The organism is Pseudomonas putida (genome assembly GCF_022627325.1).
Classification (GTDB): Bacteria; Pseudomonadota; Gammaproteobacteria; order Pseudomonadales; family Pseudomonadaceae; genus Aquipseudomonas; species Aquipseudomonas putida_X.
In genome coordinates this window covers 628,656-685,044 of record NZ_JAETZZ010000001.1, presented here as the reverse complement: position 1 = coordinate 685,044, position 56,389 = coordinate 628,656, and the positions used below count along the sequence as shown (strand labels likewise).

Annotated in this window: 54 protein-coding genes and 1 tRNA gene (2 of these 55 only partly in view); 19 read left to right on the top strand and 36 right to left on the bottom strand. The window is 60.7% G+C overall.

The window, feature by feature from the left end; translation table 11 throughout:
• Window positions 1-981: the 3' end of a bifunctional aconitate hydratase 2/2-methylisocitrate dehydratase gene (acnB, locus tag JNA92_RS03135; protein ID WP_241803405.1), read on the top strand. The gene continues 1,629 nt to the left of window position 1, outside the view; 981 of the gene's 2,610 nt are visible here — the last part of the coding sequence; its start codon lies beyond the left edge, outside the window; the stop codon is at window positions 979-981.
• A 62-nt stretch (window positions 982-1,043) separates the two neighbouring features.
• Here the strand turns inward: acnB and prpD are convergent, their stop codons facing one another.
• The 6 genes from prpD to JNA92_RS03105 all read right to left on the bottom strand — a co-directional run bounded on the left by prpD (window position 1,044) and on the right by JNA92_RS03105 (window position 9,657).
• A complete protein-coding gene (gene prpD / locus JNA92_RS03130) occupies window positions 1,044-2,528 on the bottom strand; it encodes a 2-methylcitrate dehydratase (RefSeq protein ID WP_241803262.1) in 1,485 nt (494 codons plus the stop codon).
• Window positions 2,529-2,664: 136 nt separating this feature from the next.
• Entirely contained in the window at window positions 2,665-3,855 is a 1,191-nt protein-coding gene (prpF, locus tag JNA92_RS03125; RefSeq protein WP_241803261.1) for a 2-methylaconitate cis-trans isomerase PrpF, read from the bottom strand.
• Between the two features lie 100 nt (window positions 3,856-3,955).
• Window positions 3,956-6,544: a Fe/S-dependent 2-methylisocitrate dehydratase AcnD gene (gene acnD, locus JNA92_RS03120; RefSeq protein WP_241803260.1), complete on the bottom strand. Its 2,589-nt coding sequence runs from the start codon at window positions 6,542-6,544 to the stop codon at window positions 3,956-3,958.
• Between the two features lie 154 nt (window positions 6,545-6,698).
• Window positions 6,699-7,826, bottom strand: a complete 1,128-nt coding sequence (gene prpC, locus JNA92_RS03115) for a bifunctional 2-methylcitrate synthase/citrate synthase (RefSeq protein ID WP_241803259.1) — start codon at window positions 7,824-7,826, stop codon at window positions 6,699-6,701.
• Between the two features lie 227 nt (window positions 7,827-8,053).
• The gene (gene prpB, locus JNA92_RS03110; RefSeq protein WP_241803258.1) at window positions 8,054-8,944 is read right to left on the bottom strand and encodes a methylisocitrate lyase; all 891 of its coding nucleotides are present in this window, start codon (window positions 8,942-8,944) and stop codon (window positions 8,054-8,056) included.
• A gap of 8 nt (window positions 8,945-8,952) precedes the next feature.
• Complete coding sequence (locus tag JNA92_RS03105) at window positions 8,953-9,657, bottom strand: GntR family transcriptional regulator (RefSeq protein WP_241803257.1); 705 nt, start codon at window positions 9,655-9,657, stop codon at window positions 8,953-8,955.
• A gap of 294 nt (window positions 9,658-9,951) precedes the next feature.
• On the opposite strand from JNA92_RS03105, the gene JNA92_RS03100 reads away from it, so the two are divergent.
• The 5 genes from JNA92_RS03100 to JNA92_RS03080 all read left to right on the top strand — a co-directional run bounded on the left by JNA92_RS03100 (window position 9,952) and on the right by JNA92_RS03080 (window position 15,381).
• Window positions 9,952-10,488, top strand: coding sequence for an ATP-dependent zinc protease family protein (locus JNA92_RS03100; RefSeq protein WP_241803256.1), 537 nt, complete (start codon window positions 9,952-9,954; stop codon window positions 10,486-10,488).
• 5 nt (window positions 10,489-10,493) lie between these two features.
• Complete coding sequence (locus tag JNA92_RS03095) at window positions 10,494-12,029, top strand: inactive transglutaminase family protein (RefSeq protein WP_241803255.1); 1,536 nt, start codon at window positions 10,494-10,496, stop codon at window positions 12,027-12,029.
• On the top strand, window positions 12,029-13,012 hold the full coding sequence (locus JNA92_RS03090; RefSeq protein WP_241803254.1) for an alpha-L-glutamate ligase-like protein: 984 nt from the start codon (window positions 12,029-12,031) through the stop codon (window positions 13,010-13,012). The genes JNA92_RS03095 and JNA92_RS03090 overlap by 1 nt, the downstream gene beginning before the upstream one ends.
• Before the next feature lie 172 nt (window positions 13,013-13,184).
• The gene (pabB, locus tag JNA92_RS03085; RefSeq protein WP_241803253.1) at window positions 13,185-14,528 is read left to right on the top strand and encodes an aminodeoxychorismate synthase component I; all 1,344 of its coding nucleotides are present in this window, start codon (window positions 13,185-13,187) and stop codon (window positions 14,526-14,528) included.
• Window positions 14,529-14,646: 118 nt separating this feature from the next.
• On the top strand, window positions 14,647-15,381 hold the full coding sequence (locus tag JNA92_RS03080; protein ID WP_241803252.1) for a phosphoadenylyl-sulfate reductase: 735 nt from the start codon (window positions 14,647-14,649) through the stop codon (window positions 15,379-15,381).
• Window positions 15,382-15,500: 119 nt separating this feature from the next.
• Here JNA92_RS03080 and cysB read toward each other — a convergent pair whose 3' ends face one another.
• The 3 genes from cysB to JNA92_RS03065 all read right to left on the bottom strand — a co-directional run bounded on the left by cysB (window position 15,501) and on the right by JNA92_RS03065 (window position 18,153).
• Complete coding sequence (gene cysB / locus JNA92_RS03075; protein WP_241803251.1) at window positions 15,501-16,475, bottom strand: HTH-type transcriptional regulator CysB; 975 nt, start codon at window positions 16,473-16,475, stop codon at window positions 15,501-15,503.
• A gap of 129 nt (window positions 16,476-16,604) precedes the next feature.
• Window positions 16,605-17,102 (bottom strand): universal stress protein, encoded by a 498-nt coding sequence (locus JNA92_RS03070; RefSeq protein WP_241803250.1) that lies wholly within the window; start codon window positions 17,100-17,102, stop codon window positions 16,605-16,607.
• A gap of 103 nt (window positions 17,103-17,205) precedes the next feature.
• Complete coding sequence (locus JNA92_RS03065; RefSeq protein WP_241803249.1) at window positions 17,206-18,153, bottom strand: putative 2-dehydropantoate 2-reductase; 948 nt, start codon at window positions 18,151-18,153, stop codon at window positions 17,206-17,208.
• 233 nt (window positions 18,154-18,386) lie between these two features.
• Between JNA92_RS03065 and JNA92_RS03060 the strand changes: the two genes are divergently transcribed.
• Window positions 18,387-19,463, top strand: coding sequence for a 3-deoxy-7-phosphoheptulonate synthase (locus JNA92_RS03060; protein ID WP_241803248.1), 1,077 nt, complete (start codon window positions 18,387-18,389; stop codon window positions 19,461-19,463).
• Between the two features lie 63 nt (window positions 19,464-19,526).
• Here the strand turns inward: JNA92_RS03060 and JNA92_RS03055 are convergent, their stop codons facing one another.
• A complete protein-coding gene (locus JNA92_RS03055; protein WP_241803247.1) occupies window positions 19,527-19,808 on the bottom strand; it encodes a GNAT family N-acetyltransferase in 282 nt (93 codons plus the stop codon).
• A gap of 181 nt (window positions 19,809-19,989) precedes the next feature.
• Here JNA92_RS03055 and JNA92_RS03050 point away from each other — a divergent pair, with 181 nt between their 5' ends.
• Entirely contained in the window at window positions 19,990-20,250 is a 261-nt protein-coding gene (locus JNA92_RS03050) for a hypothetical protein (protein WP_241803246.1), read from the top strand.
• A 77-nt stretch (window positions 20,251-20,327) separates the two neighbouring features.
• Window positions 20,328-20,579, top strand: a complete 252-nt coding sequence (locus tag JNA92_RS03045) for an Lpp/OprI family alanine-zipper lipoprotein (RefSeq protein ID WP_003250288.1) — start codon at window positions 20,328-20,330, stop codon at window positions 20,577-20,579.
• A 140-nt stretch (window positions 20,580-20,719) separates the two neighbouring features.
• Here the strand turns inward: JNA92_RS03045 and JNA92_RS03040 are convergent, their stop codons facing one another.
• The 3 genes from JNA92_RS03040 to JNA92_RS03030 form a co-directional block, all read right to left on the bottom strand.
• Entirely contained in the window at window positions 20,720-21,697 is a 978-nt protein-coding gene (locus JNA92_RS03040; RefSeq protein WP_241803245.1) for a L,D-transpeptidase family protein, read from the bottom strand.
• A gap of 131 nt (window positions 21,698-21,828) precedes the next feature.
• Window positions 21,829-22,110 (bottom strand): hypothetical protein, encoded by a 282-nt coding sequence (locus JNA92_RS03035; RefSeq protein WP_241803244.1) that lies wholly within the window; start codon window positions 22,108-22,110, stop codon window positions 21,829-21,831.
• Between the two features lie 58 nt (window positions 22,111-22,168).
• Window positions 22,169-22,774: an arylesterase gene (locus JNA92_RS03030; RefSeq protein WP_241803243.1), complete on the bottom strand. Its 606-nt coding sequence runs from the start codon at window positions 22,772-22,774 to the stop codon at window positions 22,169-22,171.
• Window positions 22,775-22,784: 10 nt separating this feature from the next.
• On the opposite strand from JNA92_RS03030, the gene JNA92_RS03025 reads away from it, so the two are divergent.
• Entirely contained in the window at window positions 22,785-23,468 is a 684-nt protein-coding gene (locus tag JNA92_RS03025) for an ABC transporter ATP-binding protein (RefSeq protein WP_241803242.1), read from the top strand.
• Window positions 23,468-25,975, top strand: a complete 2,508-nt coding sequence (locus JNA92_RS03020; protein WP_241803241.1) for an ABC transporter permease — start codon at window positions 23,468-23,470, stop codon at window positions 25,973-25,975. The genes JNA92_RS03025 and JNA92_RS03020 overlap by 1 nt, the downstream gene beginning before the upstream one ends.
• A gap of 41 nt (window positions 25,976-26,016) precedes the next feature.
• On the opposite strand, the gene greB is transcribed toward JNA92_RS03020, so the two are convergent.
• The 4 genes from greB to JNA92_RS03000 all read right to left on the bottom strand — a co-directional run bounded on the left by greB (window position 26,017) and on the right by JNA92_RS03000 (window position 28,989).
• Window positions 26,017-26,499, bottom strand: a complete 483-nt coding sequence (gene greB / locus JNA92_RS03015; protein ID WP_241803240.1) for a transcription elongation factor GreB — start codon at window positions 26,497-26,499, stop codon at window positions 26,017-26,019.
• A gap of 11 nt (window positions 26,500-26,510) precedes the next feature.
• On the bottom strand, window positions 26,511-26,819 hold the full coding sequence (locus tag JNA92_RS03010; RefSeq protein WP_241803239.1) for a hypothetical protein: 309 nt from the start codon (window positions 26,817-26,819) through the stop codon (window positions 26,511-26,513).
• Window positions 26,820-27,033: 214 nt separating this feature from the next.
• Window positions 27,034-27,468, bottom strand: coding sequence for a DoxX family protein (locus JNA92_RS03005; RefSeq protein WP_241803238.1), 435 nt, complete (start codon window positions 27,466-27,468; stop codon window positions 27,034-27,036).
• Window positions 27,469-27,582: 114 nt separating this feature from the next.
• The gene (locus JNA92_RS03000) at window positions 27,583-28,989 is read right to left on the bottom strand and encodes a transglycosylase SLT domain-containing protein (RefSeq protein WP_241803237.1); all 1,407 of its coding nucleotides are present in this window, start codon (window positions 28,987-28,989) and stop codon (window positions 27,583-27,585) included.
• A gap of 156 nt (window positions 28,990-29,145) precedes the next feature.
• Between JNA92_RS03000 and JNA92_RS02995 the strand changes: the two genes are divergently transcribed.
• The 3 genes from JNA92_RS02995 to JNA92_RS02985 all read left to right on the top strand — a co-directional run bounded on the left by JNA92_RS02995 (window position 29,146) and on the right by JNA92_RS02985 (window position 31,975).
• Complete coding sequence (locus JNA92_RS02995) at window positions 29,146-29,943, top strand: TatD family hydrolase (protein WP_241803236.1); 798 nt, start codon at window positions 29,146-29,148, stop codon at window positions 29,941-29,943.
• A gap of 109 nt (window positions 29,944-30,052) precedes the next feature.
• The gene (locus JNA92_RS02990) at window positions 30,053-31,531 is read left to right on the top strand and encodes a methyl-accepting chemotaxis protein (RefSeq protein WP_241803235.1); all 1,479 of its coding nucleotides are present in this window, start codon (window positions 30,053-30,055) and stop codon (window positions 31,529-31,531) included.
• 75 nt (window positions 31,532-31,606) lie between these two features.
• A complete protein-coding gene (locus JNA92_RS02985; protein WP_241803234.1) occupies window positions 31,607-31,975 on the top strand; it encodes an Mpo1-like protein in 369 nt (122 codons plus the stop codon).
• A gap of 3 nt (window positions 31,976-31,978) precedes the next feature.
• Here the strand turns inward: JNA92_RS02985 and JNA92_RS02980 are convergent, their stop codons facing one another.
• The 3 genes from JNA92_RS02980 to JNA92_RS02970 all read right to left on the bottom strand — a co-directional run bounded on the left by JNA92_RS02980 (window position 31,979) and on the right by JNA92_RS02970 (window position 33,925).
• Window positions 31,979-32,776, bottom strand: coding sequence for an acyl-CoA thioesterase (locus tag JNA92_RS02980; protein ID WP_241803233.1), 798 nt, complete (start codon window positions 32,774-32,776; stop codon window positions 31,979-31,981).
• Window positions 32,777-32,852: 76 nt separating this feature from the next.
• Complete coding sequence (locus JNA92_RS02975; RefSeq protein ID WP_241803232.1) at window positions 32,853-33,632, bottom strand: CHAD domain-containing protein; 780 nt, start codon at window positions 33,630-33,632, stop codon at window positions 32,853-32,855.
• A 14-nt stretch (window positions 33,633-33,646) separates the two neighbouring features.
• Complete coding sequence (locus tag JNA92_RS02970; protein ID WP_039602373.1) at window positions 33,647-33,925, bottom strand: hypothetical protein; 279 nt, start codon at window positions 33,923-33,925, stop codon at window positions 33,647-33,649.
• Between the two features lie 152 nt (window positions 33,926-34,077).
• Between JNA92_RS02970 and JNA92_RS02965 the strand changes: the two genes are divergently transcribed.
• A complete protein-coding gene (locus JNA92_RS02965) occupies window positions 34,078-35,118 on the top strand; it encodes a patatin-like phospholipase family protein (RefSeq protein ID WP_241803231.1) in 1,041 nt (346 codons plus the stop codon).
• Window positions 35,119-35,196: 78 nt separating this feature from the next.
• Here JNA92_RS02965 and JNA92_RS02960 read toward each other — a convergent pair whose 3' ends face one another.
• From JNA92_RS02960 to JNA92_RS02915, 10 genes are all read right to left on the bottom strand, one after another.
• Window positions 35,197-37,068, bottom strand: a complete 1,872-nt coding sequence (locus JNA92_RS02960) for a SurA N-terminal domain-containing protein (protein WP_241803230.1) — start codon at window positions 37,066-37,068, stop codon at window positions 35,197-35,199.
• 183 nt (window positions 37,069-37,251) lie between these two features.
• The gene (gene hupB / locus JNA92_RS02955) at window positions 37,252-37,524 is read right to left on the bottom strand and encodes a nucleoid-associated protein HU-beta (RefSeq protein WP_241803229.1); all 273 of its coding nucleotides are present in this window, start codon (window positions 37,522-37,524) and stop codon (window positions 37,252-37,254) included.
• A gap of 152 nt (window positions 37,525-37,676) precedes the next feature.
• Window positions 37,677-40,073 (bottom strand): endopeptidase La, encoded by a 2,397-nt coding sequence (lon, locus tag JNA92_RS02950; protein WP_241803228.1) that lies wholly within the window; start codon window positions 40,071-40,073, stop codon window positions 37,677-37,679.
• A 155-nt stretch (window positions 40,074-40,228) separates the two neighbouring features.
• On the bottom strand, window positions 40,229-41,512 hold the full coding sequence (gene clpX / locus JNA92_RS02945) for an ATP-dependent Clp protease ATP-binding subunit ClpX (protein WP_241803227.1): 1,284 nt from the start codon (window positions 41,510-41,512) through the stop codon (window positions 40,229-40,231).
• Window positions 41,513-41,620: 108 nt separating this feature from the next.
• Window positions 41,621-42,262, bottom strand: a complete 642-nt coding sequence (gene clpP / locus JNA92_RS02940; protein ID WP_009683825.1) for an ATP-dependent Clp endopeptidase proteolytic subunit ClpP — start codon at window positions 42,260-42,262, stop codon at window positions 41,621-41,623.
• A gap of 91 nt (window positions 42,263-42,353) precedes the next feature.
• Window positions 42,354-43,667, bottom strand: coding sequence for a trigger factor (tig, locus tag JNA92_RS02935; RefSeq protein WP_241803226.1), 1,314 nt, complete (start codon window positions 43,665-43,667; stop codon window positions 42,354-42,356).
• 246 nt (window positions 43,668-43,913) lie between these two features.
• A complete protein-coding gene (locus JNA92_RS02930) occupies window positions 43,914-44,213 on the bottom strand; it encodes a DUF6388 family protein (protein WP_241803225.1) in 300 nt (99 codons plus the stop codon).
• A gap of 350 nt (window positions 44,214-44,563) precedes the next feature.
• Window positions 44,564-44,639, bottom strand: a tRNA-His gene (locus tag JNA92_RS02925).
• 313 nt (window positions 44,640-44,952) lie between these two features.
• A complete protein-coding gene (locus tag JNA92_RS02920) occupies window positions 44,953-46,035 on the bottom strand; it encodes a tyrosine-type recombinase/integrase (protein WP_009683201.1) in 1,083 nt (360 codons plus the stop codon).
• A complete protein-coding gene (locus JNA92_RS02915; protein ID WP_009683202.1) occupies window positions 46,010-46,366 on the bottom strand; it encodes a hypothetical protein in 357 nt (118 codons plus the stop codon). Before JNA92_RS02915 ends, JNA92_RS02920 begins: the two co-directional genes overlap by 26 nt.
• A 773-nt stretch (window positions 46,367-47,139) precedes the next feature.
• Between JNA92_RS02915 and JNA92_RS02910 the strand changes: the two genes are divergently transcribed.
• The 3 genes from JNA92_RS02910 (at window position 47,140) to JNA92_RS02900 (ending at window position 48,565) form a co-directional block, all read left to right on the top strand.
• The gene (locus tag JNA92_RS02910) at window positions 47,140-47,394 is read left to right on the top strand and encodes a hypothetical protein (RefSeq protein WP_081791642.1); all 255 of its coding nucleotides are present in this window, start codon (window positions 47,140-47,142) and stop codon (window positions 47,392-47,394) included.
• 291 nt (window positions 47,395-47,685) lie between these two features.
• A complete protein-coding gene (locus tag JNA92_RS02905; RefSeq protein ID WP_009681798.1) occupies window positions 47,686-48,108 on the top strand; it encodes a hypothetical protein in 423 nt (140 codons plus the stop codon).
• A gap of 166 nt (window positions 48,109-48,274) precedes the next feature.
• A complete protein-coding gene (locus JNA92_RS02900; RefSeq protein ID WP_081791643.1) occupies window positions 48,275-48,565 on the top strand; it encodes a hypothetical protein in 291 nt (96 codons plus the stop codon).
• Between the two features lie 1,570 nt (window positions 48,566-50,135).
• Here JNA92_RS02900 and terL read toward each other — a convergent pair.
• A complete protein-coding gene (gene terL, locus JNA92_RS02895; RefSeq protein WP_009682601.1) occupies window positions 50,136-51,824 on the bottom strand; it encodes a phage terminase large subunit in 1,689 nt (562 codons plus the stop codon).
• A gap of 131 nt (window positions 51,825-51,955) precedes the next feature.
• On the opposite strand from terL, the gene JNA92_RS02890 reads away from it, so the two are divergent.
• The gene (locus tag JNA92_RS02890; RefSeq protein ID WP_127644138.1) at window positions 51,956-52,984 is read left to right on the top strand and encodes a hypothetical protein; all 1,029 of its coding nucleotides are present in this window, start codon (window positions 51,956-51,958) and stop codon (window positions 52,982-52,984) included.
• Here JNA92_RS02890 and JNA92_RS02885 read toward each other — a convergent pair.
• The 5 genes from JNA92_RS02885 to JNA92_RS02865 form a co-directional block, all read right to left on the bottom strand.
• Complete coding sequence (locus JNA92_RS02885) at window positions 52,981-53,268, bottom strand: hypothetical protein (RefSeq protein ID WP_009682603.1); 288 nt, start codon at window positions 53,266-53,268, stop codon at window positions 52,981-52,983. The genes JNA92_RS02890 and JNA92_RS02885 overlap by 4 nt on opposite strands.
• Window positions 53,255-53,491, bottom strand: coding sequence for a hypothetical protein (locus tag JNA92_RS02880; RefSeq protein WP_009682604.1), 237 nt, complete (start codon window positions 53,489-53,491; stop codon window positions 53,255-53,257). The genes JNA92_RS02885 and JNA92_RS02880 overlap by 14 nt, the downstream gene beginning before the upstream one ends.
• Before the next feature lie 46 nt (window positions 53,492-53,537).
• Window positions 53,538-54,050 (bottom strand): hypothetical protein, encoded by a 513-nt coding sequence (locus JNA92_RS02875; protein WP_009682605.1) that lies wholly within the window; start codon window positions 54,048-54,050, stop codon window positions 53,538-53,540.
• On the bottom strand, window positions 54,050-55,690 hold the full coding sequence (locus JNA92_RS02870; protein WP_009682606.1) for a phage tail fiber protein: 1,641 nt from the start codon (window positions 55,688-55,690) through the stop codon (window positions 54,050-54,052). The genes JNA92_RS02875 and JNA92_RS02870 overlap by 1 nt, the downstream gene beginning before the upstream one ends.
• A 67-nt stretch (window positions 55,691-55,757) precedes the next feature.
• Window positions 55,758-56,389 carry the 3' portion of a transglycosylase SLT domain-containing protein gene (locus JNA92_RS02865; protein WP_009682607.1) on the bottom strand. Its footprint extends 4,093 nt past the window's final position, so only the last 632 of its 4,725 coding nucleotides appear in the window; the start codon falls outside the window, past its right edge — the gene reads right to left on this strand; its stop codon occupies window positions 55,758-55,760.

Here is a 56,389-nt window from a genome sequence, read left to right as displayed (position 1 = left end):
CAACCAGGCATCACCCTGCGTGACCTGGTACACGCCATCCCTTACTACGCCATCCAGCAGGGCCTGCTGACCGTCGAGAAGAAAGGCAAGAAAAACGCCTTCTCCGGCCGCATCCTGGAAATCGAAGGCCTGGACGAACTGACCGTCGAGCAAGCGTTCGAGCTGTCCGACGCCTCGGCCGAGCGTTCCGCTGCCGGCTGCACCATCAAGCTGCCAGAGAAGGCCATCGCCGAGTACCTGCAGTCGAACATCACCCTGCTGCGCTGGATGATCGGCGAAGGCTACGGCGATGCCCGCACCCTGGAGCGTCGCGCCCAGGCGATGGAAGCCTGGCTGGCCAAGCCTGAGCTGCTGTCGGCTGACGCCGATGCCGAATACGCCGAAATCATCGAAATCGACCTGGCCGACGTCAAGGAGCCTGTGCTCTGCGCGCCGAACGACCCGGACGACGCCCGCCTGCTGTCGTCGGTGCAGGGCGAGAAGATCGACGAAGTATTCATCGGTTCGTGCATGACCAACATTGGCCACTTCCGCGCTGCCGGTAAGCTGCTGGAGAAGGTCAAGGGCGGTATTCCGACCCGTCTGTGGCTGGCTCCGCCAACCAAGATGGACGCTCACCAGCTGACCGAAGAAGGCTACTACGGCATCTACGGCAAGGCCGGTGCGCGCATGGAAATGCCAGGCTGCTCGCTGTGCATGGGCAACCAGGCACGTGTGCAGACCGGTTCGACCGTGGTTTCCACCTCGACCCGTAACTTCCCGAACCGCCTGGGCGACGCCACCAACGTCTACCTGGCATCGGCCGAGCTGGCTGCTGTCGCATCGATCATCGGCAAGCTGCCGACTGTCGAGGAGTACATGCAGTACGCGAAAGACATCGACAGCATGGCTGCCGACGTTTACCGCTACCTGAGCTTCGACCAGATCGCAGAGTTCCGCGAAGCTGCGGCCAACGCCAAGATCCCGGTTGTTCAAGCGTAATCAGCTGTAAGCCACAAAAAAACCCGGCATTCATGCCGGGTTTTTTATTGCCCTTGCTCGCCTCAGATCACGAACAAATCCACGAACCGGTGGACCGCCGTGGCCTCCAGCCGCTGTTGATCGCCACACAGCGCGAAAATCTCCAGGCAACGCTGACGCGAAAACCGCGTCGCCAAGTTGTCCCTGAACTTGGCCTCCAGCAAGGGGATGCCCTCCCCGCGTCGGCGCCGGTGCCCGACCGGGTACTCCACCACTACCTGTTCGGTACTGCTGCCATCCTTGAAGAACACCTGCAAGCCATTGGCGATCGAGCGCTTGTCCGGCTCCAGGTATTCGCGGCTGAAACGAGGGTCCTCGACCACTTCCATCTTTTCGCGCAGACGGTCGATGCTCGGATGGGCAGCGTGGAAAGCATCCTCGTAATGCTCGGCCACCAGATGACCGAAGATGAGCGGCACCGCCACCATGTACTGCAGGCAGTGGTCGCGATCGGCAGCATTGGCCAGCGGGCCGACCTTGGAGATGATGCGAATGGCCGATTCCTGGGTGGTGATGACGATACGGTCGACTTCGTGCAGGCGGTTACGCACTTGCGGATGCAGGCTGACTGCCGCTTCACAGGCGGTCTGGGCGTGGAACTCGGCCGGGAAACTGACCTTGAACAACACGTTTTCCATCACGTAACTGGCCAACGCCTGCGGTACGCGGAGCGCCTGCTGGGCAGAAGGCTTGAGCGCCAGGTCCTTGTTGGTGTGGCTGAACGACACGTCGTAAAAACCCCACTGCGGCGCAGTCAGCACACCGGGCACACCCATCTCGCCGCGCAACGCGATATTGGCCAGGCGCACGCCCCGGCTGGACGCATCGCCGGCAGCCCACGACTTGCGCGAGCCGGCATTGGGTGCATGGCGGTAGGTGCGCAGCGCCTGGCCATCGACGAAGGCATGAGACAGGGCCGAGAGCAGTTGTTCACGGTTGGCACCCATCAGCTTGGCGCACACGGCCGTGGACGCCACCTTGACCAGCAGCACGTGGTCCAGCCCGACGCGATTGAAGGCGTTCTCCAGGGCCAGCACACCTTGAATCTCATGGGCCATGACCATGGCCTCAAGCACTTCGCGCATCAGCAGCGGGCTTTCACCCCTGGCCACCTGCTTTTGCGACAGGTGATCAGCTACCGCCAGGATCCCCCCGAGGTTATCGGAAGGGTGGGCCCACTCGGCGGCAAGCCAGGTATCGTTGTAGTCCAGCCAGCGCACGGTGCAGCCGATATCCCAGGCGGCCTTGACCGGGTCGAGCCGGTAACTGGTGCCGGGCACCCGGGCGCCATTGGGTACCACCGTACCCTCCACCAGCGGGCCGAGGTGCTTGGTGCACTCTGGAAAGCGCAGGGCCAACAGGCCACAGCCCAGGGTGTCCATCAGGCAGTTGCGTGCGGTGTCCAGCGCTTCGGAGGACTCGACGCGGTAGGTAAGAACGTAATCGGCAAGGGTTTGCAGCACCCCGTCGTAGTCAGGGCGCTCGTTCAGGTCTACGTTGGCGCTCATTTGCAGCTCCTTTGATTGGGGCTGCTACGCCACCCGGCGCCGGCAATGCGGCTCCCACAAGGTCGATGCAGGAACCGGCTTGCCGGCGACGGGCCGCGTAGCGGCCTTGCTGATTCAAAGCCAAGCGCCACGTGCGTCAGAAGCTGTCGCCAGGCACCCTCACCCAGCCTTCCATCAAGACACGGGCACTACGACTCATGATTGCCTTGGTCACCGTCCACTCGCCCTCCACCTGGCTGGCCTGAGCCCCGACCCGCAAGGTGCCGGAGGGATGGCCGAAGCGCACAGCACTGCGCTCGCCCCCGCCTGCAGCGAGGTTGACCAGCGTACCTGGAATGGCAGCAGCGGTACCGATGGCCACCGCAGCAGTACCCATCATCGCGTGGTGCAACTTGCCCATGGAAAGTGCACGCACCAGCAGGTCGATGTCAGCCGCCTCGACAGCCTTGCCACTGGAGGCAGTGTAGGTGCTTGGCGGTGCAACGAAAGCCACCTTCGGCGTGTGCTGACGCCCGGCCGCCTGGTCGGCATGCTCGATCAGCCCCATGCGCACGGCGCCGTGGGCACGGATCGCCTCGAAACGCGCCAACGCCTGCGCATCACCGTTGATCGCATCCTGCAGTTCGGTGCCGGCATAACCGACGTCGGCGGCATTGAGGAAAATGGTCGGGATACCGGCGTTGATCAAGGTGGCTTTGAAGGTACCGATACCGGGCACCTCCAGTTCATCCACCAGGTTGCCGGTAGGGAACATCGCACCGCCGCCCTCGCCCTCATCGGCCGCCGGATCAAGGAATTCCAGTTGCACCTCGGCGGCCGGGAACGTCACGCCGTCGAGTTCGAAGTCGCCCGTTTCCTGCACCTCGCCTTCGGTGATCGGTACATGAGCGATGATGGTCTTGCCGATATTGGCCTGCCAGATACGCACGGTGGCCACGCCATGGCGCGGGATGCGCGACGGCTCGACCAAGCCGCTGCTGATGGCGAACGATCCGACAGCAGCAGACAGGTTGCCGCAGTTGCCGCTCCAGTCGACGAAGGCCTTGTCGATGGCGACCTGGCCGAACAGGTAGTCGACGTCGTGGTCGGGCTGGGTGCTTTGCGACAGGATCACGGTTTTGCTGGTGCTTGAGGTAGCGCCGCCCATGCCATCGATCTGCTTGGCGTAGGGGTCAGGGCTGCCGATGACCCGCAGCAGCAGTGCGTCACGGGCCGGCCCTGGGGCTTGCGCTCGCTCAGGGAGGTCCTGCAGGCGGAAGAACACGCCTTTGCTGGTGCCGCCACGAATGTAGGTGGCGGGGATCTTGATTTGCGGTGCGTGTGCCATGGCTGTGCTGTCCTGTCTGAATATGCAATAACCCTTGGCGCCTGTTCTGCAGCCCATCACCGGCTTGCCGGCGACGGGCTGCAGAACAGGCGCCGACTACTCAGGCCGACGCCTCGAGGAAGTCCTGGGCGAAGCGCTGCAGCACCCCGCCCGCCTCGTAGATCGACACCTCTTCGGCGGTATCGAGCCGGCAGGTCACCGGCACCTCGAGCCGTTCGCCATTGCTGCGCGTTATCACCAGCGTCAAGGTTGCACGCGGCGTGCGCTCACCTGCCACGTCATAGGTCTCGCTGCCATCCAGGCCCAGGGTCTTGCGGTCGGTGCCCGGCAGAAACTCGAGCGGCAACACGCCCATGCCCACCAGGTTGGTGCGGTGGATGCGCTCGAAGCCCTCGGCAACGATCGCCTCGACTCCGGCAAGCCGCACACCCTTGGCCGCCCAGTCGCGGGACGAGCCTTGGCCGTAGTCGGCACCGGCAACGATGATCAGCGGCTGCTTGCGCTGCATGTAGGTTTCGATGGCTTCCCACATGCGAATCACCTTGCCCTCCGGCTCCAGGCGCGCCAGCGAACCCTGCTGCACGCTGCCATCGGCCTTGCGCACCATCTCGTTGAACAGCTTGGGGTTGGCGAAGGTGGCACGCTGCGCCGTCAGGTGGTCGCCGCGGTGGGTGGCGTAGGAGTTGAAGTCCTCCTCCGGCAGGCCCATTTTGGCCAGGTATTCACCCGCCGCGCTGTCGAGCAGGATGGCATTGGACGGTGACAGGTGATCGGTGGTGATGTTGTCCGGCAGCACCGCCAACGCACGCATGCCGCGCAACGTGCGCTCACCGGCCAAGGCGCCTTCCCAGTAGGGCGGGCGGCGGATGTAGGTGCTCGTCGGACGCCACTGGTAAAGCGGCGCCACTTTCGGCCCTCGGTCTTGCTCGATAGCGAACATCGGGATGTACACCTTGCGGAACTGCTCCGGCTTGACCGCAGCGCGCACCACCGCGTCGATCTCTTCGTCGCTCGGCCAGATGTCCTTGAGGCGGATTTCCTGACCATCGACCACGCCCAGCACATCCTTCTCGATGTCGAAGCGGATGGTGCCGGCAATGGCATAGGCCACCACCAGCGGCGGCGAGGCCAGGAATGCCTGCTTGGCGTACGGGTGGATGCGTCCATCGAAGTTGCGGTTGCCCGAGAGCACCGCCGTCGCATAAAGGTCACGGTCGATGATTTCCTGCTGGATCACCGGGTCCAACGCCCCGGACATGCCGTTGCAGGTGGTACAGGCGAAGGCGACGATACCGAAGCCCAATTGCTCCAGCTCCTTCTCCAGCCCCGCTTCCTCCAGGTACAGCTGCACGGCCTTGGAGCCTGGGGCGAGCGACGACTTGACCCACGGCTTGCGCGCCAGGCCGAGCTTGTTGGCGTTGCGCGCCAGCAGGCCGGCGGCGATCACGTTGCGCGGGTTGCTGGTGTTGGTGCAGCTGGTGATCGCAGCGATGATCACTGCGCCGTCAGGCATCTGCCCCGGCACCTCGTCCCAGGCACCGGCGATACCCTTGGCCGCCAGGTCGCTGGTGGCAACCCGGGCATGCGGGTTGGACGGCCCGGCCATGTTGCGCACCACGCTCGACAGGTCAAAGCTCAGCACGCGTTCGTATTCGGCGTTGGCCAGGGCGTCAGCCCACAAGCCCGTGGCTTTGGCGTAGGTCTCCACCAACTTGACCTGCTGATCTTCACGGCCGGTCAGTTTCAGGTAGTCGATGGTCTGCTGGTCGATGGCGAACATTGCAGCGGTTGCACCGTATTCCGGCGCCATGTTGGAGATGGTCGCACGGTCGCCGAGCGTCAGGGCGCGTGCACCTTCGCCGTAGAACTCGAGGTAGGCGCCAACCACCCTCTGCTTGCGCAGGAACTCGGTCAAGGCCAGCACCAGGTCGGTCGCGGTGATAGTGGCTGCCAGCGTGCCGCTGAGCTCCACGCCGACGATTTCCGGCAGGCGCATCCACGAGGCGCGGCCCAGCATGACGTTTTCAGCTTCAAGGCCGCCAACGCCGATGGCGATCACGCCCAGGGCGTCGACATGCGGGGTATGGCTGTCGGTGCCCACGCAAGTGTCCGGGTAGGCCACACCGCCATCGCTGTGGACAACCGGCGACATTTTCTCCAGGTTGATCTGGTGCATGATGCCGTTACCAGGCTGGATCACATCGACGTTCTTGAACGCCTTCTTGGTCCAGTTGATGAAGTGGAAGCGGTCTTCGTTGCGACGGTCTTCGATGGCGCGGTTCTTGTCGAAGGCCTGCGGGTCGAAGCCACCGCACTCGACGGCCAGCGAATGGTCGACGATCAGTTGCACCGGCACGACCGGGTTGACCGCCGCCGGGTCGCCCCCCTTCTCGGCGATGGCGTCGCGCAGGCCGGCGAGGTCGACCAGCGCGGTCTGGCCGAGGATGTCGTGGCACACCACGCGGGCCGGGAACCACGGGAAGTCGAGATCGCGCTTGCGTTCGATCAGCTGGCCGAGCGAGGCATTCAGGCTTGCAGGGTCGCAGCGGCGCACCAGGTTTTCGGCGAGCACCCGCGAGGTGTAAGGCAGGTTGTCGTAGGCACCCGGCTTGATGGCCTCGACCGCGGCACGGGCGTCGAAATAGTCCAGGTCCGTGCCTGGCAGGTTTTTGCGGTATGCGGTGTTCATAGAATTATCAGGCTCGGTCACGTTACGGTCGTGGATACACGCACAGGCGCTGCAGTCATCATGGGAGCAAGGTTGCCGGCGATCGGGGCGGATCAGGCGGCGCCTTCATCGCCGGCAAGCCGGCTCCCACAGGTTCGCTACAGGGCCTGCTGTTTCAGCGCTGCTCGATCGGCACGAACTGGCGCTGCTCGACACCGACATACTCGGCACTCGGGCGGATGATGCGGTTGTTAGCGCGCTGTTCGAACACGTGCGCGGCCCAGCCGGTCAGGCGCGAGCAGACAAAGATCGGGGTGAACAGCTTGGTCGGGATGCCCATGAAGTGGTACGCCGATGCATGGTAGAAATCGGCGTTGGGGAACAGACGTTTCTGCTCCCACATGGTCTTGTCGATGGCTTCGGAGACCGGGAACAGCACCTTGTCGCCGACGGCATCGGCCAATTGTTTCGACCACCCCTTGATCACCTCGTTGCGCGGGTCGGACTCTTTGTAGATGGCATGGCCGAAGCCCATGATCTTGTCCTTGCGCTCGAGCATGCGCAGCAACTCTGCGGTAGCTTCCTGGGGATTCTGGAAGCGCTCGATCAGCTCCATCGCCGCCTCGTTGGCGCCGCCGTGCAGTGGGCCGCGCAGTGAGCCGATGGCTGCCGTGACGCAGGAGTACAGGTCCGACAGCGTCGAGGCGCAGACCCGGGCGGTGAAGGTCGATGCGTTGAACTCGTGCTCTGCATACAGGATCAGCGAAACGTTCATTACCTTGACGTGCAACTCGCTCGGCTTCTTGCCGTGCAACAGGTGCAGGAAATGGCCGCCAAGGGTGTCCTCATCGCTGGTGCAATCGATACGTACGCCATGGTGGGTGAAGCGGTACCAGTAGCACATCACCGCCGGGAACAGTGCCAGCAGGCGATCGGTCTTGTCCCGCTGGGCGTCGAAGGTCAATTCTGGTTCCAGCGTACCCAGCACCGAACAGCCGGTGCGCATGACGTCCATCGGGTGGGCGTCGCGCGGGATGCGCTCGAGTACTTCTTTGAGTGCCTGCGGCAGGTCGCGCAGGCCCTTGAGCTTGTGTTTGTAATCGGCAAGTTCTGCTTCGCTGGGCAACTCGCCGTATAGCAGCAGGTACGCCACTTCTTCGAATTCGGCGCCTGCTGCCAGGTCGCGCACATCATAGCCCCGGTAGGTCAGGCCGGCCCCGGCCTGGCCTACGGTCGACAGTGCGGTCTGACCGGCCACCTGGCCACGCAGGCCTGCGCCGCTGAGTACTTTTGCTTCGGCCATGGTGTTTCTCCTTTCTTGAACTTGTTATGGATATCGTTCTGGCTGATTCAGGCTGCCTGTACCGGCCTCATCGCCGGCAAGCCGGCTCCCACAGTCAACTGTGCAAGCCTCTGTATTGGTGCTGTACCTGTGTGCAAGCTCCTAGCTTGGTGCTGACCTGTGTGCAAGCTCCTGGCAGGCGCTGTACCTGCGGGAGCCGGCTTGCCGGCGATGAGGCCAGCATGGGCTCAGCCTTTCTTCTGGGCAAACAGCGCATCGAGGCTTTGCTCGAACGCGTGGTAGCCAATGGCATCGTAGAGCTCCATGCGGGTCTGCATGGTGTCGATCACATTCTTCTGCGTGCCGTCGCGACGCAGTGCGGTGTAGACATTCTCGGCGGCCTTGTTCATGGCGCGGAACGCCGACAGCGGGTACAGCACCAACGACACGTCCACCCCAGCCAGCTCCTCGGTGGTGAACAGCGGCGTGGCACCGAACTCGGTGATATTGGCCAGGATCGGCGCCTTCACCCGGTCGGCAAAGGTCTTGTACATCTGCAGTTCGGTAATGGCCTCAGGGAAGATCATGTCGGCTCCGGCCTCGATGCAGGCGGCAGCACGGTCCAGCGCTGCGTTCAGGCCTTCCACGGCCAGGGCATCGGTACGGGCCATGATCACGAAGCTGTCATCGGTACGGGCATCGACCGCAGCCTTGATGCGGTCGACCATCTCCTGCTGGGAGACGATCTCTTTGTTTGGCCGGTGGCCGCAGCGTTTGGCGCCTACCTGATCTTCGATATGAATGGCGGCAGCACCGAACTTGCTCATCGAACGCACGGTGCGCGCAACGTTGAAGGCCGAGGCGCCAAAGCCGGTGTCGACATCTACCAGCAATGGCAGGTCGCACACGTCGGTGATGCGCCGCACATCGGTCAGCACGTCATCCAGGCCGGTAATGCCCAGGTCCGGCAAGCCCAGCGAACCCGCGGCGACACCCCCACCGGACAGGTAGATGGCCTTGAAGCCGGCGCGCTTGGCCAGCAGCGCATGGTTGGCGTTGATGGCACCGACCACCTGCAGAGGATGCTCGGCGGCAACGGCATCGCGAAAACGCTGACCAGGGGTGCTCTTCACAGTCATTTCTCACCTCAAAGGCTGTTGTTGTTGGCGTCCAGGTAGTGACGCTCGATGTTGCGTTTGGACGCGCCGATGTGGCGGCGCATCAGGAGTTCGGCAAGCTCGCCGTCACGGTCGGCGATGGCATCGAGAATGCGGTGGTGTTCGGCAAAAGCCTGGCGCGGGCGGTTGGGCGTGGCGGAAAACTGGATGCGGTACATGCGCACCAGCTGGTACAGCTCGCCGCAGAGCATCTTGACCAGGGTCTGGTTGCCACTGCCCTGGATGATCCGGTAATGGAAGTCGTAATCGCCTTCCTGCTGGTAATAGCCCAGCCCCGCCTGGAACGCTGCGTCGCGCTCGTGGGTGTCCAGCACCCGGCGCAGCTCATCGATTTCGCCCTGGCTCATGCGCTCGGCGGCCAGGCGGCATGCCATGCCCTCGAGCGACTCACGGATTTCGTACAACTCGATCAGTTCGGCATGGCTGAGCGACACCACACGCGCCCCCACATGCGGCACCCGCACCAACAGGCGCTGGCCCTCCAGGCGATGGATGGCCTCACGCAGCGGGCCCCGGCTGATGCCATAGGTTCGCGCGAGCTCCGGCTCGGAGATCTTGCTGCCTGGGGCAATTTCCCCGCTGACGATCGCAGCCTGGATGCGCCGAAAAACGTTCTCGGACAAGGTTTCCGTTTCATCCGACATCGAGGGGCTGGGGGTGATGACGTCCAGCATATTGTTGACACCTTGGTAAGCTCTTGAACAGAAACTAACGAAAATAGCTCAAGCAGTCAAAGCAAAAATGAACATTGTCGACAATCTTCCAAGCGCGAACTTAATGAGTGATGGCGTTGTCAGATCGCGACGCGCTGGCGCCAAGGCCTCGGCGTGATAGAATGCCGCGCCTCCAACGGAGTATGGATAGCGTTTCTGTCATCCATTCATGTTGTTGACAGATGAACCGAGGAAGCTTGCGCAGTACCTGCCAGTCGCCTTGCCCCGAACCCAGCACAGCACCGCGCCAGGACTATGAGACTTACACCCGTTTTATTGCTGTTATGCCTCACCCTGCTGCCGGCCCTTGGCCAGGCGGCGGGCAAGACCGTGTACGGTCTTAATGAATACGCCCGCCTTGGCGAACTCGACCTGGAAGTGGCCGCCAAACTCGACACCGGCGCCAAGACCGCGTCACTGAGTGCCCGCGACATCAAGCGTTTCAAGCGCAACGGCGAAAGCTGGGTGCGTTTCTACCTGGCCATTGACGCCGCCCATTCGCACCCCATCGAACGCCCGTTGGCGCGCGTCAGCAAGATCAAGCGCCGCGCAGGCGACTATGATGCCGAATCGGGCAAGGCCTATACCGCCCGCCCGGTCATCGAACTCGAAATCTGCATGGGCCAGGCCCTTCGCACCATCGAAGTCAACCTCACCGACCGTAGCGCGTTCCAGTTCCCGCTGCTGATCGGTTCCGAGGCGCTCAAGCACTTCGACGCGCTGGTCGACCCAAGCCTTAAATACGCGGCCGGCAAACCTGCCTGTGCCACCGACGCTCCCAAAGCAGAGTAATCCCGATGCGCTCTCTTACCCTCCATCTGAAAGTCCTGATCACCGTACTGGTGCTGCTGGGCGTGGCGGTCACGGCTTATCAGATCTTCTTCCTCGGCATCCCGGTGACCGAAGACGAAACCGACGACCTCTGGAACATCGACGCCAAGGTCGAGTTCGTCGCCAACAGCAAGGACCCGGTCAAGGTACAAATGTTCGTACCGCCGCTGAATCGCGACTACGTCAGCCTCAACGAGAGCTTCATCTCCAACAACTACGGGGTCAGCGTCAACCGCGCCGATGGCAACCGCAAGGTAACCTGGTCGGCCCGCCGCGCCAGCGGCAACCAGACCCTCTACTATCGCCTGGTGCTGACCAAGCGTTACAGCAGCGAAAAGTCCGCCATCAAAGGCCCGACCTTCCGCGATAGCCTGGCGGTAGAGGGCCCTGAGAAGATCGCCGCGGAAGCGCTGATGGCGCCGATCCGCCAGCATTCCGCCGACGTCGAGACCTTCGTCAGCGAAACCATCAAGCGGGTCAACAACCTCAACGACGACAACGTCAAGCTGCTGCTGGCCGGCGATACCTCGCCCATGAAGAAGGCCCAGGTCATCGACCTGCTGCTGTCGATCGCGCATGTGCCGATGGAGAAGGTCCATACCATCCGCCTGGTGGCCGATACGCCGCAGTCCCCCGAACTCTGGCTGCGCAGCTTCAACGGCAGCGACTGGCTGTACTTCAATCCGGACACCGGTGAGCAGGGCCTGCCCAGCGACCGCCTGTTGTGGTGGACCGGTGATGACAACCTGGTCACCGTCGATGGCGGCAAGAAAGCCAACGTCACGTTCAGCATGAACAACAGCGAGATGAACGCCATCCGCCTGGCCAAGCTGACCGACGAGAACACCGACGCCGACTTCCTCGAATACTCGCTGTACGGCCTGCCGCTGCAGACCCAGCAGACCTTCATGATCATGGTGATGATCCCGATCGGCGTGCTGGTGATCCTGGTGCTGCGCAACCTGATCGGCATCCAGACCCTGGGCACGTTCACACCGGTCCTGATCGCCCTGGCGTTCCGCGAGACCCAACTGGGCTTTGGCATCGTGCTGTTCACCGTCATCACGGCATTGGGCTTGTCGCTGCGCTCCTACCTGGAGCACCTCAAGCTGCAGATGCTGCCGCGCCTCTCGGTGGTACTGACCTTCGTCGTGGTATTGATTGCCGCCATCAGCCTGTTCAGCCACAAGCTGGGGCTGGAGCGCGGCCTGTCGGTGGCGCTGTTCCCGATGGTGATCCTGACCATGACCATCGAGCGCCTGTCGATCACCTGGGAAGAACGTGGCGGCGGCCATGCCATGAAAGTGGCGATCGGCACCCTGTTCGCAGCGTCGCTTGCCCACCTGCTGATGATGGTGCCGGAGCTGGTGTACTTCGTCTTCACCTTCCCGGCGGTACTGCTGGTCCTGGTGGGCTTCATGCTGGCGATGGGTCGCTACCGCGGCTACCGCCTGACCGAGCTGGTGCGCTTCAAGGCATTCCTGAAGAAGGCTGACGCCTGATGTTTGGCCTGATCAAGACGTGGAAAGCCCTGGAGGCCCGGGGCATCATGGGTATCAACCGCCGCAATGCGGACTATGTGCTCAAGTACAACAAGCGCAACCTGTACCCGATCGTCGACGACAAGATCATCACCAAGGAGCGTGCGCTGGCAGCAGGCATTCACGTGCCTGAAATGTACGGCATCATCGAGACCGAGAAGCAGATCGACAAGCTTCACCAGATCATCGGCGGGCGCAACGATTTCGTCATCAAGCCGGCCCAGGGCGCCGGCGGTGACGGCATCCTGGTGATTGCCGACCGTTTCGAGGACCGCTACCGCACCGTTTCCGGCAAGATCATCAGCCATGAAGAGATCGAGCATCAGGTCTCCAGCATCCTTACCGGCCTGTACTCGCTCGGCGGGCATCGCGACCGCGCGCTGATCGAGTACCGGGTAACCCCCGACCAGATCTTCAAGAGCATCAGCTACGAAGGCGTGCCTGACATCCGCATCATCGTGCTGATGGGCTACCCGGTGATGGCCATGTTGCGGCTGCCAACCCGCCAGTCCGGCGGCAAGGCCAACCTGCACCAGGGCGCCATCGGTGTAGGCGTGGACCTGGCCACCGGAGTGACCCTGCGCGGCACCTGGCTGAACAACATCATCAGCAAGCACCCGGACACTACAAATGCGGTAGATGGCGTACAGCTGCCGAACTGGGAAGGCTTCATGAAGCTGGCCGCCGGCTGCTATGAGCTGTGCGGCCTGGGCTACATCGGTGTGGACATGGTGCTGGACCAGGACAAGGGGCCATTGATTCTCGAACTCAATGCTCGCCCAGGGCTGAACATCCAGATCGCCAACGACACCGGGCTGACCCAGCGCACCCATGCCATCGAGGCGCACATCGAGGCGCTGGCCAAGGACGGTGTAACCGAGGATGCCGAACAGCGCGTGCGGGTGGCGCAAAGCCTGTTCGGGCACGTGCATCCGCACGGATAGCCTTGCCCCATCGCCGGCAAGCCGGCCCCCGCAGCATGGGCTACGCAGCCCCTGGGGGCCGGTTTGCCGGCGATGGCTTCAATACACTGCCGGAAAATCACACTGGCGCTAGGCGCATTTCCAGCACAGGTCTACAATCGCCCTCCTCGCTTTTACATCGCCGTCCACACTGATGCCGACCTGTACGCTCTACCCCCTGCCCTACCAGCCCGAACCCGCCGCGTACTTCGCCCGCCTGCGCCAGGCGCCCGGAGCGATCCTGCTCGACAGCGCCCGGCCAGGCGCCGAGCGCGGCCGCTTCGACCTGCTCAGCGCCTGGCCGCTGCAACACTTGCAGGTACTGCCCGATGAAGATGGCCGTGCCTTCCTGCAACGGCTGCGCGCCAGCCTGAAACAACTTGGCCCTGCCCATTTGCCCGAGGGTGTCGAGCTGCCCTTTGCCGGGGGCCTGATCGGCTACCTCAGCTACGACTTCGGCCGACGCCTGGAACACCTGCCGTGCCTGGCCAAGGATGATCTTGGCCTGCCCGACGCCCAGCTTGGGTTGTATGGCTGGGCGTTGGTGACCGATCACCAGCATGGCACCAGCCAACTGGTGTTCCACCCCCAGCTGGCTGATGACGAGCGTGAGCGGCTGATCGCCTTGTTTGAAAAACCCGATGACACTGCCAGCGGCGATTTCCACCTGCTCGCCGCCATGACAGGCGACTTGCAGCCTGGGCAATACAAGGCAGCATTCGACCAGGTTCAGCGCTACATAGAGGCCGGTGACTGCTACCAGATCAACCTGACCCAACGCTTCCGTGCTCCGTGCCAGGGCGACCCCTGGGGCGCCTACCAGGCAGTGCGCAAGGCCTGCCCGACGCCGTTCTCTGCTTACCAGCAACTGGCCGACGGCAGCGCTCTGTTGAGTTTTTCTCCAGAACGCTTCATCCGCGTCAGCCAGGGGCAGGTGGAGACCCGGCCGATCAAGGGCACCCGCCCGCGCTCGGCCGACCCGGCTGAAGACGCCCGCAATGCCGAGGCGCTGCGCCACAGCCCCAAGGACCGCTCGGAAAACCTGATGATCGTCGACCTGCTGCGTAACGACCTGGGCCGCACTTGCCAGATCGGTTCGGTGAAGGTGCCGGAGCTGTTCAGCCTGGAAAGCTACCCCAACGTGCACCATCTGGTCAGCAGCATCACCGGGCAACTGGCCATCGACAAGGACGCACTGGACCTGATCGGCGACAGCTTCCCTGGCGGCTCGATCACCGGCGCCCCCAAGATCCGCGCCATGCAGATCATCGACGAGCTGGAGCCCAGCCGTCGCGCGCTGTATTGCGGGTCCTTGCTGTACGTGGATGTGCGCGGTGAGATGGACAGCTCCATCGCCATTCGCAGCCTACTGATCAAGGACGGCCAGGTCAGCTGCTGGGGCGGTGGCGCGGTGGTGGCGGACTCCGACTGGCAATCGGAATACGAAGAGTCGATCGCCAAGGTGCGGGTATTGATGGAAACCTTGCAGAGTCTGTAACCCAGCGCTGGCTGCCCCAGCCCAGGGCCGGTACAGGCACAGCGTCTAGCCTGCCATTTTTTGTTACCATCACTTCATTACGAGCGCACAGCGCCACAGCCAAGATGGAAACCGCCTGATGAGCCAACCCTTCGACGTCGCCGCCCTGGCCGCGACCTATGCCAGCAAATCCCCGCAGGACATCCTCAAGCTCGCCTTCGAGCACTTCGGCGACGATCTCTGGATCTCTTTCAGCGGCGCCGAGGACGTGGTGCTGGTCGACATGGCCTGGAAACTGAACAAGCAGGTCAAGGTGTTCAGCCTCGACACAGGCCGCCTGCACCCTGAGACTTACCGGTTCATCGACCAGGTGCGCGAGCAGTACAACCTGCCGATCGAGATCCTCAGCCCGGATCGCGCCAAACTCGACCCGTTCGTCCAGGAAAAGGGCCTGTTCAGTTTCTACAAGGACGGCCATGGCGAGTGCTGCGGCATCCGCAAGATCGAGCCGCTGCGGCGCAAGCTAGCCACCGTCAGCGCCTGGGCCACCGGCCAGCGCCGTGACCAGAGCCCGGGCACCCGCAGCCAGGTGGCAGCACTGGAACTCGACAGTGCCTTCTCCACAGCAGAACGCCCCTTGTACAAATTCAACCCGCTGGCGCAGATGACCAGCGCGGAAGTCTGGGGCTACATCCGGATGCTCGAACTGCCGTACAACAGCCTGCACGAACGCGGCTTCATCAGCATTGGTTGCGAGCCATGCACCCGCCCGGTGCTGCCGAACCAGCACGAGCGTGAAGGCCGCTGGTGGTGGGAAGAGTCGACCCAAAAGGAATGCGGCCTGCACGCCGGCAACCTCATCAGCAAGGCCTGAAGCAGCTGCAAGCTGCAAGCTGCAAGCCTCAAGCTGCAACTCTCCAGCCTCAAGAAGAAAGAGCAGCCCACGCGGACTGCTCTTTCTTGAAGCTTGCAGCTTGAAGCTTGCAGCTGCTGTCAATGCACAGGCAACTCAACCCCGGCAAACAGTTCTTCGAGTTCCTGCTTGTTGTGGCACTGGATGGCCTTGGCCATGACTTCACGGGTCAGGTGCGGCGCGAATTTTTCGATGAAATCGCACATGAAACCGCGCAGGAAGGTGCCGCGGCGGAAGCCGATCTTGGTGATGCTGGCCTCGAACAGCTCACTGGCATCGAGCGCCACCAGGTCGCTGTCCAGCTTGCTGTCCACCGCCATCTTGGCGACGATGCCCACGCCCAGCCCCAGACGCACGTAAGTCTTGATCACGTCGGCGTCGGCAGCAGTGAACACCACCTTAGGTGTCAGGCCACGGTGATTGAAGGCCTCATCCAGCTTGGAGCGGCCAGTGAAACCGAACACATAGGTGACGATCGGGTACTCGGCGACCGCTTCCAGCGTCAGCTTCGGCAATTTGGTCAGCGGGTGGCCCTGGGGCACCACCACGCAACGGTTCCATTTGTAGCACGGCATCATGATCAAGTCGCCAAACAGCTCCAGCGCCTCGGTGGCAATGGCGAAGTCGACGGTACCGTCCGCAGCCATCTCGGCAATCTGCATGGGCGAGCCCTGATGCATGTGCAGGGCGACTTCCGGGTACTGCTTGATGAAGCTGCTGATGATCGGCGGCAGCGCATAGCGCGCCTGAGTATGGGTGGTGGCGATGGACAACGTGCCCTTCTTCTCGTTGGAGAATTCCTGGGCGATCTGCTTGATGCTTTCGACCTTGCGCAGGATTTCGCCAGCGGTATTGATGATGCGCTCCCCCGCGGGAGTGACACGCGTAAGATGCTTGCCGCTGCGGGCAAACACTTCAACACCCAGCTCATCCTCGAGCAGGCGAATCTGCTTGCTGATCCCCGGCTGTGAGGTATACAGGCTTTGCGCCGTCGCGGAGACGTTGAGGTCGTGGTGCGCCACTTCCCAGATGTAGCGCAATTGTTGAAGCTTCATAGGTTCCCCTCGAATCAGCGGTAAGTCAGCGGCAGCAAGCAGCGACGATATATAACTATATTAGTGGCTACCGAAATAAAAATAGAACTATTTTGTTACACGCCGCTCCGAAACTGCCTACCACCACCTTCACGTTTTCCTACGGCCGAGATGTTGCGAAAGTGGCACCATGTACACCGGCACCGTGGATAACTGCAGCAAGCGCACAGCCGTTCGACCAACTGGTACGTCCACCCCGGCACCGGCGCTGTGGCTGCCAAAAATCAGCAGGTCGACACTCAAACGCTGCGCCTGCTCCAGGATGACCTGGGCCGGATCACCCTGGCGCACCCGAACCGCCTTGATCACCGCCAGGTCCGCGTCCTCGCCCAATTCCTCACGGAAGTTCTCCAGCACACGCTGCTCGATGTTAGCCATCACTGTATTGACGCCCTCACTGTGCAACGCGTCGAGCGTCTGCTCATCGAGGTAGCTTTGCAAAAGGGATTCGGCGAACTGCCCCATGGGCTCTACGGCATGAATCACATACAGTTCCGCGCCGAACGTGCGGGCCAGGGCCAATGCGTGCTGCATGACAAAAGGGGCGTAGACACCGAGGTCGGTGGCGTACAGCATGGAGCGGATCATTCGACCTCCTCGACTGCCGTGGCGGCAGAGCAAGCTTCAGCTTAGCAGCGCGCCGGGCGCGCGCTCGGCCGCCCGGCGCACTGCCAATGCGGGCTGTAGAGGTTCAGCCAGCACGATTGGCGCGGTCGACGAAGGCCAGTGCCTGGTAGAGCATCTGCATGCGCGGCAGGCTGCAGCCTGCCGCTTGCGCCCGGGCCAGAGGCTCGGCATAGATAGCCTGGAGTTCCAGCGGCCGCTGCTGGACGTGATCGTGGTACATGCTCGGCCAGTAGTCGGGCATCTGCTCGGTGATCCGGAACAAGTGCTCGGCATAACCGGCTGGCAGCTCATGACCGCAGGCAGCAGCGCCCTGAACCACCTCGGCCATCAGTGCCCGAACAAGCTCACGGCTGTCAGCATCGGCCATCAGCGGCGAAGTACTGGCACCGAGCAACACCGAAAGGCCGTTGTAGGGGACATTCCATACCAGCTTCTGCCAGCGCGCCTGACCGAGGTCGTCCATGGCCTGGGAGTCGACACCCGCAGCACGGAACAGCCTGGCGCCCTCCTCTACGATGCTCACCCCCCCATCGCTGGCGGGGCCGCTGTGATAGCCCAGGTTGACTGCGCCCAGCGCCTGATGGCGTATCACACCAGGGCTCACACGGTTGACACAGATGAAGCATAAGCCACCGAGCAAGTGCAGATTGTCGGGCAACGCTGGCCGTAGCTGTTCCTCGACACCCAAACCGTTCTGCAGCAGCACCACCTTGGCATCGGGTGCCGAAGCCTGCGCAATCAGCGGCGCCAATTCGCCATTGCTGGTGGCTTTTGTGCCTACCAGCAACCAGTCGCACGGCGGCATGTCGGCAACGCTGGAATACGCCTGAACCGGCATGCGCCAGTCGCCGTGCACAGCGCTTTCCAGCCTCAGGCCATGCGCTCGAACCTCCGCAAATTCGCTGCGCAGCAGAAAATGCACGTCGAACCCGGCCCGCGCCAGCATCAGGCCATAAAAGCCGCCGATGGCACCACTGCCAATAATGCCGATGCGTGGTTTGCGAGGGTCCATGCTGATCTCCTGATCAATGTCGGTGTGCTTTTCTACACCGATTGAGGCGTTTTGCGCACCTAAATAGCAGTTCAAGCCTATTGCACCAGGGAAAAACCCTGCACAGGCGCACTGCAGCCCATTGTCGCGCCCCCTGTAACGCGCTAAGGTTCGGCTCCCCGCTGCGAACATTCTTGCTGCTGGGCCGCACGGGGATTGCTGGCGGCCGGCACCGTGACCTGACGAGTAACACGATGGCTGATTTACCGATCGACGACCTTAACGTTGCCTCCAACGAGACTTTGATCACCCCCGATCAGCTCAAGAAGGAAATCCCTCTCAGCGCCAAAGCTTTGCAGACCGTTACTGCCGGCCGCGAAGTGGTGCGCAATATCCTCGACGGCAAAGACCATCGCCTGTTCGTCGTGGTCGGCCCCTGCTCAATCCACGACATCAAGGCCGCTCACGAATACGCCGAGCGTCTCAAGGTGCTGGCAGAGGAAGTTTCCGACACGCTGTACCTGGTAATGCGTGTTTATTTCGAGAAGCCGCGCACTACGGTTGGCTGGAAAGGCCTGATCAACGATCCTTATCTGGATGACTCGTTCAAGATCCAGGACGGCCTGCACATCGGCCGCCAACTGCTGCTGGACCTGGCCGAGATGGGCTTGCCGACCGCCACTGAAGCGCTCGACCCGATCTCACCGCAGTACCTGCAAGACCTGATCAGCTGGTCGGCCATTGGCGCGCGCACCACCGAATCCCAGACCCACCGCGAGATGGCCTCGGGCCTTTCCTCGGCGGTTGGCTTCAAGAACGGCACCGATGGCGGCCTGACCGTGGCCATCAATGCCCTTCAGTCGGTATCCAAGCCGCACCGGTTCCTGGGCATCAACCAGGAAGGTGGCGTATCCATCGTCACTACCAAGGGCAACCCGTACGGCCACGTAGTACTGCGTGGCGGCAATGGCAAGCCGAACTACGACTCGGTGAGCGTTGCGCTTTGCGAGCAGGACCTGGCCAAGGCGAAGATCAAGGCCAACATCATGGTCGACTGTAGCCACGCCAACTCCAACAAGGACCCGGCCTTGCAGCCGCTGGTCATGGAGAACGTCGCCAACCAGATCCTCGAAGGCAACCAGTCGATCATTGGTCTGATGGTCGAAAGCCACCTGAACTGGGGCGCCCAGTCGATCCCGAAGAACCTGGAAGATCTGCAGTACGGCGTATCGGTCACTGACGCCTGCATCGACTGGCCTGCCACCGAGAAAACCCTGCGCAGCATGCACGCCAAGCTCAAGGATGTACTGCCCCAGCGCAAGCGCGGCTGAGCTTTGCCAGAAAACGAAACGCCGGGCATTGCCCGGCGTTTTTGCATGTAGAGCCCAGCCCGGTCAGGCCTTGCTCGAATGACGCTGCTTGCGCTCCATGTAGCGCTCAACGTACGAGCAGGAAGGAATCACCGTGTAGCCCATCTGGTCGGCGTACTCCAGGGCTTTTTCGGTCAGCGCTGCAGCGATCCCTCGGCCGCGCAGGGCGTTTGGAACGAAGGTGCGATAGATATCCAGCGTCTGCTTGCCCAGATCCATGTACGTCAGGTAGGCACGATGACCGTCCACGTTGGTCTCGAACTGATGACCGGCCTGGTCATGGTGGATGGTCAGCGCTTCACTCATCACTACTCCTCGCAGGTCTTTTGGGCAGACCTTTACCTTAACCGATGGTGGTGTATCCGGCGGAGGAACCCGTTCGTGCAGAGCCTGCGCCACCTCTTGCCCCTTCGACCGCAGCCCGATTGCAATGGTTCTTCCGGGCCCGGCCATCAAATAGTAGGCACGGCACCCCGGATTGCTCAAGGTGGCATCGGTTAAAAGTCGCGGCCATGGGCAGCAAACCCTGCACGAACTGACCAGCAACATCGGCCGGACACTCTTGGGCTTTAGACGCACAGGGACCTTTAAAGTCACCGTTAGTTCAACAAAAAAGTTCCCATACAACAATCGCTTGCGCCGCCTGTACTGGCTGTTCGGAAAAAGCCTGGAAACCTTGTCAACCACCCCCTTCAGCAACATTTTTTTTACCATTCTTGCGCTCAGTCAGTTTACTTACTACAAGTAATGGGTACTATGTACGCCGGCCAGTTTCTCTTTCCTGAGAGATGGCTATTTAATAGAAAGTCCTTGAAGGGGAACACGATGAACAACGTTCTGAAATTCTCTGCTCTGGCTCTGGCCGCAGTTCTGGCTACCGGTTGCAGCAGCGTATCCAAAGAAACCGAAGCTCGTCTGACTGCGACTGAAGACGCAGCCGCTCGCGCTCAAGCCCGTGCTGACGAAGCCTACCGTAAGGCTGACGATGCAATGGCAGCCGCTCAGAAGGCTCAGCAGACCGCTGACGAAGCCAACGAGCGCGCCCTGCGTATGCTGGACAAAGCCAGCCGCAAGTAATAGTCCTCACGGATTGTTAAGAAGCCGACCCACTAGTGGGGTCGGCTTTTTTATTGCCGCTACAAAAGCAAACAGCACAAATGAAAAAGCCTGCACCAGGCGTTTGACCTGAGCAGGCTTCAGTCCTGTCGCCCTGAGGCTTACTGCAGTTCTGGAGGAATGCTCGACACCATCGGAGCCGCACCCTGGTTGTCGACGGGCACGGCAATTTCTACCGGCATGCCATCTTCTGCGGCGACCACGTCGCGAACCATGTCCCAGTTCATGCGTACATTGTTGGCAAGGTCTTCACGCTTGAGCAGTGCATTGATGACCGCAGTGTGCTTGTCGACCACCGAAGGATCGCCGTGGTCGTCCAGCGGCGTATGCGCTTCGAGGTATACCTTGCCACCACTGATGCCGAACTTGTACGGCTCGTTGATGATGCGCACTGGAGTACCGACCGGAACCATCTTCGACAGCTCCAGCACATTGTTGTTGAACATGCGGAAGCAGCCGTGGCTGGTGCGCATGCCAATGCCGAACTTCTTGTTCGAGCCGTGAATCAGATAACCCGGCACGCCCAGGGTGAACTTGTAAGGCCCCAGCGGGTTGTCTGGCCCGGCCGGCACCACGGTCGGCAGGATGTCACCATCGGCGGCGTGTTCGGCTCGGATCGAGGCCGGCGGCGTCCAGGTCGGGTTCGGGGTCTTGGCAATGATCTTGGTGTTGGCGATGGGGGACCCCCAGCCTTCACGACCGATGCCCAGCGGGAAGGTGTACACCACGCTCTGCCCTTTGGGGAAGTAGTACAGCCGGTATTCGGCAAGGTTGATGACCACGCCCTCGCGAGGCCCCGGCGGGAGCACATAACGGGTCGGCAGGATGATCTCGGTACCGGCGCCCGGCAGCCATGGGTCCACCCCCGGGTTGGCGGCGATCATCTCCAGGTAGCCGAGGTCGTTGGCAGTGCCGATGTCAGCAAAGGTGTCCTCGTACTTGGCCTTGATCACCTGCACCTGGCCAACGACGTCTTCACCGGGAGGCGGCAACGGCAACTCCAGGGCAACGGCGGGGCCTGCTACCAGCAGGCCGGCCAGGGTCAGGCAGCGGGTGACGGCGGGAAAGCGCGGCAACATCCGGTAAATCCTTCGAAAGGTGGGTCAAGAGAATCGATTGTACACCCCCACCGGACCAAGCGGGAGCCACAGGGGGTTTCCATGCGTTTCAGATGATGAAAGGCGCTCGCAGTTTCAGGCCAAGGGTTGCATCAAAGTTGCGGCCATACCGGGCGCATGCCGCGGCGCTGCGCGTCGAGAATCGCCCGGCACAGGTCGCACAGACGACCGTCACGGTAGATCGAGCGCGGCACGCCGGACCAGCGAGGCTGTGCCGGTAGCAAGCCACCACACAGGGTGCGATCGACCGGCACACCCAGTTCGAGCTGCCGGGCGACAAGGTGAACACGGACTTCCTGGCAGGCGAACAGATCGAGCTGCTCATCGGGCTCGATCAGTTGGTAGGCATACAAGGACCAGGCAGGGCGCGGCATTGGGGGCTCTCGAAACGGGGGGCGCAACATTAGCCGAAAGCCGGCCCCGTTTAAAGCGTCAGAGCAAGGGTTTTATCGCCGGCCAGGCATTTTCCAGCAAGCGCTGCTGGGCCCCCTGCGCCGGATGGATGCCATCGGCCTGCATCATCTCTGGCACACCCCCTACGCCCTCAAGGAAAAACGGCACCAGCGCCACCTGTTTCTCCGCTGCCAGCTGTTCATACACCTTGGCGAACGCCGTGGTGTAGCGCACCCCATAATTGGGCGGCAGACGCATGCCCAGGAGCACGACCTTGGCCCCGGACTCGCGTGACCGCTCGATCATCGAGGCAAGATTTTGTTGCAATTGCTCTGGTGGCTGCCCGCGCAGGCCATCGTTGCCGCCCAATTCCAGCACCACCAAGCTAGGCTTGTGCGCTGCAAGCAGCGCCGGCAGCCGCGCCTGGCCCCCTGCACTGGTGTCGCCGCTGATCGAGGCATTGACCACGCGATCATCGAAACCTTCGTCCTTGAGCCGGGTCTGCAACAAAGAGACCCACCCTTGGCGGGTATCCAGGCCAAAACCGGCACTGATACTATCCCCGACAACCAGCAATGTTCCCGCCGCGGCGCTCTGGGCCAGGCAATACAGGGCCAGACCGGCACTCAACCACCATACTCGCATTGGATTCTCCATGGGCCCTAGCATTCTCGTTGCGCAGAACCTTAGCAAAGTGGTCCCCAGTGCGGAAGGTGACCTGATCATCCTGCACGCACTCTCCCTCGACCTCGCCCAAGGTGACAGCCTGGCCATCGTCGGCGCCTCCGGTTCGGGCAAGTCGACCCTGCTCGGGCTGCTCGCCGGCCTCGATCGCCCCAGCGCCGGCAAGGTCATCCTCGCCGGGCATGACCTCGGGCCGCTGGACGAAGACCAGCGCGCCCGGGTACGCGCCGAGCACGTCGGGTTCGTCTTCCAGTCGTTCCAGCTGCTCGACAGCCTCAATGCCCTGGAGAACGTCATGCTGCCACTGGAACTGGACGGCCGCCGAGATGCTCGCGAACAGGCCCGCACCCTGCTCGAGCGTGTCGGCCTGGGCAAGCGCCTGACCCACACGCCGCGCCAGTTGTCCGGTGGCGAACAGCAGCGGGTGGCCATTGCCCGGGCCTTCGCCGCCCAGCCTGCGGTGCTGTTCGCCGACGAACCCACCGGCAACCTCGACAGCCACACTGGCGAGCGTATCAGCGACCTGCTGTTCGACCTGAACAAGGAACGCGGCACCACTCTGGTTCTGGTTACCCATGACGAACGCCTGGCCAGCCGCTGCCGGCGCCTGATACGACTGGAAGCAGGCCGCCTGGTGGCGCCGGTGGAGGCCTGATGAAGCACATGCCGCTTTCCCGCTTGTGCGGCCTGGCGCTGCGCCAGTTGTTGCGCGATATCCGCGCCAGCGAAGTGCGCGTGCTGTTCTTCGCCCTGCTCGTGGCTGTAGCCGCCAGCACCGCCATCGGCTATTTCGGTGCTCGCCTCAATGGCGCCATGCAGTTGCGCGCCAGCGAGTTCCTGGGCGCCGACCTGGTATTGCAAGGCAGTGCGCCAGCGCGTCAGGAGCAAATCGACGCCGGTACCGCCCTGGGGCTGCGCCACGCGCGGGTCGTGGAGTTCACCAGCGTGGTCGGTGGTGACGCCGGCATTCAGCTGTCGAGCATCAAAGCCGCCGATGGCGCCTACCCCCTGCGTGGCCAGGTACGCAGTGCACCGGCGCCCTATGCCACGGAAACACCCGGTGGCGGCCCGCCGCCGGGCGAGGTCTGGATCGAGCCGCGCTTGCTCGCTGCCCTTGGCCTGAGCATTGGCGACAGCATCGATGTCGGCATGAAGACCCTGCGCATGAGCCGCGTACTGACCTACGAGCCGGACCGCGCCAACAATTTCTACAGCCTCACCCCGCGGGTGATGATGAACCTCGCCGACCTTGAGGCCACCGGGGTCATTCAGCCCGGCAGCCGGGTCAGCTACCGTGAGCTGTGGCGCGGGGATGCGCAGGCCCTGGCACAGTACCGCCAGGGGCTGGAGAAGACGCTCGCGGCCAACCAGCGCCTGCTCGACACCCGCGATGGTAACCGGCAGATCGGCGGCGCCTTGGGCAAGGCCGAGCGCTACCTGAACATGGCTAGCCTGGTGGCGGTGCTGCTGGCAGGGGTCGCCGTGGCACTGTCGGCCAGCCGCTATGCGGCCCGGCGCCTGGACGCCAGCGCACTGCTGCGCTGCCTGGGGCTGTCCCGCCATCAGGCATTGGGCCTGTACTGCCTGCAACTGGCCATGCTGGGCCTGCTGGCGGCGCTGGTGGGCGCCCTGCTCGGCTGGCTGGCGCAACTGGGCCTGTTCCGCCTGTTGCACGGCCTGCTGCCGAGCGTGGTGCCGCCTGGCGGCATCGTCCCGGCCCTGGCCGGCATCGCCACCGGGCTGGTCGCCCTGGCCGGTTTCGCCCTGCCCCCGCTCGCGGCACTGGGCAAGGTGCCACCGCTGCGTGTACTGCGCCGTGATCTGCTGCCCGTACCGCCCAGCAGCTGGCTGGTCTATGGCGCCGCCCTGTTCGCACTGGGCCTGATCATGTGGCGCCTGAGCCTAGACCTGCTGCTGACCTTCGCCCTGCTGGCAGGCGGGTTGCTTGCCGCGCTGGTACTGGGCGGCCTGCTGCTGGTTGGGCTACGCAGCCTGCGGCAACTGCTGGCAGGCGCCCCACTCCCCTGGCGCCTGGGCTTGGGCCAGTTGCTCCGCCACCCCATGGCTGCCGCAGGCCAGGCACTGGCGTTTGGCCTGATCCTGCTGGCCATGGCCCTGGTCGCCTTGCTGCGCGCCGAGCTGCTCGACACCTGGCAGGCTCAACTGCCCAAGGACGCCCCCAACTATTTCGCCCTGAACATCCTGCCCGACGACCGTAAGCCCTTTGCCCAGCGCCTGCACGAGGTGAACGCAGCCTCCGCGCCGCTTTATCCGGTGACGCCTGGCCGGCTGATCCAGATCAACGAGCAGCCCGTGCAACAGATCGTCAGCAAGGATTCGGCCGGCGAGCGTGCAGTTCAGCGCGACCTCAGCCTGACCTGGGCCGCCGACCTGCCGGCAGGCAATGCCTTGACCGCCGGCAATTGGTGGCGAGCTCTACCGGCTGGCGATGAAATCCCTGGCGTTTCGGTCGAGGCGGAACTTGCCGCCAGCCTGAAGGTGCAACTGGGCGACCTGTTGACCTTCGACATTGGCGGCGAACAACGCCAGGCACGGGTCAGCAGCCTGCGCAGCGTGCACTGGGACAGCTTCCAGCCGAACTTCTACATGATCTTCCAGCCGGGTACCCTCCAGGGGCTGCCGACCACCTACCTGACCAGCTTTTACCTTGCGCCGGGTCATGACCTGGATGTAGTGGCCCTGTCGCGGGCCTTCCCGGCGGTGACCATCCTGCAAGTCGATGCCTTGCTGGAGCAGCTACGCAGCATCCTCGCCCAGGTTACCCTGGCGGTGGAATATGTATTGCTGTTCGTCCTGGCGGCGGGGTTGGCCGTGCTGTTCGCAGGCTTGCAGGCAACGCTGGATGAACGCATTCGCCAAGGCGCGTTGCTGCGCGCGCTGGGCGCCGCCCGACCGTTGCTGGTGAAAGCGCGGCGTATCGAGTTCGGGCTGCTGGGTGCGGCCAGTGGTGCGTTGGCAGCGCTAGGCTGTGAGTTGATTACCTTGGTGCTGTACCGCTATGCGTTCGACCTGCAGTGGGCTCCCCATCCGTGGCTGCTGGTACTGCCACTGGCGGGGGCGCTATTGGTAGGCGGGGCTGGCGTGCTGGGGACACGGCGAGCGCTTAATGCCAGCCCGTTGGCGGTGCTCCGGGAGGGGTAGTCTCAAGCTGCAAGCATGAGCAGCTCAGCCTTGGCTTACAGCTAAAGCGCTGGCTGCTCATAACTGATGCTGGTCACATACCACGTCGCTTCGCCAGTAGGGGTGTGCACCACCACCTCATCACCCTCCTCTTTCTTGAGCAGGGCCCGCGCCATGGGCGAATCGATCGAGATATAGTCATTGCGCCCATAGATCTCGTCGTACCCGACGATGCGAAACTTCAGCGCTTCGCCGTCATCATTTTCGATCTCGACCCAGGCACCGAAGAACACCCTGCCCTCCTGCTGCGGTGAATAGGCGACCACCTTGACGTCTTCGAGGCGCTTGCGCAGGTATCGGACCCGACGATCGATCTCGCGCAGTAACTTCTTGTTGTACTGGTAGTCGGCATTCTCACTGCGGTCCCCCAACGAGGCAGCCCAGGCCACCTTCTGGGTGATTTCCGGGCGATACACCCGCCACAGATGATCCAGCTCTTTTTTGAGCGCTTCATGGCCTTGCGTCGTGATGATGTTGGTACTCAACAGCGCGTTCCTCAGCGTCGGGTAATCAGGCCCTGGCGTGCGATGCGGGTGAGATGGCCAATCACTTCGGCAGCGTGCTGTGCGGCAGGTGCCTGGATCACCGCCAGATCGAAGCGGTCGTTGCCGAACTGCTCCAGCCGGCACGCGGTTTCGGCAAACTGGATGAGGAAGGCGCGGGCCTGGCCTTTGCGACGGGACAAGCCTTCAAGATGACGCAAAAGCGTAGGCTGATGCTGGCCACCGAGCAGGATGCGCGGTGTGCGGGTAGCCTGGCTGGCAGGCAGTGGGCTCAAGCAGACACTGGTACGTGGGCAACTCATGGAGTATTTCTCCGCCTCGCAAATCCCGCTGGGCAGCGGTGGGAGGCGTCACCGAACCAGCGCTTTAGCGGTATTTCGGATGACCCGGGGCTGGGCTTTCCTGCGCCCCGCAAGTAGCTGTTTAAATCGGCGCAGGCGGTATGCTAGAGCTACAAGCGGCAAGCTGCAAGCCCCAAGCTGAAAGTCATCAACTCAAGGCCTGCAGCATGAGGCTTCAGCGGGCGATCAAGCGGTCCAGAGAGAAACGACCAGCGCCTTCGATCAGTACCGCGACGGTACCCGCCAGCAACGCCAGGGCGAACTCATAGCCATTGTTGGACATGAACAGGCCGTTGCCGATGTGTACCGAGAAGATTGCCACCACCAGCGTCACTGTCAGTGCCAGGGCCGCCGGGCGAGCCAGCAGGCCGATCACCAGGGCCAGGCCGCCGAAGAACTCGGCGCTGCCGGACAGCAGGGCCATCAGGTAGCCGGGGGCCAGGCCGATGCTCTCCATCCACTGGCCAGTGCCCTCCAACCCGTAGCCACCGAACAGGCCGAAGAGTTTCTGTGCGCCGTGCGCCATGAAGATGATGCCTACCAGGATGCGAACCACGCTCAAGCCCAGGCCAGCGCGAGTGGAAAGCAGTTTGATGATTGCGTTGTTCATTGGGTGACTTCCTTGAAAGCTGCGATGTTGTGTTGGGATGGGCGCCATAATAATCGACCCAAAAGATATTAAAATCGCAAAAAACCCAACATATAGATCGAATAATTCGATAGCTCAGCGTTTGCCGCTTCGCTCCAACGCTGCACGGTCACGGTTGAACGCCAGGAAGTACTTGTTCACGCTATTGACGAAGTTGACTGGCCCCATGCCCACCTGCTCCATCGCAACCCGTTCGGTCTGGAAGAACCATTGATTGCCATTGAGCCCACGCTTGCGGGCCTCGACACGCATGGCCTGGACCCGCTCGGGCCCAAGGTTGTAGGCGGCCAGCACGAAGGCCATGCGCTCACGCTCGTTGATCTTCGGGCTGGCGAAGAACTTGCGGCGAATCAACGCCAGGTAACGGGCACTGGCCTGGACATTGCCATCAACCGTTGCGGTATTGCTGACCCCGACCCGTTGCGCTGCGGCAGGGGTGATCTGCATCAGGCCATGCGCCCCGCCACTGCCGCGCGCCGCCGGGTTGAGGGTCGACTCCTTGAAGGCCAACGCAGCCAGGTTCAGCCAGTCGATCTGTTGCGCCTGGCCATGTTTCTGCAGCACCGCCCGCACTGAAGCAAGGCGTTGACGGTCCTTGCGTGCGAGCGGGTTGTGCACGCGGTACTGGCGCCGATAGATGCGTTCAAAGGCCGCATCCTGGTTCTCGGGCGCCCGGTAGCCCTGCAGGAAGCGATCGACCGTAGCCTGCAGCAGCGTCGCATCGCGCCGCACATACCAGCGCATGGCTTGTGGCGGGCCCAGTTGCAGCCGGCTATGCAGGCGCAGGCGCGGCATTACCCGGGCCCAGCGCAGCGCGATCGGCCGCTCGACCACGGTCAGGTGATAAATGCCGGCCTGGACCATCTCCAGCACGTCCTCCACCGCCAGTGTCGAGTCGACCCATTCGATCTTGACCGGTGGGCGCTTGCGCAGCGCCAGGCGCTGGTTGATCTGCTGGATCAGCGCACCGGCGGCGCTGGCACTGGTCAACGCCACAGTGCGCCCGGACAACTGCTCGACACGGGTGAAACTGCGCTCGCCCTTGCGCCCCACCAACCACAACGGCACTTGGTCCAGGACCGGAGCACTGCTGTTCACGCCGCCGACCAGGCTCGGGTCGAGCAACTCGCCCGGGGCGGCCAGGTCGCCTTCACCACGCTGCAGCGCCCCGAGCAGTTGCTCTTTGGCTCTGGGGATGAGTTTGAGCCGTACCTGTTGTCCGTCGCCGGACCGGGCGTTGAGGTAGTGCTCAAGCGCACGCAAGCGGTAGTACTCGATACCGACGGGCTCGCCCTTGACCTCACCGGAGCTGTTGCGGCTTTGGTTGACCAGTACCCGCAGCACCTTGCTGGCGCGGATCTGTTCAAGGTCACGGGCCTTGCTCACCGGCACGTTGTGCTGCGGCCCCGGCAGGCGTGCGTAAGCAGGACCGACGAGCATCAGGCCAAGCGTCAGCAGCAGGGTGAGCAGGGATCGCAGCATGCGAAAACGTGTCCGAGGTCGGTGGGCAGCATCCATGTGTACGAGCCGCTCGTGATAAATGACGGTAAAAGACCCTGGCAAACGCCTGAAGTTCTTGGTTTTTCCGAAAATCACGCATTTTGCTATGCTGGCCGTCCCGCGGCACGAGGTAGCACCATGCAACTGATCGATATCGGCGTCAACCTGACCAATAGCAGTTTCCACGACCAGCAGGCCGCCATCGTCGAGCGCGCCATCGAAGCCGGCGTTGGGCAGATGATCCTTACCGGCACCAGCCTTGCGGTCAGCGAGCAGGCGCTTGAACTGTGCCAGCAACTGGACCCCGCCAGCGAGCACCTGTTCGCCACTGCCGGCGTACACCCGCACGACGCCAAAGCGTGGGACGCCAACAGCGAGCCGCGACTGCGCCAGTTGTTGCGTGAGGCGCGTGTGCGCGCCGTTGGCGAGTGCGGGCTGGATTTCAACCGCGACTTCTCCCCTCGCCCACTTCAGGAAAAAGCCCTGGAAGCTCAGCTGGCGCTGGCCGCCGAGTTGCGCTTGCCGGTGTTCCTGCATGAGCGTGATGCGAGTGAGCGTTTGCTGGCGATTGTGAAGAACTACCGTGACCACCTGCCTGCCGCCGTAGTGCATTGTTTCACCGGCGAGCGCGACGCGCTGTTCGCCTACCTGGACATGGACCTGCACATTGGCATCACCGGCTGGATCTGTGACGAACGCCGCGGCACGCATTTGCACTCACTGGTGGGCAACATTCCCCGAGGGCGCCTGATGCTGGAAAGTGATGCCCCGTATCTGCTGCCGCGCAGCCTGGGACCGAAACCCAAGAGCGGGCGCAACGAGCCGGCGTTTTTGCCAGAAGTGCTGCGGGAGGTGGCGTTACACCGGGGCGAACCTGTCGAAGAGACCGCAGCGCACACCACCGCAACGGCTCGGGCATTTTTCCAGCTGGCCTGATCGGGCATAAACGGTTTGTTGATACACGTCAAAACCTCCCAGGCGTGAGCGGGCACAATGATGGCACCTTGCCAATAATGTTTCCGCTCAACTCAGAGAAGACCTACCCATGGGTGCCTGGCTTAGCAATATTTCCCTGAAGTACAAATTCTGGGCCGTCAACGCAGTGGCCTTTGTCACCACCTTGATGCTGGTGCTGTTTGCCGTGTATCTGGAGCAGCGAGCCCGCGCTGAAGCGGTGCAGGCCCAGACGCAGTCCCAGGCAGAGCTGCTCGGCGCATGGCCGGCAGAGCGTGCCCTGCCCCGCCAGGCCAACGTGATCACCTGGCAACCCGGCCAGACCCCGACCTTTGCCGGCCAAAGCCTGGAGCCCCTGCGCCATGCACAAGGCTGGGTAGCCCTCCCGGCCGACTGGATCCTGGGCGATAACCCACTACGCGGCGCCCAGGTACTGCGCCATGGCGACCAGCAGGTAGCGGTACTGGCCCAGGCACCGAGCGTGCGCCAGGTGTTCCTTGACCGTTTTGGCAACTACGCGGTTTGTGTGCTGATCCTGATGCTGGCAATGCTCTGCGCCTCGCAACTGTTGATTCGTTTCCTGCTGAGCCAACTCAACACCCTCAAGGACGTCATGCTCCACGTGGAAAAAACGGGTGACCTGTCGGCCCGCGTGCCTCTGTCTTGTGGCGACGAAGTGGGCCAGATGGCAGGCGCCTTCAACGCCATGCAGTCGACCTACCACCGTGTGGTCAGCACCGTGGCACGCACCGCCGCGCAACTCGATTCGGGCGCCGCACGCCTGGCCTCGAGCATGAACGAGGTGCGCCACGGCATGCTCGGCCAGCAGAGCGAGACCGACCAGGCAGCTACCGCGATCAACGAGATGTCAGCCACCGTGCATCATATCGCCCAACATGCCGGCGCCACGCGCGACCTGTCGCAGACCGCCGACGTCCTTGCCGGCAGCGGCAAGCATGTCGTCGACCGCGTGCAGGACTCGATTGCAGGACTGTCCAGCGGCGTGCAGCAGACCGCCGAAATGATCCGCCAACTGGCCGAGGACAGCCAAAAGATCAATGGCGTGGTCAACGTCATCCACAGCATCGCCGAACAGACCAACCTGCTGGCGCTGAATGCCGCCATCGAAGCAGCGCGTGCCGGCGACCTGGGCCGTGGCTTTGCGGTGGTCGCCGATGAAGTGCGCAGCCTGGCCAAACGCGTGCAAACCTCCACCGACGAAATCACCGGTATGGTTGCCGACCTGCAAGCCGGTACCCGGGATGCGGTGGAGTTCATGCAGGAAAGCTCTTACAAAGCTGACGACTGCGTGCGCCAGGCCCAGGAAGCCGGCGCAGCGCTGGCCGAAATCACCGGCGCGGTGGCGCAGATGCGCGAGAGCAACACCCAGATCGCCGTCGCCGCCGAGCAGCAAAGCCAGGTGGCCGAAGAAATGAACCGGGCGGTAGTCAGCATCCGCGACGTTACCGAGGAAACCGTACAGCAGACTGTCGATTCGGCCACCACCAGCAGCGAACTGGCAACCCTGGCCGGCGAGCTGAACAAGGCCATCGGCCAACTCAAACTATAATCACCATAGCCAGCCTCGATTGGCTGTGACCACTGGGCCGCACTAAGCTTTGGGCATGACCGTGAGGACCTGCCCATGAGCAAACGACTGCCCAACTTGCCCGCCTGGCAATGGCGCGGCTATCACCACAACCACCGCCACCCGACCAACCTGGTGCTGCACCTGATTGCCGTGCCGCTGTTCATCCTCGGTGCTTTGCTCGTGCTGTCCGGCTTGTTCGCCCTGGACCTAGGCCAGATTGCTGTCGGCATCATTGCCCTGATCGCCGGCCTGGGCCTGCAGCGCCACGGCCACCGCCTGGAGGCCGAGCAGCCAGAACCCTTCGCCAACCGCAAGGACGCCCTGCAGCGCCTGCTGACTGAGCAATTCATCACCTTCCCGCGCTTTGTGCTCAGCGGTGCCTGGTGGCGGGCCTGGCGCGAACGGCACAGACACCGGCGTTGACGCTCAGGCGAACACCGTGACCGTCTGGCGGCTCAAGGCCAGCAATTCGCCTTCAGCCGTCCACAGGGCAGCTGCGGCATGCCCGTATCCATCGCGGGCGTGTTCGGTCTCGACGCAGTAGCGGCACCAGTCCAACGTTGACAGCCTGGCAACCGGCTGGATGAATTCGATGGTCCAGGTCAGCGTGCTGCCTGCTGCGGGCTGCTTCAGGTACGGCATGAGGCTGGGTGGCCAGGCATCGACAAGCGCCAACAGGTGGGCCTCGTTGACCTGCTCCTGGGCAACATCCCGCAAGCGCACCCAACCGCCCATGTGGCGTGACTGATTACCGCTGAACGGCAGCCCGCCAATTGCCCAGCGCAGGGCTACATGGCGCATGAACTCTGGTGTGACACCTTTGATGTAAGGAAGCTCCGGGGCGGCTTGCTCGAGTGCCTTCATCTCCATGGCCGGCTCGGCAGGCACCTGCACCACCGATGGCCGCGCGGCACCGAAGTTGCCCTGGACCAAGGTCACCACCTGGTCATCCTGAATGGCTCGACCCAGCACGGTGCTGACCGCTTTGCCCTCGCGCAGCACTTCGACTTCGAAACGGGTCGCAACGTCGGGCGCGGCGGGGGCGACGAAACTGACGGCCAGCGACCGCACCGGGCGGCTATCGGCGAGCTTCAGGCGCATGGCCTCATACACCATGGCAGCCATCAGGCCACCGAATACGGCACGCCCTTGGGCCCAGTCGGGCGGGACACTGACGCTATCGGGGTGCGCTCGCACGGCGTCGAGCAGTTGGTTGAAATTCATGGGCCGGCTCCTGCAGCAGCGAAAGGTGTCAGCCAATACTAGCGAGCAACCTTGCGTCGAACAGCCCGCATATCGGTCATTTGCCGGGCTTGCGCCGCTCCAGTGCTGCCTGCAAGGCAGCCAGTGTCACATCGGACTGGCGCTCGGCGTCATCGAGCTCCCGCTCCCAATCGACTTTGCAGGGCGCAAGGTCCTCATGCGATTGAGCCTGCAACAGCCATTGCAGGCGGTCATGCCAATTACCCAAATCGCCCTGGGCTTGTTTGAGCAGGCGCTGCAACTGCTTCCCGGCATGATCGAGTTGTGGGTAGGCCTGGTCCCCATAGCGCACCCGCTTGATCAACAAGCGCAGGCGATGACGGTCGTGGGCCGGGTCCTGCAAGGCTTCCTGCAGCTTGCGCCATTGCTTGATCAGGCGTTTGTCGACGCGTTTACGCAGGCACTTGGCCAACCCTTCACGGCCCGCGGCGCGCAGAAACAGCGGAAAGGCATCGAGGATTGCCAGCACCCGGCTCAGTTGCGGGCTGGCGGCCACGCCGGCAAAGGTGGCAGCGCGCCCTTGCAGACGCCGCTGCCCCGCTTGGACAACGCCGCGCTGGATCAACTCGCCCGCCAGTACCTCGCGGTCACGTAGCGGCGTGGTCAAGGTGCCAAGGGCTCTCGCAGCGTCCTCCAGCTGCTCGACCCCCGGCAAGCCCTTCAGCGGCCGCAACAGGCTGCGCAAGCGCCTCAGGCCTATGCGCAGATCGTGCAAGGCCTCGCTGTCGGTATCGGCAGCAAGGCGCTCGCGACAAGCCAGCAGGCGCACCTGCAAGGCCACTACCTGGGCAACCACATGGTCGAGCATGCTGGACATACAGCACTCCTCGGTCAGCGCCCGGCGCGCGACTCACGAATGTAGAAACGCGCCTTTTCGGCTTTCTTGGTGCAACCCTCGAACCCTTCGAACTGCTGCTGGGTCTTGGCCCCGGTCAACAGCGACAACGCCTTGGAATAGCTGACGGTACCGGCAAAGCCTTCAGCCTTGGCCAGGTCGAGCTCCTTCCAAGCGGCATCGAGCTGCGACGCGCAGCTGTCACGGTAAGCCGTCTTGCCCGCGCAGCCGGCAAGGGCCAGGGCAATCAGAGGAAGGCAGATCCAGGCTTTCATCGGTAATACCTCGGAGGTTGAATACGGTGGCTGTTCGACGCTTGGGCACCTGAAAAGTGCCGCGCTCGGCAGGTTTTGCCTAGAGTCTACATTGAAGCACAGGCAACGCTCGGTGCATTGTAGGGCCATGGATGCAAAAGCCGGGGAAGATCATGAGCAAACGTGTAGCACTGGTGTTGGGGTCGGGGGGCGCGCGGGGTTATGCCCATATCGGCGTGATCGAAGAAATCGAACGGCGCGGCTACGAAATCGCCTGCATTGCCGGTTGCTCGATGGGCGCGGTGGTCGGGGGGATTTACGCGGCGGGCAAGCTCGATGAATACCGCAACTGGATCGAAAGCCTGGATTACCTGGACGTACTGCGTCTGGTCGATGTCAGCTTCCGCCTTGGCGCCATTCGCGGCGACAAGGTGTTTGGGCAGATCCGCAAGATCGTCGGCGAAATCAATATCGAACAATTGCGCATCCCCTATACGGCAGTGGCCACCGACCTCACCCACCAGCAGGAGATCTGGTTCCAGGAGGGCTGCCTGCACCAGGCGATGCGCGCCTCGGCGGCAATTCCAAGCCTGTTCACGCCGGTCATGCAAGGCAACCGCATGCTGGTCGACGGCGGCATCCTCAATCCGCTGCCGATCGTGCCGGTCGTGTCCAGCCACTGCGACATGATCATCGCGGTAAACCTCAACTCCACCAACCAGAAGCAGTACCAGCTGCCTGTCATCGAGCGGCCGGCAGCGTTCAGGATGCGCTTTGACGCGCTGATCAGTTCGCTGGGGGCGCGCATGCCGTTCCGACGCAAGCCCGCCGAGGAACTGATGCGCATCGAGCAGGAGATCACCGGCGAGGGTCTGGTGCCACCCAACCCCTGGCTGAGCGATACGGCCGCCCCAGAAACCCAGCAACCGGCGGCGACGCCGCAAAGCGAGGGTGCGCCAAAATCGGCCACGGGGTCGATCATCGTCGACAACGTCGGGCCAGCGTCGCTGCTGGACCTGATCAACCAGAGCTTCGAGGTCATGCAGACGTCGTTGGCGCAATACAAGATCGCGGGGTATCCACCGGACGTGCTGATCAACGTACCCAAGCGGGTATGCCGGTTCTTCGAGTTCTACAAGGCGCCGGAACTGATTGCCTTGGGCCGGGAGATAGCGCGGGATACGCTGGATAACTACGAGGGCGAGAAGCGCTGAAGCGCCCCGGCGCGTGCCCCGTGCCCCAGAAACGAAACAGGCCGCATCATGCGGCCTGTTTCGTTACCAGAGTGTCACTCAGTAGCGAGTGATGTCCGCACTGCCTTCCAGCTGCTTGCGGTATGCCGCAAAGTCCTGCTGGCCTGCACGCGAAGCGAGATAGCGGCGGATCTGCTGCTTCTCTTCATCGCTGGCGGCGGCACCGTCGTTGACGCCTTTGAGCTGCAACACGACCAGGCTGCCATCGGCCAGTACCACGCTGCCATATACCGGCTTGCCCTTGGCTTGCGGCTTGGGCAGGCGGAACAGCGCCTGCAACTCGGCCGGGTCGATACCGTCCTGGCTGCGGGTGACTGCTTCGTAGGCCTTCCAGCTCTGGCCTTGCTGGGTAGCATCAGCAGCGACCGAGCCGTCACGCAGGCCGGCGATCAGTTTGTCCGCCTTGACCTTGAGCTCGGCGGTCGCCTTCTCCTTGGCCAGGTGTTCGCTGATGTTCTTGGCCACGGCTTCGAGCGGCATCTGCTCCGGCTTGCGGTGCTCCTTGACGCGCAATACCACGGTGGTTTCAGGGTCCAGCTCGATGGCGGTGCTGTTGGCAGCCTCATCAAGCACTTCCTCGGAGAACGCGGCCTGGACCACGGCACGGTTGGCCGTGATGCCCTCACCGCCTTCACGGCCGAATGGCGCGGAAGTATGCACCTTGAGGTTCAGGTCCTGGGCGGGCTGGGCCAGGTCGGCAGCCTCGTAGGCAGCATCCTGCAGCTGCTTGCTGGCATCGACATAGCGCTGCTCGACCAGCGGAGTCTTCAGGTCTCGCGTGAGCTTGTCCTTCAGGCTGGCGAAACTCGGGACTTCCGGCGCCTGTTTACCCAGCAGCTTGATCAAGTGATAACCGAACTGGGTACGTACTGGTGCTGACACCTGGCCATCGTCGAGCTTGTACAGAGCGTCCTCGAAGGCCGGGTCATACACACCCGGGCCGGCGAAACCAAGATCGCCACCGCTGTTGGCCGAACCCGGGTCCTGGGAGAACTCCTTGGCCAGCTTGGCGAAGTCTTCACCTTTGGCCAAGCGTTGCTCGATCTCTTCGATGCGAGCCTTGGCCTGGGCATCGCTGACCTTGTCATTGACCTCGATCAGGATGTGCGCAGCGTGGCGCTGCTCGGCCAGGTTGGCGATTTCCTTCTCGTACTGGGCCTTGAGCTCGTCGTCGGTAACCTTCACCTGATCGAAGAATGCCGACTTCTTCAGCTCGACATAGTCGATGACCACTTGATCCGGCGTCATGAACTCCTTGGCATGCTGTTCATAATGAGCCTTGACCTCGTCATCGCTGACCTTGACCGCAGCCGGGTTGGCCTTGAAGGTCAACGAAGCGAAGTCGCGGGTCTGGCTCTCCAGGCGAGCGAAGGCGTCGACCTGCTGGTCGGTAACGAAGCTGCTGCCGGCAATACCCGTGCGGATCTGGCCGATCAGCATTTCTTCGGCAAGCATCTCGCGGAACTGCAAACGGCCATAGCCCATCTGGCGGATGACCTGGTCGAAACGGTCGGCGTTGAACTTGCCATCAACCTGGAATTCCGGCGTCTGCAGGATCACTTGATCCAGCGCGGCCTCACTGAAGGCGAACTTGGCATCTTCGGCACCCTGCAACAGCAGCTTGCGTTCGATCAGCCCTTTGAGCGCAGCATCGCGCAGCAATTTCTCATCCAGCAGAGCCGGGTCGAAATCCTTGCCCAGCTGTTGCATCAGCTGGCGGCGCTGCATGTCGGCCGCTTGGCTCAGCTCGTTCTGGCTGATGGTCTGGCCGTTCACCTTGGCGGCGTCCTGGCTATGGCTGGCGGCCTGGAAAATGGCTTCGAAGCCCGTCAACGCCATCAACACAACGATGAGGCCAATGATGGTCTTGGCAATCCAACCTTGTGAATTGTCCCTGATATTTTGCAGCATGCGTCCCCCAGAAACGGCTGTACCACTGCGTCGACAACCGCGGAGCGTGGGTAGAATCCTGATAAAAGAAAGGCGCATCCGAGGATGCGCCTTTTCTTAGCAAACGTGTCAGGCGGGAACGTTTGCGACCCGCCTTCAGCGTGCTCGAACCTGGCAAGGCCCGGTCCAGCTGAAAGAGACGACTTAGTTGACGGCGTCTTTCAGGCCTTTGCCAGCCTTGAAGCCTGGAACCTTGGCGGCAGCGATCTCGATTGCGTTACCAGTTTGCGGGTTACGGCCGGTGCGCGCAGCGCGCTCTTTGACCGTGAAGGTACCGAAGCCAACCAGAACGACGTCGTCGCCTGCTTTCAGGGCACCAGTCACGGAGTCAATTACTGCATCCAGCGCGCGGCCGGCTACAGCTTTCGGGATGTCAGCAGATGCGGCGATAGCGTCAATCAGTTCCGACTTGTTCACTCTAAGTCCCCTTATTTCTCTATTGAGTTTGTTTCTAAGTATGTAATGAAAAGCTTCTGAAACGAATGCTGGGTGGCCTGGTGACAATAGCGTGCCGCTTTATAGCAAGGCCCCGAAAATACTGTCAAGGAAAGCCCCCCAGCCAAAAACTACTAATGCGTGCTGATACGTTCCTTAGCATCGCCGTCGCGCTTTTCATCTTTCGCGACAATCTCAGGAGCCACATCTGGCAAGGGCTCCGGGGCGTATTGCAGCGCAATTTGCAGGACTTCGTCAATCCATTTGACCGGTTTGATCTGCAGATCCTGTTTGATATTTTCCGGGATCTCCTTCAGATCGCGAACATTCTCCTCTGGAATGATCACCGTCTTGATCCCACCACGGTGCGCCGCCAGGAGTTTTTCCTTCAGCCCGCCAATGGCCAATACCTGCCCACGCAAGGTGATTTCGCCGGTCATGGCAACATCTGCACGCACCGGAATCTGCGTCAACGCCGACACCAGCGCAGTGCACATGCCGATACCGGCGCTCGGGCCATCCTTGGGCGTAGCGCCCTCAGGCATGTGGATGTGCACGTCGTGCTTCTCATGGAAGTCGGCGGCAATCCCCAGGCTGCGGGCGCGGCTACGAACAACGGTTTGCGCGGCGGTAATCGACTCGACCATGACGTCGCCCAGCGAACCGGTCTTGATCAATTGCCCTTTTCCAGGGATGACCACCGACTCGATGGTCAGCAATTCGCCACCCACCTGGGTCCAGGCAAGGCCGGTAACCTGGCCTATCTGGTCCTGCTGCTCGGCCAGGCCGTAGCGGAACTTGCGCACGCCCAACAGGTGCTCGAGCTGCTCATTGGTGACCTTGACCTTGACCTGTTTCTGGCCGGTGTGCTCCTTGACGACCTTGCGGCAGACCTTCGCAATCTGCCGCTCCAGGCCACGTACACCGGCTTCGCGGGTGTAGTAACGGATGATGTCACGGATCGCCGAGGTGTCGATCTCGAGCTCCTCCTTCTTCAAACCGTTGGCCTTGACCTGCTTGGGCGTCAGGTATTTGATCGCGATGTTGATCTTCTCGTCCTCGGTGTAACCCGGCAGGCGGATGACTTCCATGCGGTCCAGCAGCGCCGGCGGAATGTTCATCGAGTTCGAGGTGCAGAGGAACATCACATCCGAGAGGTCGTAATCAACCTCCAGGTAGTGGTCGTTGAAGTTGTGGTTCTGCTCGGGGTCGAGCACTTCCAGCAGCGCCGAGGCCGGGTCGCCACGCATGTCGCTGCCCATCTTGTCGATCTCGTCGAGCAGGAACAGTGGGTTGCGCACCCCCACCTTGGTCATTTTCTGGATCAGGCGGCCGGGCATCGAACCGATGTATGTCCGACGATGACCGCGGATCTCGGCCTCGTCACGCACGCCACCCAGGGCCATGCGCACGAACTTGCGGTTGGTGGCGGCGGCGATCGACTCGGCCAGCGAGGTCTTGCCCACGCCTGGTGGGCCGACCAGGCACAGTACCGGGCCGCGAATTTTCTTCACGCGCTTCTGCACGGCGAGGTATTCGAGGATGCGTTCCTTGACCTCTTCAAGGCCATAGTGGTCCGCGTCGAGAATTTCCTCGGCCTTGGACAGATCCAGGCGCACCTTGCTCTGGGCCTTCCACGGCACCTGCACGAGCCAGTCGAGGTAGGTTCGCACCACGGTGGCTTCGGCAGACATTGGCGACATCTGCTTGAGCTTGTTCAGCTCGGCCTGGGCCTTGGCCAGGGCGTCTTTGGGCAGGCCGGCAGCTTCAATGCGTTTTTTCAGCTCTTCGACTTCGTTGTGGCCTTCGTCGCCATCGCCGAGCTCCTTCTGAATGGCCTTCATCTGCTCATTCAGGTAGTACTCGCGCTGGCTACGCTCCATCTGCTTCTTGACCCGGCCACGGATACGCTTTTCGACCTGCAGCAGGTCGATTTCGGCATCCAGCATCGCCAGTACATGCTCGACACGGGTGGACAGGTCGACGATTTCGAGAATTTCCTGCTTCTGCTCGATCTTCAGCGCCATGTGTGCTGCCATGGTATCGACCAGGCGCCCAGGCTCCTCGATGCTGTTGAGCGACGACAGCACTTCAGCCGGGACTTTCTTGCCCAACTGTACGTACTGCTCGAACTGCGACAGCAGGGTGCGCACGAAGACTTCCGACTCGCGCTCGGCGGCGTCGGTTTCGTCGATCAGGGAAACTTCGGCACGGATGTGCCCTTCGACTTCGGTAAAGCGCTCGACTGCACCACGCTGCTCGCCCTCGACCAGCACCTTGACGGTGCCATCAGGCAGCTTCAGCAGTTGCAGCACGGTAGCGACAGTACCGACGCGATACAGGGCGTCTTCGCCCGGATCGTCGTCAGCGGGGTTCTTCTGGGCCAGCAGAAGGATCTGCTTCTCGCCAGTCATCGCAGCCTCAAGGGCCTCGATGGACTTCTCACGCCCCACGAACAGTGGGATGACCATGTGCGGGTAAACAACGACATCGCGCAATGGCAAAAGAGGCAAGTCGAGGGTGGTCTTCATGATTTCGCCTCTACAGCGGCCTTATGGCCGGAAACCGGTGGAAATGATGCTTGGACCTAATGTGGGGGCACGCCTGGGAAATTACAAGCGCTTGCACAGGAAAAGCAGAAAGGGGCCCGCATGGGCCCCTTTCTTGCTTGCTGCCACGGACCGACTCAGGCGTCGGGCGCGACCTTGGCTGGCGGCTCGCTGTTCTCGTAGATCAGCAGCGGCTGCGACGTGCCTTCGATGACGCTCTCGTCGATCACCACCTTGCTGACTTCCTTCTGCGAAGGAATTTCATACATGGTGTCGAGCAGCACGCCTTCGAGGATCGAACGCAGGCCGCGGGCGCCAGTCTTGCGCTCCAGGGCTTTGCGTGCGACGGCCTTGAGTGCATCACTGCGGAACTCGAGGTCAACGCTCTCCATCTCGAACAGCCTGGCGTACTGCTTGGTCAGGGCGTTCTTCGGCTCAGTGAGGATCTGCATCAGTGCAGCCTCGTCCAGCTCGTCGAGGGTTGCCAGAACCGGCAGACGGCCGACGAACTCGGGGATCAGGCCAAACTTGACCAGATCATCCGGCTCGACTTCCCGCAGCGACTCGCCAACCTTCTTGCCCTCTTCCTTGCTGCGTACTTCAGCGCCAAAACCGATGCCACCTTTGGTGGAGCGGTTCTGGATGACCTTTTCCAGGCCCGAGAAGGCGCCACCGCAGATGAACAGGATGTTGCGGGTATCTACCTGCAGGAATTCCTGTTGCGGGTGCTTGCGCCCCCCTTGCGGCGGAACGGAGGCAACGGTGCCCTCGATCAGCTTGAGCAGTGCCTGCTGCACGCCCTCACCCGAAACGTCACGGGTGATCGACGGGTTGTCCGACTTGCGCGAAATCTTGTCGATCTCGTCGATGTAGACAATGCCCATCTGGGCCTTTTCCACGTCGTAATCGCACTTTTGCAGCAGCTTCTGGATGATGTTCTCGACGTCCTCACCCACATAACCGGCTTCGGTCAGGGTGGTGGCGTCGGCAATGGTGAACGGTACGTTCAACAGGCGAGCCAGGGTTTCGGCGAGCAGGGTCTTGCCCGAGCCAGTAGGCCCGATCAGCAGGATGTTGCTCTTGCCGAGTTCAACCTCGTCACCTTTCTTGTCACGCTGGTTCAGGCGCTTGTAGTGGTTGTACACCGCTACCGAAAGCACCTTCTTGGCACGTTCCTGACCAATCACATACTGGTCCAGGATGCCGCTGATTTCTTTCGGCGAAGGCAATTTGTGCGCGCTGCTTTCGGCCTGGGCTTCCTGCACCTCCTCTCGGATGATGTCGTTGCACAGGTCGACGCACTCGTCGCAGATAAATACCGAGGGCCCGGCAATCAGTTTGCGCACTTCGTGCTGGCTTTTGCCGCAGAAGGAGCAATAAAGCAATTTGCCGCTGTCCTCGCCGTTACGGGTGTCAGTCATTCGATCGATCCAATCCGGTAGGCTTGCAACACAAGATGAAGGCAATTGCGGGCTTTTTCAAGTCCGCAGGTAGGCGCTTGAGGCACCTACCTGCTCTGGCACCTGGGTTCAGGAGGCCAGTTGCCGCTTGTCGTATACCGAGTCGATCAGGCCGTACTCGGCCGCGCGCGAGGCGCTCATGAAATTGTCTCGCTCGGTGTCGCGCTTGATGGTCTCCAGGTCCTGGCCAGTGTGGTAGGCCAGCAGCTCGTTCAGACGCGCCTTGATGTTGAGGATTTCCTGGGCGTGGATCTCGATATCGGTCGCCTGGCCCTGGAAGCCGCCGAGCGGCTGGTGAATCATCACACGCGAGTTAGGCAGGCAGTGACGCTTGCCCTTGGCACCGGCGGCCAACAGGAAGGCCCCCATGCTGCAGGCCTGGCCGATGCAGATGGTCGAGACGTCCGGCTTGATGAACTGCATGGTGTCGTAGATCGACATGCCAGCCGTTACCGAGCCGCCAGGGGAGTTGATGTAAAGATGGATATCCTTGTCCGGGTTTTCCGCCTCAAGGAACAGCATCTGTGCCACTACCAGGTTGGCCATGTAGTCTTCTACCGGGCCGACCAGGAAGATCACTCGCTCCTTCAACAGGCGCGAGTAGATGTCATAGGCACGTTCGCCACGGGCGGACTGCTCGATAACCATCGGGACCAGGCCGCCTGCGGCTTGGATGTCAGAGCTCTGCTGAATATAAGAATTGCGGGACATGTCCTGCGCTCACTCCCAAATAGTCATGGCTTGAATACGCACAAGCCAGCGCGAAGGCTGGCTTGTGGGGGTTTCCTACGAGAGGGCCGCCTTACTCAGCTTCGGCAGGCGCCTGAGCTGGTTTTACGGCTTCTTCGTACGAGACCGATTTGTCGGTCACAGTCGCTTTCTGCAGAACAGTATCTACAACTTGCTCTTCCAGCACAACCGAACGCACCTCGTTCATCTGCTGGTCGTTTTTGTAGTACCAAGCGATGACCTGCTCAGGCTCCTGGTAAGCCGAAGCCATTTCTTCGATCATCTCGCGAACCTTGCCTTCGTCCGGCTTCAGTTCGAACTGCTTGACCACTTCAGCGACGATCAGGCCCAGCACCACACGGCGCTTGGCTTGCTCTTCGAACAGCTCGGCCGGCAGTTGCTCAGGCTTGATGTTGCCACCGAACTGCTGAACAGCCTGGACGCGCAGGCGGTTGACTTCGTTTTCCAGCAGCGCTTTCGGCACTTCGATCGGGTTGGCGGCCAGCAGACCGTCCATGACCTGGTTCTTCACCTTGGTCTTGATCGCCTGGCGCAGTTCACGCTCCATGTTCTTGCGAACTTCGGCGCGGAAGCCTTCCAGGGTCGATTCCTTGATACCGAACTGGGCGAAGAACGCTTCGTTCAGTTCTGGCAGCTGAGGTGCCGAAACGCTGTTGACGGTGATGGTGAACTCGGCAGCTTTGCCTGCGAGGTCCAGGTTCTGGTAATCCTCAGGGAAGGTCACGTTGACAACGCGCTCTTCGCCGGCCTTGGCGCCAACCAGGCCGTCTTCGAAGCCTGGGATCATGCGGCCGGAGCCCAGTACCAGCTGGGTGCCCTTGGCCGAACCACCGGCGAAGGCTTCACCGTCGATCTTGCCGACGAAGTCGATGTTGACCTGGTCGTCCTTCTCGGCAGCGCGCTCGACGGCCTCGAAGCGTACGTTCTGCTTGCGCAGCACTTCCAGCATGTTGTCCAGGTCGGCGTCAGCCACTTCGGCGCTCAGACGCTCGACGCTGATCGACTCCAGGCCGGCAACGGCGAACTCTGGGAACACTTCGAAGATGGCGACGAACTCCAGGTCCTTGCCCTTTTCGAACGACTTCGGCTCTACGGCAGGCGCGCCAGCCGGGTTCAGCTTCTGCTCGACGATGGCTTCGTAGAAGGAAGCCTGGACCAGGTCACCGAAGGCCTCTTGACGGGCATCGGCTTCGAAACGCTGGCGGATCACGCTCATCGGCACTTTGCCTGGGCGGAAGCCCGCGACCTTGGCGCGCTTGGCAGTCTGCTGCAGACGCTTGTTGACTTCGTTCTCGACGCGCTCGGCCGGAACGGCGATGGTCATGCGGCGCTCGAGAGCGGAAGTGTTTTCAACAGAAACTTGCATGGATATTCCTCGTTGCACAGACGTTAGCCGGCGTTAGCCCGACTCCAGAATCAAGGGCAAGCATTCTAGTGAGTCACGCACCAGAAGTCACCCCACCCGGGACGACGGGAAACCACGCCGGTCGATTAGCTTGCAAGGCCCGCACGGCGTATCGCCGGGCCTCTATATATAAGCAGGCTGCGCAACGCCAGCGGCGGCACGCAACCGTAATACCTTGTCAAACAACTACAACCCAAAAAAACGCGCTCATTCAGGGTCGAGTTCATTGAACTGGCAGTACTCTTCCCAGGCCATACCCAGCGCTTCGGCCACTTCGCGATGGGTTTCCAGGCGCATGGCCTGCAACTGTTCAGGGCTCTCGGCGATCAACTGCAGCGCCAGCTCCCAAGGCTGGATGCCCTGCTCGTCGGCGGCATCCTCGAACGCCCATTCGATCTGCTGGGCCTGCTCGCGCGCATCCAGCGCTCGGATTTCCTCGAGCAGTTGCGGATTGGCCTCGGCGAAACGCTGAAGCGCCAGCGCCTGACGGGCTTCTTTTGCAATCATGGATAGATCCTTTGCCGGCCTAATCCAGCCGGAGTTTCAACCGACTGAAATCTATCAGCTTTTATTGGGGTGTCACCAGAGGATTGCAAGGGCTGGCAGAGCAAGTCACAAAGTTGTAGCACGTAAAGGCACCACACCTCAGGCATTCACCAGCCAGCCAGGCAATGAGGGACCGCTTTGCGACCCATCGCCGGCAAGCCAGCGCCCACCGGGACCGCGCAGTTCTTGAGGGCTATGCGATACCTGCCGGAGCCGGTTTGCCGGCGATGGCTGCATGGGTACGCACTCTTGCGCATAACGCAGAAACAACAAAGGCGCCTGATCATACGATCAAGGCGCCTTCGAAAATATGGGGTGGACGATGGGAATCGAACCCACGACAACCGGAATCACAATCCGGCGCTCTACCAACTGAGCTACGCCCACCATAGTGCGGTGCAACGGTACAACTTTACAAAAACGTGCTTACAAAAACATGGTGCGGACGAAGAGACTCGAACTCTTACAGCTTGCGCCGCTGGAACCTAAATCTGGTGCCAGAGCTTGGTCTATTCGCGAAACCCTTTAGATACAAGGGCTTGGCGCGCATCTTACACAGGTGGGACACACTATGCAACGCTAAATTCGTGTCCCAAGTGTCCCCATGTGTCCCGGTGTGTCCCGCCCTAATTTGGGTGGGCCCACGGTCGCCGCTCAGGGCCTACTCTGCCCGAGCCACGAATCAGAAAATGTGTCCCAACTAGGCGGTAGTGGCTTCACCATAGTTGAAGAACGTGTCGCGCTCTACCGACTCAAAAGCGGTCGGCTGTGCAGGTGTAGCTTCCAGCGCATTGCGCGCCTGCATTAGATTTTCCGGTGCCAGATGCGCGTACCGGAGAGTCGTGTTGATGTTCTTGTGGCCCATCCAATGCTGGACAGAGGCCAATGGGACGCCACGCTGTACCAGGCGCGAAGCGCAGGTGTGGCGAAGCATGTGAACGATAAACTGCGGGTCTTCTTCCATGCCCATGTAAGCGCGCAGAGTGGCCCACTGGTGACGCAGAGACGAAACGGTGAGCCCTTCAAATGTAGTCAGGTTCATCCGTCTGCGGTGCAGGATGCGCGCCACGCGACTGGTAGCCGGGATGGCACGGGCGTCTCCATTCTTGGTTTGTCCGGCGTACAGGTGGATCATTCCTTCCTGGAAGTCAGGAGCACTGAGCCCGAGGAGTTCAGCACGGCGGAACCCTGTATCGACCGCCACAATGATGAAGTCATGAAGACAGTTGAGCCCCAGGTGCTGGCACGCCTTAAGGACGTTGCCCTCTTCCTCCGTGTTCATCCAGCGGATACGGTGCTTGCCTTCTTTACGGCGGATCATACGCGGCACACTGAGGAGCCAGTTATGGTTCACGGCGGTCTTGAGGACCATAGAAAGAAGCGACAGCTTGCGGTTCACAGTCGAACCTGAGTTGCCCAGGTCTTCAAACTCCAGAACCATTTCAGTGATGGTCTCGGTCGTGATGTCGCTCAGCAGCGTATCGGCCCCTAGTGCTTTCAGCACGTTGCCGCCATTGAGTGTCATCGTTTTTTCAGACTTGCCACCCTTCCACTCCAGTCGGAATGTCAGGTCGTAGGCTTCTTGAAGGGTCTTGCGGGATTTCAGCGGGGAAATGGTGCCGGTGCCTTCGCCACGTACCGCCTTGGGTAGCGCGGCCCTCCTTGCGAGCTCTCTGGCCTCATCGGCCTTCGCCTCTTCCTCTGTGGCGAACGTTTGTCGGTAGCGGTCGTTACGTGACCCAAGCGAGACTAGATACTTATTTCCCTTCCTGTATATGGGCATTTTTGTCCTCAGATTCGAACAAGTTTTCGATGAATTTGCGCCCGGTGTCAGTGAACACCAGTTGCTTCTTACGCCAATCGTTCGGGTCTTCCTTAGCGACCAGGAAGCCCAATCCAGCGTCCGTGCGCCCACCACGCCCGTAGCTCGCAGCGTAGCGGGATGCGACAGCTACACCTACCCCAACCAGGTCGGCCATTTCCGAGATACCTACAGGCTCCTTTTGCTGGGCAAGAGTGAGCAGGTAGATGACTTGCCGGATGGGCATTTTGGGGTCCAGGTCGTGGAACTTCTCAAGTGCCGTGACCAGGCTTGTGATCTGTGCGCTGTCCATGTTTCTTAACTACCACCTTGTTGAAAACCAAGTGAAGGCCTAAGAGCCAGATATGATTCTCACAGATGGAAAAGTAATAGTCAAGGAATATTCCCGAACGCGAATATGTTTCGAGGAAGAATTCCCATCCGAACAATGTCAAAAACACGCCTTTGGATCCTTTTGATGAGCCAGTGGCGGATAATTGTCACAAATGGAAAGGTATTGTTCAAGCGACATTTGCCACGCTAACGAATTCTCTTTCAAGAGACCTTATCACGGTCAAAATCGAAAAATCCGAGGAGTCTACGCCTGACGCAGCTCACGCGAAACAGCTGTACTGTAAATTCATACAGCCCGCAGCTAAGGAGAAAAATTCTTCCGGAGACTACCTCGGTTGCTACACGGACGATTTGGGGAGATCGGAGCAAATCAGGGAACGAATCCGTCCTGATAGCGGAACGCCACAGAAGCTTCGAATACCGTAGCCCGATCAGGACGGGGTTGTATAAAGAAAGCTTCATCTCCTGCCATCTCCTGCTGCTCCATGAGGCTGGCGCGACGGAGCGTAGGGATCGACTCAAGCCCCGGGCCCGGTGGTCCGACATCCCTGAAGCAACCGGACTAACGCCCTCCCCTAGTCCACAGAGGCAGCCTTCATGGCTGAGGAAAAATCTAGAGCAATACATCAAAATAATACGCATATAGATTCAGGGAAAAATTATTCTGAATTACCTTGCATGCCCCCATTAGCCTGACTATTAATTACCTCTGGAGAATGGGGGGATGGCACAATGCAACCAAGATTCGTTATCGTTCCAGCAATACCTTTGGAGAATGAGTCTTTTCAGATTGGCAATCGTTTTTATGCCGCCACGAGCTCTGCCGGATTCGACATTTACGACAATCAGGAAAAAACAAGATTAAAGCGCGGCTTTTCTAGCAGGACATTAGCTATCGCAGAGTGCGAAAAGCTGATTAATGACTCGCGCAACCCGTCCGAGTTATTCCCGGTACTGCGGACAGAATGTTGTGAGCGAGAAAAGTAAGCGCCATGACAACATCCACTGATAAGACCGAAAAATATTACGGCGCTATTGCAATTGCCGCTGCCCTTTTATTCATTTGCATCGCTTATGAATTTTCGGAGGCGCAAATAATATGGGCAATTTTACGCCACTCCTAGAATTACTGTTTATTATAATAGGGTCTTTGGTGGGTGTAACTCTGGCTACAGTTTTTCTCCAATGGATCGTCTAGCTCCTGTTGAGGAGTCTCGCTGACCCAGCGATCAGAACCCACAAGCCGTCCATCCACCTGCATTCACTGGAGATGTCCACATGGCTAGCAAGCCGGCTGCTGCTCACCAAGCAAAGCGATACACCCAGGATGACCGTCGAGTAATTATACTGGAATATTTCAATTCCGGGCTATCGCTAACCAAGTTTTGCAAAGTAAAAGGGCGACCCTCTTATCAGACAATGAAGTTATGGCTCTGCATCTCGCCAGATTTTGATGAAGGCAACATGCACTCTCCCTTTAACTCTAAAAGGCCCCTAAGCGAGAGTATGGATACCCAAAGCGAGCATCAGACTATCCAGACAATAGCGGGCAGACTTGCTCTCTTGCACATTCAACTAGCTGCCATCCAAGAAGAGATCGACTCTCTGAACCAAAAATCTCATCTACAGCTATTTGACATACAGCAGCTCGAACGACTACGCGCCACAACAAAAGCTAGCCAGAAGAAATTAAATAGCTGAAAAGTGTAAACCAGACGAAACAAAAAAACCTATACAGTCGCAAAAATTTGTACAACTCTACACCCATTAGTCGGCTTCTTTCCAAGCAGCCCAAAAAAACGTTACCCAAGTGACCTACTGCGCTATTGTGGATCGAACCACAAGACTAAGTCGTAGGGGACTGAAAATGCGCGTTCGAGGCGAAGTATTTTGGGATTGGGCTGATCCTACGCTACACCACCGAACCCATGACGAGGCGTTGGGCAACGGTACGACGATTGATGTCCAGGTGAGGTTGTCACGAACGGGCAGCACACAAATGTTTATTGGTGTGTATGCAAGCTCCGGCATGGCCCTTCATGAAGAGGCTTTCGATTCTCGTCCGGGCGAATCAATGACGCGAGCATTGGCTTGGGGAGTGGGACGCGCACGGCGAATAGCAACAGCCCATCACACTGAAAACCGCTCCATTGCTTGATGCCAGTTAGGCCCTGAGGGCCCTTGGTCATGGCTGGGTAATGAGGGCAGGCCCAGTCCACCAAGGGCCCACACCGTTGATTTAGTCCTGCTCGCCCCCTGCAAAGTCTTGCCGTTTCAAGCATGTGTTCCCAGCGCTTATCACCGCGCAAAAAACAGATAGCCGAACGTCCACACGCTCAGGATTTGCCGCTGAGGGCCCAAAAAAGCCCCACAAAGGGCCGGTAATGGCCGCCTGTGAGGCTGAGAAGGTGGAGCGCGGGATTCTTAATCCAGTGACAGGCCCTGTGTTTACTGGGGTTTCCGGCCATGTGGGACACATTCCGGGACACATTGGGCAGCCGCTGGGCCACTTGGGGCCTGGCCGGAGGGTTCTCAGAGGGCGGATTCTGGCCGCTCGCTGGGGGCACCGGGGGTAGTCGCGGCCTACCAATGTCGAGGTGGGCTCTCAAATTTTTGCAACAAAATCATTTGGGCCATTTGCCTTGGAGACCCAGGACGAACCACAGCACTAGGGGGACGCCAGGCCAGCCCACTAAGAGGCTCGCTATGGCCCATGTAGTTTCATTGGAGCCGTACCGCACGTAGGCCGTAAGGGAGTCCAGGTGCCAGGTCAGGTAACGCATGATGAGGATGTATATAAAGAAGCCCACGGGGGCCAGGAGGATGCCCAGGAGGTGAATCCCTTGGACAGTCTTGAGGAGGCGCATTGGGGCTCTCTTTGGCTGCTGGAGGCGGCACTATAGAGCCCTGCGGGTGGTGGGTACAGTGAAGGTATATAAAGGAGGGATGATGATGGTGGTGGTACTTAATGACCACTAGAGATGAATCAGTGACTGCATCTCCATGATAGACCATTAGGAAACCTCAGTTAGCCCCCCTACCCCCCATAAAGAGAGTGGAGAGGTAAGGTTCCCAATGGTCATCATCATCAGCAGTCAAGCCATGACGGACACACTGAGGTTTCCCTACAGTCCGAACAATGTCCGGCACCACGTAAGCCGTGATGTAGCCCCCGGATGAACGTCTCCGTCATCCTATTGTGGGCCCTTGGAAACTTGGGGTAGATCCTGCTGGGAACTGGAAGGCTTACGTAAGTCAGTGACGGAGGGTCCCGTAATCACTCCAGAGATAAGCCCCCTGAGTGTTTGCAGGAGTACATCAGCTCCCCAGGGCTTTTGAAGATATACCGCATTAGGCGGTAGCTCTTCATAACGCAGGTCGTACCCAGACATCAGAATGGCAGGGATGTCTGGCCAGTGCTCATGGTGCATTGCAAGAAATTCCACACCTTGGATCTGTCCAGGTACACCATGATCCACGATGACTGCATAACAAGGCGCGCCTTGGAGCCTATAGACCAAAGCATCGTCACAGGTAGAAAAACACCGGCACGGCATTCCCATGTCAGCCACGATGTCAGCTGCGAGGCTCCGTAGAAGATCGTCGTCTTCAATGATGACGATCTCCTTTAGGACACTTGCTACCTGTGTTGAGTCGTTGGGCATGCCTTATACCTCCTCCATGAAGTTTTGCACTGCGACAAGGGTTAGTCCAGTCATAGCAGATCGCTACCTAGCGCTTGCGTTACCTCCCATCCAGCCTCTGTTACGCGGAGGGCGGCCTAATACATGGCCCATGAACTTCCTCAACTCAACATCCATGTTCTTGGCCCGCATCTCCTGGACAGCCTTGTCGTTGTCCCGAGCCATATGGTCTACCCAATACGCCACAGCCATAGCCAGGGCATCGAGTCGGTCATCATGGGACAGGGCCCCACGGTCGCGTGTGAGGCGCGTGAGCTGGTAGAACAAGCTGTACTTGATGTCAGTCTGGGCCGACTCAAAGTCCCGCTCAATCAGCTTCTGGTCCACGATGAGGCGGTGCTGGGTGAGTACGGGTTCCAAGGTATCAATGATGCGCTGCTCTTTCTGCTGCGAGTGCTTCACCTCTTCGACCAGGCAGCGGTGGTGCTTCTGGAGAATAGGCTGGAAGAGCTTGGTGTACATGCCGTCACCGAAGTTGGCTTCGATGATGATGTGGTTCGCTTGGTGGGCCTTGGCGATCTTGGCGAGCGTCTCCAGGGTTTCATCGGAGTAGCCACCACGAAGGCCACCAGCGGCCACCAGGAACAGGTTGCCCATTAGGACTTTGACCACGGCATAGCCGGTTTCGTCTTGACCACGGCCCGAGGGGTCAATAGCCATAACGCATCCGGTGTACTCGCTCATCTCACTGGCGTGCCACATTGGCCGGTAGAAGCGGTCCCCTGTGAGCGCCACGGTGGGCATATCGTTGATGCAGAGTTCTGGTGATGCAGCCCAGGCCAATTTGACGTGGGCCATGATCGGGTTGAGGTTCATCACCATCAGGTCTTGGACCTTGAGCGGGAACTTGTCACCGTCACTGAGGCTGGTGTCCAGCATGAACTGGAGGGCGAAGCCAGCACGGCCATAGGAGGCCATACGCTCCATCAGGTCTTTGTCGTCGAACCTTCGGGGGTCCGTTGGCTTACCGGACAGGCTTGGGTCCGCTTCCATCGCTTGCGTGATGAACGGGGCCAGGCTGCCCTTGTAGTGCGGCACCTTCTGGAGAGTCGGGTACAGCGCGGGCCACACACGGATTTCATAGCCGCGTTCGGGGAGCCGGTTGTACAGGGACATCTCACACTGCGGTGTGCCCAGGTAGATGATGCGTGCCGATTGGAGCGGCTTGAGGATCGCATCGAATTCCTTCACGGCCTCGGACAGCTTGTCCCGCATCATCTGCGTGGCAGAGTTGTTCGGGATTTCGATGTCGTCCGCAATGATGATGTCAGCACGGGAACCAGTGATCTGGCCCATGATGCCCACGGACTTAACCGAGGGGGACTGGTCAGGCAGCGCTGGAGCAACCTCAAACGCTACCATCTTGTCGATCTGATCGGGCCCCGGCTTGAGGTGCTGGAGCAACGGCATTTCGTGGATGAGGCGCTTAACGAAGGTGGAGAACGCATCGGCACGGGCGCTGGACGCGGACACTACCAGGATGCGGAGTTGGGGGTTTCGCCACAGGAGCCAGCACACGAATGCGGCTGTGACCCATGACTTACCCACGCCTCGGAAGGCTTCAATGACGCATCGCCTGGGCCCGTGTTGCAGGTAGCGGGCGATGTCGTACTGGACGGGGGTGGGTTCGGGAAGGTTGAGGTGTTTCCACACCAGGTAGATGAACTTTCGAAAATCCTCCTGGGCGGGGTGAACTTTAACGCGGTCTGCCATATGGCGAAGAGACTCCTTGAGCCCGCGCAGGAGGACGCCAAGGCATAGCCGCAAGGCCGCCCAGGACGCGCCTGGGGGCACCTGTTATTGTTATTGGGTTAGAATCAGGGGTGTTGAGTGGGAGCTAATTAATGAGTAGATCTAGAAAGGCAGTCGCTTCACCTGTAATCCAACTAGATGAACTTTTACAAAATGCAGTGGACTCGATCTGTCTTGGAGTAGAGGACTATGAGCTAAGTGCCACTCCAGGAAAAGAACGGCGCGCCATCTCTGCGGCACGCAATTTCTATTCAGGGGTGCTACTTCTCTTTAAGTACCGCATCGGCTCACTTGCCAGCACTCCAGAACAAGTTGTAGAGCTACTTCACAAACCAATCAAAATTCAACCACACAGGAACTCTGGCGGCCTACTTGAATGGCGTCCGACTCCGCACCCCAAAGAAACTATTGACACTGGAATGATCGAAGCCCGACTCCAGGAACTTAAAATATTCCATGACTGGAATGTCGTAAAAAAACTTCGCGACTGCCGCAATGACCTTGAACACTTCCATCCAAAGGCGCCTACGACTGAAATTCAGCGACTGATCGTTGATCTATTCCCCATGCTTCAACGGTTCATTCACGAAGAGCTAAGCGATAGCCCGTCCGATCTTCTTGGAACGGCATGGGACTCAATGGTGGCGGTGAGTGAGTTCTATGAGAGGACTCAGAGCGAGGCCGCCAAAAAATGGCAAGCTGCCGGTCTCCCGGACACCGCCTGGCCATTCTTGAGTACCTGCCAGTGTGAATCCTGCTACTCCTCATTGCTACAGCCGCTCAAATCGAGCATTGACGCTGGGTTCACGCCTGATGTAATGGAGTTTGAGTACGAGTGCATTAGTTGCCGAAACACAGGTTCAGTCGTGCAGCTATTTGAGGAAGAATTTTCAATAGCTAGAGAGGATCATTATTCGGACGGAGTCCTGATTCGGACTTGTGACAACTGCTATATAACGGCGTTCTCCATGGTGGACGAACACTGCCACTGGTGCGGAAAATACGATAGATGGCCGCGATGCGCGATATGCAACGCGCCTGTCAGCGAACACACCCGAAATGCGGGAGGCAACTGGTGTGATCGGTGTGATGCGGACGAATATATGTTCCGAAACAGTTAACGACTCAAGTGGACTACATTGTCATCGTCAAAGACAGGCAAATCACTTAGGTCTCCCATTGCTGTCCCTTTGGGGGCCAAAGATTCAATTTTGTTATCTTTTAGGAACTGGCGGATGACGTTGAGGTACGCCGGTGCCGGTGGCGAGCGCACCAGCTTCCCGTCCTCCATAACGCCCTCACCGTCGATGGTCACAGGGACGCCCCGCATGATTTCGAGGCACCACACGGCGAACTCGTTGTGGACTACTGCAAGTTCCTTTTCGGTTGCTCTATCCGAGGACATGGTGGACTACCATTTCGAGTGCTTTAGGGAAGCCGAGGTAGTTCACGGCCATGGTGATCGCTACGCCCAGGGCGAGCCATTTGATTTGAGTGAGGTTGTCCTGGATGTTGGTCAGGGCCTCATTCAGCGCTTCGGTCATCTTCTGGACCACGCCCAGTTCTTTCTCCTGCGCTTCCACGCGGACCTCAAGGCGGGTCACGCGGCGGTCGATTGTTTCGCTCATTGTTGTTTTCCAATTGGTGGCCCCCGGTCTCCCGAGGGCGAATCTATTAAGAGGTGGTAGAGGTTTGGACCCACAGGGCCGTTTGGGCTTCCCCGGAGAGCTTGAGCGCCTCCTGGAGTTCGGCCTTAGTGGCCTGGATGGTGCTGTTGTTGGCGAGTACCCAAGTGATGGTGTCGGTATCGCTCAGAGCCACGATGGACCGGGCCATGCGGTTTTGGCTGGCCTCATCGCCATTGAAGGTGTTCCCTGCCGTGGTGGTTACTGTGATGGCAGCAACGGCATCGGTGCGATTAAGGACGAACTCCATCCGCGTGGTGTCGCTGGAGACAACGAAGTCCCCCACGGTCCCGAAGTCCCCGGCCACTGCACGGGTGAAAAGCTCACGCCCGTAGTCGTGGGTGTCGTCTTGCGTGGCCGTGAAGGGGGCCTCACCAATGCTGGCGAAGGTGACAGTCAGGGTGACAGCGGTTTTGTCAGCGTTCGCGTAGACCGGGCTTGAAGCCGAGGTGTACACCGCTGCTGAGGTGCTTGTGGTGCTTGTGGTGCTGGTATCAGTCATTACGCTACTCGCAACATGACGGTGGCCTTGTAGCCGGAGGAAAGGTATCCACACACCATCCAAGTGCCGGATGCTGTGACAGACGATTGGTAGTTGTAGGAGCCGTAGTAGATGCTGGAGCCCGCCAGGAGGGTGCCTGGGGCATAGTTGCCGTTCGCCCACATGAAGGCGTAGGTGCCCACTGCGCCGACTGCTAGCTGCCCCGTGTAGGCCCCGAGGTTGGCCGAGTGGATGACCGGATAGGACACGTCCCCCATGGACCATCCGCCGATCTTGAACACATTGTCCGTGTCGATGCCCAGGTAACAGGCGTACTGCCCATCGCGGATGAACGCCATTACAGCGGAGGCGGCGTCATTGTCGCTGTTGCCGATGGTGAGTGCGGGGCTCTGCCCGGAAGCGGTGATAGAGGCGATGGCGGGCGGGCTTCCCGAGTAGAACTTCATCCCTGTGGTGTCGTGCTGTGAGCCCACTGCGATGTAGTTGGAGATTGCGAAGTTACCGCTGTTGTAGACCGTAAACCAGGCGGACCAGGTGGTGGCCCCAGTGGCATATCGGAAGAACCGCTGAGTGCCCGATGCGAACTCCTGGGCGATAGCTGGCAATGCCGATGTGTCTTTCCAATGCCCATGCACAGTAAGGATGCCATAGCTCGGGTCAGCCACTCCTGGGATGGCAAGCCCCCCTGGCCCTCCAGAGATGAAGCCAAACTGAGTGCCCGTGCCGTAAACGTCTGCGGGGGTAGCCGTGGCCATGGTTGTGGTGCGGAAGTCCACCAGGGCCCCCAAGCCATGAGCCAAGTGTGACGGGAAGTATTCCAGCCCGGTCTCCGTGGCATTCTGCCGAAGGGCCTGGAGCGCCTCACCGGAGGCTACTGGCAGCTTCAAGCTCGCGGCGTACCCTGCTGCCTGCTGCTCAGATGTTGCGGCGTTGGTCTCGCTGGTTTTCGCGGCTGCTTGCGAAGCGGCACTGGCCGTCTCCGAGGCCGAAGCTGCGGCTGCTGAGTTCGCGGCGTTCGTTTCGCTTGTCTTGGCAGCCGTTTGAGAAGCGGAGGTCGCGGCTTCTGCTGCCTGGGTGATGACGTTGAGGTCATTCACAGCAGTCGTGTGGATCGCCTCCAGGTCGCTGTTGGCCGCCGTTCGGATTGCCGTGGTCTTGTCGATGGAGTCCTGCTCAATCGCAAGCATGGTGTTCCTGAAGTTGACGTTCATGTAGTTGAGCGTCATCAGGTCTTGCGCATCTACAGGGTCTGCGAAGTCAGTGGCGCGGACGCCCTGCCCATCCCAAACGCCATCAGCGGTCAGGTGGATACTCGCCTGGGTGCCGTCATACGCCTCCTGGGCGCAGTACAGGTTGTACGTGACCATCAGGTCCAGGTCGGCTTCCAGGAGCGTGGAGCCATCCTGGAAAGACACAATGGCAGAGTCCTTTGGGGTGATCCGGCGAATCTCCACCACAGCCCCAGCGACAGGCGCGGAGGCAATCTTGATGGTGTACGAATCTACCCAAGTGAAGTCCGTGACCACTGTGTCCACGGACACCTGGATATGGGCGGTGTCCAGGTAGGGGAAGTTGAAGGGGAAGTTCGTGGTGGCTCCGTCCGCTTTCAACTGGACGTAGCTGTATGGTGTGTAAGCCAAATAGAGGGTTCCATAAAAAGAAAACCCCAGCCGGAGCCGGGGTTCTCATAAAGGTGGTTGTGTGGGGCTAGTGCTGCTTCGCGCCTGTTGGGTAGTCGTTGGCGATCATGTTCAGCATGGTGCTAACGGGGGCTACGTTGTTCAGCGGCAGAAGGCGGGCCCAGTTCTTGATGTCCGTTGCGGACGTTTGGGAGTCATCGGAAAGCCCGTTCTTGACGAGCTTCTTCATGGAGATGAGGCCGTTGATTGCCTGATACGTCGGGTTGGATACGAAGCTGGAGAGGTCGCTGGTGGTCCGCATCCCCGAGAACAACGGGTACGGTGACACCGTGTCATAGAGGTTCGGCAAGAGTGATGCCTGGGAGATTTTGCCGAAGCTGTTGGCAACGATCTGGCCGGGGGCCATGCGCTGATCCAGGTACTTCTGGCGGGTCTCCTCGTTCATCCCCATGGAGTCCAGCATGGTCCGCCCCATGTAGGTCAGGCTCGCCAGGAAGCCACCGTGCAGGACAGTGGACAACGTGGCCCAGTCCCGATGGTTCGCGGCAAAGAGCATGGACTTGTTCCAGCCGTGCATGGTGAAGGCCATGAACTGGAACATCGCTTTTCCTAGTGTGGTCCCCATGAGTGGAATCATGGAGCTAAGGTCGTTCTCCTGGATGACACGGCGAGACTCCCGGTGCATAGCGGTCATGAATC

Bases quoted from the DNA above. Each gene is read 5' to 3' on its own strand.
- prpD (WP_241803262.1), bottom strand. From the start codon at position 2,528: ATGAGCGCCAACGTAGACCTGAACGAGCGCCCTGACTACGACGGGGTG.
- prpF (WP_241803261.1), bottom strand. From the start codon at position 3,855: ATGGCACACGCACCGCAAATCAAGATCCCCGCCACCTACATTCGTGGC.
- acnD (WP_241803260.1), bottom strand. From the start codon at position 6,544: ATGAACACCGCATACCGCAAAAACCTGCCAGGCACGGACCTGGACTAT.
- prpC (WP_241803259.1), bottom strand. From the start codon at position 7,826: ATGGCCGAAGCAAAAGTACTCAGCGGCGCAGGCCTGCGTGGCCAGGTG.
- prpB (WP_241803258.1), bottom strand. From the start codon at position 8,944: ATGACTGTGAAGAGCACCCCTGGTCAGCGTTTTCGCGATGCCGTTGCC.
- JNA92_RS03105 (WP_241803257.1), bottom strand. From the start codon at position 9,657: ATGCTGGACGTCATCACCCCCAGCCCCTCGATGTCGGATGAAACGGAA.
- JNA92_RS03100 (WP_241803256.1), top strand. From the start codon at position 9,952: ATGAGACTTACACCCGTTTTATTGCTGTTATGCCTCACCCTGCTGCCG.
- JNA92_RS03095 (WP_241803255.1), top strand. From the start codon at position 10,494: ATGCGCTCTCTTACCCTCCATCTGAAAGTCCTGATCACCGTACTGGTG.
- JNA92_RS03090 (WP_241803254.1), top strand. From the start codon at position 12,029: ATGTTTGGCCTGATCAAGACGTGGAAAGCCCTGGAGGCCCGGGGCATC.
- pabB (WP_241803253.1), top strand. From the start codon at position 13,185: ATGCCGACCTGTACGCTCTACCCCCTGCCCTACCAGCCCGAACCCGCC.
- JNA92_RS03080 (WP_241803252.1), top strand. From the start codon at position 14,647: ATGAGCCAACCCTTCGACGTCGCCGCCCTGGCCGCGACCTATGCCAGC.
- cysB (WP_241803251.1), bottom strand. From the start codon at position 16,475: ATGAAGCTTCAACAATTGCGCTACATCTGGGAAGTGGCGCACCACGAC.
- JNA92_RS03070 (WP_241803250.1), bottom strand. From the start codon at position 17,102: ATGATCCGCTCCATGCTGTACGCCACCGACCTCGGTGTCTACGCCCCT.
- JNA92_RS03065 (WP_241803249.1), bottom strand. From the start codon at position 18,153: ATGGACCCTCGCAAACCACGCATCGGCATTATTGGCAGTGGTGCCATC.
- JNA92_RS03060 (WP_241803248.1), top strand. From the start codon at position 18,387: ATGGCTGATTTACCGATCGACGACCTTAACGTTGCCTCCAACGAGACT.
- JNA92_RS03055 (WP_241803247.1), bottom strand. From the start codon at position 19,808: ATGAGTGAAGCGCTGACCATCCACCATGACCAGGCCGGTCATCAGTTC.
- JNA92_RS03045 (WP_003250288.1), top strand. From the start codon at position 20,328: ATGAACAACGTTCTGAAATTCTCTGCTCTGGCTCTGGCCGCAGTTCTG.
- JNA92_RS03040 (WP_241803245.1), bottom strand. From the start codon at position 21,697: ATGTTGCCGCGCTTTCCCGCCGTCACCCGCTGCCTGACCCTGGCCGGC.
- JNA92_RS03035 (WP_241803244.1), bottom strand. From the start codon at position 22,110: ATGCCGCGCCCTGCCTGGTCCTTGTATGCCTACCAACTGATCGAGCCC.
- JNA92_RS03030 (WP_241803243.1), bottom strand. From the start codon at position 22,774: ATGCGAGTATGGTGGTTGAGTGCCGGTCTGGCCCTGTATTGCCTGGCC.
- JNA92_RS03025 (WP_241803242.1), top strand. From the start codon at position 22,785: ATGGGCCCTAGCATTCTCGTTGCGCAGAACCTTAGCAAAGTGGTCCCC.
- JNA92_RS03020 (WP_241803241.1), top strand. From the start codon at position 23,468: ATGAAGCACATGCCGCTTTCCCGCTTGTGCGGCCTGGCGCTGCGCCAG.
- JNA92_RS03010 (WP_241803239.1), bottom strand. From the start codon at position 26,819: ATGAGTTGCCCACGTACCAGTGTCTGCTTGAGCCCACTGCCTGCCAGC.
- JNA92_RS03005 (WP_241803238.1), bottom strand. From the start codon at position 27,468: ATGAACAACGCAATCATCAAACTGCTTTCCACTCGCGCTGGCCTGGGC.
- JNA92_RS03000 (WP_241803237.1), bottom strand. From the start codon at position 28,989: ATGCTGCGATCCCTGCTCACCCTGCTGCTGACGCTTGGCCTGATGCTC.
- JNA92_RS02995 (WP_241803236.1), top strand. From the start codon at position 29,146: ATGCAACTGATCGATATCGGCGTCAACCTGACCAATAGCAGTTTCCAC.
- JNA92_RS02990 (WP_241803235.1), top strand. From the start codon at position 30,053: ATGGGTGCCTGGCTTAGCAATATTTCCCTGAAGTACAAATTCTGGGCC.
- JNA92_RS02985 (WP_241803234.1), top strand. From the start codon at position 31,607: ATGAGCAAACGACTGCCCAACTTGCCCGCCTGGCAATGGCGCGGCTAT.
- JNA92_RS02980 (WP_241803233.1), bottom strand. From the start codon at position 32,776: ATGAATTTCAACCAACTGCTCGACGCCGTGCGAGCGCACCCCGATAGC.
- JNA92_RS02975 (WP_241803232.1), bottom strand. From the start codon at position 33,632: ATGTCCAGCATGCTCGACCATGTGGTTGCCCAGGTAGTGGCCTTGCAG.
- JNA92_RS02970 (WP_039602373.1), bottom strand. From the start codon at position 33,925: ATGAAAGCCTGGATCTGCCTTCCTCTGATTGCCCTGGCCCTTGCCGGC.
- JNA92_RS02965 (WP_241803231.1), top strand. From the start codon at position 34,078: ATGAGCAAACGTGTAGCACTGGTGTTGGGGTCGGGGGGCGCGCGGGGT.
- JNA92_RS02960 (WP_241803230.1), bottom strand. From the start codon at position 37,068: ATGCTGCAAAATATCAGGGACAATTCACAAGGTTGGATTGCCAAGACC.
- lon (WP_241803228.1), bottom strand. From the start codon at position 40,073: ATGAAGACCACCCTCGACTTGCCTCTTTTGCCATTGCGCGATGTCGTT.
- clpX (WP_241803227.1), bottom strand. From the start codon at position 41,512: ATGACTGACACCCGTAACGGCGAGGACAGCGGCAAATTGCTTTATTGC.
- clpP (WP_009683825.1), bottom strand. From the start codon at position 42,262: ATGTCCCGCAATTCTTATATTCAGCAGAGCTCTGACATCCAAGCCGCA.
- tig (WP_241803226.1), bottom strand. From the start codon at position 43,667: ATGCAAGTTTCTGTTGAAAACACTTCCGCTCTCGAGCGCCGCATGACC.
- JNA92_RS02930 (WP_241803225.1), bottom strand. From the start codon at position 44,213: ATGATTGCAAAAGAAGCCCGTCAGGCGCTGGCGCTTCAGCGTTTCGCC.
- JNA92_RS02920 (WP_009683201.1), bottom strand. From the start codon at position 46,035: ATGCCCATATACAGGAAGGGAAATAAGTATCTAGTCTCGCTTGGGTCA.
- JNA92_RS02915 (WP_009683202.1), bottom strand. From the start codon at position 46,366: ATGGACAGCGCACAGATCACAAGCCTGGTCACGGCACTTGAGAAGTTC.
- JNA92_RS02910 (WP_081791642.1), top strand. From the start codon at position 47,140: ATGCAACCAAGATTCGTTATCGTTCCAGCAATACCTTTGGAGAATGAG.
- JNA92_RS02905 (WP_009681798.1), top strand. From the start codon at position 47,686: ATGGCTAGCAAGCCGGCTGCTGCTCACCAAGCAAAGCGATACACCCAG.
- JNA92_RS02900 (WP_081791643.1), top strand. From the start codon at position 48,275: ATGCGCGTTCGAGGCGAAGTATTTTGGGATTGGGCTGATCCTACGCTA.
- terL (WP_009682601.1), bottom strand. From the start codon at position 51,824: ATGGCAGACCGCGTTAAAGTTCACCCCGCCCAGGAGGATTTTCGAAAG.
- JNA92_RS02890 (WP_127644138.1), top strand. From the start codon at position 51,956: ATGAGTAGATCTAGAAAGGCAGTCGCTTCACCTGTAATCCAACTAGAT.
- JNA92_RS02885 (WP_009682603.1), bottom strand. From the start codon at position 53,268: ATGTCCTCGGATAGAGCAACCGAAAAGGAACTTGCAGTAGTCCACAAC.
- JNA92_RS02880 (WP_009682604.1), bottom strand. From the start codon at position 53,491: ATGAGCGAAACAATCGACCGCCGCGTGACCCGCCTTGAGGTCCGCGTG.
- JNA92_RS02875 (WP_009682605.1), bottom strand. From the start codon at position 54,050: ATGACTGATACCAGCACCACAAGCACCACAAGCACCTCAGCAGCGGTG.